Source organism: Actinomadura formosensis NBRC 14204, assembly GCF_001552155.1.
Classification (GTDB): domain Bacteria; phylum Actinomycetota; class Actinomycetes; order Streptosporangiales; family Streptosporangiaceae; genus Spirillospora; species Spirillospora formosensis.
In genome coordinates this window covers 1-56,040 of record NZ_BCQQ01000033.1, presented here as the reverse complement: position 1 = coordinate 56,040, position 56,040 = coordinate 1, and the positions used below count along the sequence as shown (strand labels likewise).

Here is a 56,040-nt window from a genome sequence, read left to right as displayed (position 1 = left end):
CCGGGGTGCTGGGCGGCGCCGCGGGCGGCGCCGCCGGATACGGGGTCGCCGCGCTGTTCGGCCCCGGCGGCACCGGCCCGGCCGGTGAGCTGCGCAACGTCGGGACCGGGGCGCTCGCCGCGCTGGCCGCCGGCGCGGTATTCCTGATCATCGCTTTCGTGATCGACGGCCGTGACCTGCGCGCCGTCCTCACCCGGAAGGTGACACGCCATGGCTGACAACCGGGATCTGGACGGGCTGCGCGTCGCGCTCGTCCTCGGCACCAGCGCGGGCGGCGTCGGGCGGCATGTCCGGTCCGTCGCGGCGGGCCTCGCCGGACGCGGCGCCCGCGTGCTGGTCTGCGGGCCGCCGTCGACCGAGGAGATGTTCGGGTTCGGTGACGCGGGCGCCCGGTTCGCCGAGGTCGACCTCACCGACCGGCCCCGTCCGGTGAACGACGCCAGGGCCGCCGCCCGGCTGCGTTCGCTGCTGCGCGGCGCCGATGTCGTGCACGCCCACGGGCTGCGGGCCGGTGCCCTCGCCGTGGCGGCCCGCGCGCGGGTCGCGCCGGAGCCGCTGCGGTTCTCCCGGGGAGGCCCGCCGCTGGTCGTCACCCTGCACAACGCCGTCATCACCGGCGGGCGGACGGCCGCGGTGTACGGGATGCTGGAGCGGATCGTGGCCCTCGGCGCCACCCGCGTCCTCGGCGTCTCTCCCGATCTGGAGGAACGGATGCGGTCCCTCGGCGCCCGGTCGGTGGGGCACGCGATCGTTCCCGCGCCCGCGCCGCAGGCTCCGCCGGGCCCGGCCGTCCGCGCCGACCTGCGGGCCGAGCTGGGCGTGGGGGAGCGGCCGCTGATCATCACGGTGGGGCGGCTCGCCGCGCAGAAGGGCCTGCCCACGCTGCTGGACGCCGCGGCGGTGTGGGCGGGACGCACCCCGCCGCCGCTCGTCGCGATCGTCGGCGACGGCCCGCTGGAGGACGAGCTGCGCTCCAGGATCGAGGCCGAGGACCTGCCCGTCCGGCTGCTCGGCCGCCGCTCCGACGTCCCCGGGCTGCTGGCCGCGTCCGATGTGGCGGTCGTGCCGAGCGTGTGGGAGGGGCAGCCACTGATCGTCCAGGAGATCCTGCGGGCGGGCCGGCCGCTGGTCGCCACGCGTGTCGGCGGCATCCCCGCCCTGGTCGGCGCAAGGGACGCTGCGGGGGGAGCGGCCGGGCGGCCCGCGGGCGGGTCGCTGCTGCACGGACCGGAGAGCGAGGCGGCGCTGCTGGTGCCGCCGGGCGACGCCGAGGCGCTGGAGCGCGCGGTGAGCCGCGTTCTGGACGACCCGTCGCTCGCCGCGCGGCTCGGCTCGGCCGCCGCCGAGCGCTCGGCGCTGCTGCCCGGCGAGGACGACGCCGTCGACCAGCTCGCGAGCATCTACCGGGAACTGACCGACACCCGGCGCTGACACCGCGCCGCCGGGTGCCTTGGACGCGCCGACCGGGGCCGGGGTTCGGAACGGGACCGAGAAAAATCGGCGGCGCGGGAACCGTCCCGGCGCGGGCCGCGTTCAAGGAGATAACGGAGGGGAGTATCCCCGCGCGCGGTGCTCGTCAATACGGTCGGCCCATGCCGGCCCGGGTTCCGCGGCCCGCGCTCGGTTTTCAGGGCGGGAGAGACCTCCGGCGCTCGTTCGTGTCCGCCGGAGGTGTTCACATTGTCCGTCACCCCATGGGTCTGGGCCCTGACCATAGCGGGGATCCTCGCGGTCATCGCCGCCGACCTGTTCCTCATCCACCGCAACGACACGCGGGAGTTCACCACCCGCAGGGCCGCGTTCTGGTCGGTGGTCTACATCGGTCTCGCCGTGCTGTTCGGCCTCGGCGTGTGGATCTTCGCCGGTGGCCGGTACGCCGGCGAGTACTTCGGCGGGTTCGTCACCGAGAAGAGCCTCAGTGTCGACAACCTCTTCGTGTTCATGGTGATCCTCGCGCGGTTCGCGGTGCCGAAGCAGGCGCAGCACACCGTCCTGATGGCGGGCATCGTGATCGCGCTGCTGCTGCGCGGGTTGTTCATCGCGGTCGGTGCCGCCGCGATCTCGACGTTCACCTGGGTCTTCTTCATCTTCGGCGCGTTCCTCATCTGGACGGCGTTCGGGCTGGTGCGCGGCGGCGACGAGGAGGAGTTCAAGGAGAACGTGCTGCTGCGGTGGGCCAAGCGCGTCCTCCCGACATCGGACGAGTACGACGGCAGCCGGTTCGTCGCCCGGCGGGACGGCCGCCGGCTGCTCACCCCGATGGCCGTGGTGATGATCGCGATCGGTTCCACCGACGTGCTGTTCGCGCTGGACTCGATCCCGGCGATCTTCGGGCTGACGACCGAGCCGTACCTGGTGTTCACCGCCAACGCGTTCGCGCTGATGGGGCTGGTCCAGCTGTACTTCCTGCTCGGCGGCCTCACCGACCGGCTCGTCTACCTCGGGCACGGGCTGGCGTTCATCCTCGGCTTCATCGGCCTCAAGCTGATCTTCCACGCGCTGCACGAGTACGGTGTCGCGTGGGCGCCGGAGATCCCGATCTGGCTGTCCCTCGCGGTGATCGCCGGAACCCTCGCCGCGACCACCGTGGCGAGCCTCGCCGCCGGCCGCCGGCCGTCCGCGAAGGGGATGCACGAGCCGCTCCACGAGATCGAGGTGGACGAGGCGGACGCCCCCGCGACACGCGAGGGCTGAGACTTGCGCCACGCACTCCCACTGACCCGAACCCTGTTCTAGAATCTCGGTCAAAAGGTCTGAGAGAGGGTTGACGCATGGCCATCGGGCTGACCGAGGAGCACGAGGCGCTCGCCGAATCGGTGCGCGGCTTCGCCGAGCGCAACATCCCGGCGGCGGCCGTCCGGGCCGTGCTGGACGCGGACGAGGAGACCAGGCCCGGGTTCTGGCCCGCGCTGGCGGAGCAGGGCCTGCTCGGCCTGCACCTGGCCGAGGAGCACGGCGGCCAGGGCTACGGCCTGCTGGAGCTGTCGGTCGTGCTGGAGGAACTGGGCCGCGCCGCCGCGCCCGGCCCGTTTCTGCCGACCGTCCTCGCGAGCGCGGTCATCGACGCGTCCGGCAACGCCAAGCTCCACGCGGAACTGCTGCCCGCGCTCGCCGACGGGTCGAAGACCGGCGCCGTCGCGCTGGACGGCGCGCTGACCGGCCGCCGCGACGGCGACTCCCTGGTGGTGTCCGGGACGTCCGGGACGGTGCTCGGCGCCGCGCTCGCCGACGTGATCGTGCTGCCGGTCGCGGTGGACGGCGGTGAGCAGTGGGTCGCGGTGGACGCCGCCGACCTCACCGTCACCCCGGTCGCGAGCCTGGACAGGGGCCGCCGCGTCGCCGCCGTCGAGGCGTCCGAGGTCGCCGTCGGCGCCGACCGCGTCGTGGACGGCCTCACCGCCGGCCGGGTCCGGGACCTCGCCGCCGCGCTGTTCGGCGCCGAGGCCGCCGGCCTCGCCGGCCGGCTGGTGACGACCGCCGCCGAGTACGCGAAGGTGCGCGAGCAGTTCGGCCGCCCGATCGGGCAGTTCCAGGGCGTCAAGCACAAGGCCGCCCGCGCGCTGATCGCGCTGGAGCAGGCCCGCGCCGCCGCGTGGGACGCCGCCCGCGCCATGGACGAGGGCACCGGGGCGGCCGGGGCGGCACAGACGCGTTTCGCCGCCGCCGTCTGCGCGGTCGTCGCGCTCGACGCCGGCGTCCAGACCGCCCGCGACGCCATCCAGATCCTCGGCGGCATCGGCTTCACCTGGGAGCACGACGCGCACCTCTACCTGCGCCGCGCCCTCACCCTGCGGGCGCTGCTCGGCTCGTCCGCGGGCTGGGCCGCCGAAGTCGCGGGGCTCGCGCTGGCCGGGGGCCGCCGCGAGGTCGTCCTCGAACTCGACGAGGACGCCCAGCCGCTCCGCGAGCGCATCCGCGCCGAGATCGCCGAGCTGGCCGCGGTCGAGGACAAGGACGCGCTCGCCGCCCGGATGGGCGACGAGGGCTGGACCGTCCCGTACTTCCCGAAGCCGTGGGGCCGGGAGGCCGGCCCGGTCGAGCAGATCCTCATCCAGCAGGAGCTGAAGGCCGCCAAGGTCAAGGCCCCGAACCTGGGGATCGGCGCGTGGCTGGTCCCCTCCCTGGTCCGCTACGGCTCCGACGAGCAGAAGGAGCGGTTCCTGCGCCCGACGCTGCGCGGCCAGATCGTCTGGTGCCAGCTGTTCTCCGAGCCGGGCGCAGGGTCCGACCTCGCGTCGCTGTCGATGAAGGCGGAGCGGGTCGAGGGCGGCTGGAAGCTCACCGGCCAGAAGATCTGGACGTCCCTGGCCCACCACGCCCAGTGGGGGTTCTGCATCGCCCGCACCGACCCGGACGCGCCCAAGCACGACGGCATCACCTACTTCCTGGTGGACATGAAGGCCGCGGGCGTGGACGTCCGCCCGCTGCGGGAGCTGACCGGCGAGGCCCTGTTCAACGAGGTCTTCCTGGACGGCGTGTTCGTCCCGGACGAGCAGGTCGTCGGCGAGGTGAACCGGGGCTGGCAGGTCGCGCGGAACACGCTGTCGAACGAGCGGGTGTCGCTGTCGACCGGCGGCGGCCTCGGCATGGGCGTCCCCGAGCTCCTGCGCTTCTTCCAGGACCGCGACCTGGACCCCGTCGCCGCCGCCGAGGTCGGCGGACTCGTCGCGCAGGGCCAGTCGATCGACCTGCTCGGCCTGCGCACGACCCTCAAGCAGCTGAACGGCGTGGAGCCGGGCGCGGAGGCCAGCGTCCGCAAGCTCCTCGGCGTCCAGTTCAACCAGGACGTCGCCGACTACTGCTGGGCCGCCCAGGGCACGGCCGCCGCCACCGAGGTCCCCCTGACCGAGAGCGGCATCGTCGCCCGCGCCATGCTGTTCAGCCGCGCCATGACCATCTACGGCGGGACCACCGAGGTCCAGCTGAACATCATCGGCGAACGCCTCCTCGGCCTGCCCCGCGACCCCGAGCCCGGCAAGTAGGGCGGGGCACGGAGGTTGGGCCTCAGCCACCGGCCACGGGCCGGGCGACCGGAGGGCGCCCGGCCCGTGGCGGAGGTACCCGGGGGTCGCCCCCCTGGGTCAACGCGGCCGGAAGGCGTAGGTGAAGTTGATCAGCACGATGCCCGCGATGGCGAAGAGCAGGCCGGGCAGGCCGGCGTTGACGACGCCGATCGCGCTGAGCGGGATGGCGGCGAGCAGCGACAGCACCGCCATGGCCAGGCTGTGATCGCGTTCACCGCCGCGCGATGCCGGCGGGGCCGGGCGGCGGCCGGGCCGCGGCGCGGCGGCGCGCGTGCCGAGTGCCTCCTCGATGCGGTCCACGACCTTCTCGATGAAGGCGTCGTCGTAGTCGGGCCCCAGCTCGCGCCGGGCCGCCATCGCCGCCGTGAGGTCCTCACGCGGCAGCCGTGGGATGGTCATGGTTCCGTTATAGGCGGGCACCCTCCCCGCCTGCCTCACACCCAGGGGCGAACCGTCCCGTACCCCAGAGGTATTAAGCGCAATACACTGCCGCTTTCTGTGCAGATCAACCGGAGGTCTCGGTGACCCGTGCGAGTGTCCTCGGCGTTTGCGCCGTCGCCATGATCGTGTTGAGCGGGTGCGGCGGCGGCGAGGAGAAGGACGCCGCGGGGTCCGCCCCGTCCGCGCCGGCGACGACCCTGGCGCCGCTGCCGGCGGTGAAGCCGTCCGAGGTCAAGCCGCTCGTCGGACGCTGGGTCGGTACCGCCAAGGACTACTTCCAGTTCACGGCCGGCGGCAATGGCGTGTGGGTGCGGGGCAAGCAGAAGCTGTGGAGCGGGTCGGTCATCCCCGAGGGCGGCGGCGAGTTCCGCTTCTCCTGGAAGGGCGGCGATCCGCAGACCGCCTCCTACTGGGGCGTCTCCCTGGAGGACGAGACGACGCTCGTCTTCGCCGGCACGAACCAGAAGTACAAGAAGGTCGTCGCGAAGAAGGGCAACGGATGACCGACGGGATGTTCGCCTCCCCGGCCGATGTGGAGGCCAGGCTCGCCGAGGTCGGCTACCTCGCGGACGAGGCGATCGCCACGACCGCCTACCTCGCGCAGGCGCTCGGGAAGCCGCTGCTCGTGGAGGGGCCGGCCGGGGTCGGCAAGACGGAGCTGGCGAAGGCCGTCGCCGCGGCGACCGGCGCGGAGCTCATCCGGCTGCAGTGCTACGAGGGCTTGGACGAGGCACGCGCGCTCTACGAGTTCAACTACAAGAAGCAGCTGCTGGCCATCCAGGCCGCCCCCGCCGACCGGGCCTGGCAGGAGACCCACGACGACATCTTCTCCGAGGAGTTCCTGCTGGAGCGGCCGCTGCTGGCGGCGATCCGGCGCCCGGACCCGACCGTCCTGCTGATCGACGAGGCGGACAAGGCCGACGTCGAGGTGGAGGGCATGCTGCTGGAGGTCCTGTCCGACTTCCAGGTGACGATTCCGGAGCTCGGAACGGTCAGCGCGGTGCGGCGCCCGTTCGTGGTCATCACCTCCAACGCGGCGCGGGAGCTGTCGGAGGCGCTCAAACGCCGCTGCCTCTACCTGCACCTGGACTACCCGGCGCCCGACCGGGAACGTGACATCGTCCTCGCGCGGGTGCCGGGAATCGAGGCGGAGCTGGCCGAGCAGCTCGTCCGGACGGTCGGGACGCTGCGCGACCTGGAGATCAAGAAGGCCCCGTCGATCGCCGAGACCGTCGACTGGGCGCGCACCCTGCTGGCGCTCGGCCTGGACGACCTGGACGAGGCCGCCGTCGCCCGCACGCTCGGCGTCGTCCTCAAACACGTCTCCGACCAGGAGCGCGCCGTCAGGGAACTGGGGCTGCGGGGCTGAGATGGCATCGCTCGTCGACCGGCACACCGGGTTCGTGGCGGAGCTGCGCCGGGCCGGGCTGCCGGTCTCGGTCGCCGAGGGCCTGGACGCGGTACGCGCCCTGCAGACGATCGACCTGCTCGACCGCGCGGCGCTGCGCGCCGCGTACGCCGCCACGCTCGTCAAGCGGCCTCAGCACCGTCCGACGTTCGACATGCTCTTCGACCTGTGGTTCCCGGCGGCGGTCGGGGACGGCGCCGGGAGGGCGCCGCAGCGTCCCGCGCGGACGCTCGGCGACGACGGGCGTCCCGTCCCGCCCGCGCTGGACCCGGAGATCCAGGCCCGCCGCGACGAGCTGGCCGGGCTCCTGCTCTCCGGCGACGACGCGGGCCTGCGCCGATTCGCCCGGACGGCCGTCGCCGAATACGGGCGGCCCCCCGGCCAGGAGTCGTGGTTCTCCTCCGGTGTCCTCGCCGCGCTGTCGCCCGACACGCTCATGGCGCGGCTGCTCGGCGCCGTCCTGGGCGGGCAGGAGCGCGGCGGCATGGCCGAGCGGGTCGCGCGCCGGACGTTCCGCGACCGCATCGCCCGTTTCCAGGACCTCGTCGCGGGCGAGGTGCGGCGCCGCATCGCCGAGGACACCGGCGTCGAGCGGACCGCGCGCATCGCCGTCCGCCCGCCGCTGGAACGGCTCGATTTCGCCGGCGCCACCCGGGCCGAGATGGAGGCGCTGCGCCGCGAGGTGTATCCGCTGGCCCGCAGGCTGGCGTCCCGGCTGGTGCAAAAGCAGCGGCACGGCAGGCGGGGACGGCTCGACTTCCGCCGGACGGTCCGCGCGTCCCTGGCCAGCGGGGGAGTGCCGCTCACCACCCGCCACCGGCCGCGCCGCCCGCACAAGCCGGAGCTGGTCGTGCTGTGCGACGCCAGCGACTCGGTGTCGGCGTTCGCGCACTTCACGCTGCTGCTGACGTTCGCGCTGCGGGAGCAGTTCAGCAAGGTCCGCGCGTTCGCGTTCATCGACACCACCGACGAGATCACCAAGTACTTCTCCCCGGGCGCGGACGTCGCGGACGCGATGGCCCGTCTCGCCGCCGAGGCCGACCTCGTCTGGATCACCGGCCGCTCCAACTACGGCCACGCCATCAAGGTGTTCGACGAGAAGTACCGGGACGCGATCACGCCCAGAACGTCCCTGCTGATCCTCGGCGACGCGCGCTCCAACTACGGCGAGCTGTCCCTGCCGATCCTGCGGTCGATGGCCGGCCGCGCCCGGCACGCGTACTGGCTCAACCCCGAGCCGCGCGCCCAGTGGGACACCGGCGACTCCGCCGCGTCCCGGTACGGCGAGCTGCTGCCCATGTACGAGTGCCGCAACCTGGCCCAGCTCACCGCGTTCGCCGAGGAGCTCGCCCAGCCCCGGCCGCAATGATGCGCGCCCGAGTGAGCGATCCCTCCGCGAGACCGCGGCCCAGGCGGACCCTCTTCGGTCCCATCTGGCGGTTCATCGACGGTGCCCCCGGCGACTCGCGCGCCCGCATCGCCCGCCGCGCCCGCATCCTCGTCACGATCGCGACCGGCCTCGCCAACCTCGGCGGCGCGCTGGTCGTCCTCGCGTTCGCGGTGCTCGTGCCCGACCCGGCCGGGCACGTCTCCGCGCGGCTCCAGCGCATCAACCTGATCGTCTTCACCGGCTACGTCGCCGCGGCCGTGCCCGCCGGCCTCCTGCTCGGCGAACGGTTCTTCCGCCGTGTCCGGCGCCTGGTCGAGCGGCACGACGAACCCGGCCGGCACGAGCGGGCCCTGCTGCTGTACGGGCCGCTGCGGCTGATGGCCCTGCACCTGACGCTGTGGGGCATCGGGACGGTCGGCTGGGTCGCCGTCAACGCCCCGTTCTCCGCCCTGCTGGCCGTCAAGCTCGGTCTGACCAGCCTGCTCGGCGGCCTCACCACCTGCACGGTCGTCTACCTGCTCAGCGAACGGCTGCTGCGCCGCGCGGTCACCACGGCGCTGCGCAGCGAGCTGCCGAGCCGCACCGGCCTGCCCGGCGTCGTCGCGCGTTCGGTGCTCGCCTGGGGCCTCGGCACCGCCGTCCCGATCCTCGGGCTGATCACCCTCGCCATCGGCTCCTTCCTCATCGCCGAGGTCACCGTGCGGGACTTCGCCGTCGCCGTGCTCGCGCTCGGCGGCATCGCGCTGGTCGTCGGGCTCGGTGTCACCTACACCGCCGCCCGCGCCATCGCCGACCCGGTCGAATCGGTGCGGCGCGGTCTCGCCCGCGTCCAGCGCGGCGACCTGGACGTCGAGGTCCCCGTCTACGACGCCAGCGAGATCGGACTGCTGCAGGCCGGGTTCAACCACATGGCCGCCGGGCTGCGCGAGCACGAGCGGCTCCGGGACCTGTTCGGCCGGCAGGTCGGCACGGACGTCGCGCGCGTCGCCCTGGAACGCGGCATCGACCTCGGCGGCGAACTGCGCGAGGTTGCGGTGATCTTCGTGGACATCATCGGCTCCACCCGGCTCGCCGCCGACCGCCCGCCCGCCGAGGTCGTCCGGCTGCTGAACGACTTCTTCGCCGTGGTCGTCGAGGTCATCGGCGCGCACGGCGGCTGGATCAACAAGTTCGAGGGCGACGCCGCGCTTGCCGTCTTCGGGGCGCCGCTCCCGCTGGACGGCCTGCCCGGCCGCGCGCTCGCCGCGTCCCGCGAGCTGGCCCGCCGGCTGCGCGCGGACGTCCCCGGCCTGCGCGCCGCGATCGGCGTGTCGGCGGGCGAGGCCGTCGCCGGGCACATCGGCGCCGAGGAGCGCTTCGAGTACACGGTGATCGGCGACCCGGTGAACGAGGCCGCCCGGCTCACCGAGATGGCCAAGAACACCGAGAACCGGGTCTTCGCGGCGGGCTCGCTCGTCGCGCGGGCCGAGCCGCGGGAGGCCCGGCACTGGTCGCTCGGCGAGGAGGTCGTTCTCCGGGGCCGGACACAGGCCACCCGGCTCGCCTCGCCCCGCCCGGCGGCCCGCCCGTCGGCCCGCCCGTCCGGGCGCGTCCCGACCTAGGCCGGGCCGAGGGTGGCGCCCTTCAACGTGGTGTAGAAGGGCGACTCGGACAGCCGTGAGCCCTTCTCCTCGCCGATGTAGACGTCGGCGTGGTTCTCACCCCCGTAGCCGGGGCGGAACAGGTCCATGACCGTCCAGCGGGCCTTCCGGAACGCCGCGCACACCTTGCCCTCGATCGGACGGCCGTTGCCGTCCTTGCCGCAGTCCACGATCGTGAACCGCCGCCCCCGCGCCAGCACGGACCTGTCCGCCGCCGCGGACGCCCACGGCTCCAGCGGACGGCCTCGCGAGTCGCGCGTCGTGTCGTCCAGCCAGAAGCCGACGCTGTGCGACCAGTTCAGGTACCGGCCGCGGTGCGGACCGCCGGTGAGGCGCCCGCTGCCCTCCATCTGGACGACCGTGAGGAAGTCCTCCGGGTACGACCCGAGCGGCGTCTTCCCGTGCGAACAGTGGAAGCGGGTGCAACCGCGGACGGCCTTGCGCCTGCCGCCGTAGAGGCTCTCAAGCGCGGTGTAGTAGGTGGTGATGCGCCACCCGCCGGCCCGCCCGAGCGGCCCGGACGGCTCGGACAACTCGGCCGAGCCGGGTGACTCGGCCGGCCGGGGACGCACCGGCGCCGCGGACACCGTCGTCACGGGATCGGCCGCGGCCGCGGTGGGCGGCGGGACATCGCCCGCCGCCTCCCCGGCGCTCTGGCCGCACCCCGCCAGCGTCCCGCACAGCATCAGCGCCACCGGTGCCGCGCCTCGCATCGCACCCCTCCCGGCTCGGACGCCCGTCCGCCACCGGGGACACTATCCCGGTCAGTGCCCGCGGGCCATCCACTCGTCCAGATGCGGGGCCTCCGCGCCGATCGTGGTCGAGTCGCCGTGCCCGGTGCGGACGGTCGTCTCCGCCGGCAGCGTCAGCAGCCGCTCGCGGATCGAGACGATGATCGTCGGGAAGTCGGAGAACGACCGGCCGGTCGCACCCGGACCGCCCTTGAACAGCGTGTCACCGGAGAACACCGTGCCCAGTCCGGGCGCGTGGAGACAGACCGCGCCGGGGCTGTGGCCCGGCGTGTGCAGGACGGTCAGCTCGGTCCCCGCGACCGTGATGACCTGGCCGTCGGCGAGTTCGCCGTCGGGGGCCGTGCCGGGGTGCTTCTGCCGCCACAGCATCAGATCGTCCGGGTGCAGCAGGATCGGCGCACCCGTGCGGGCCTTCAGCGCGGGCGCCGCGTCGATGTGGTCGTCGTGCCCGTGCGTGGACACGATCGCCACCAGCCTGCGGCCGCCCACCGCCGCCGCGATCGCGTCGGCGTCGTGCGCGGCGTCGATGACGATCGCCTCGCTGTCGTCCCCGACGATCCAGACGTTGTTGTCGACGTCCCAGGTGCCGCCGTCCAGGGAGAACGTCCCGGACGTGACGATGTGGTCGATGCGGGCCGCCATCACAGCATCACCACAGAGCGCAGCACGTCGCCGTGGTGCATCTTCTCGAACGCGGCCTCCACGTCGCCCAGCCCGATGGTCTCGGACACGAACGCGTCCAGGTCCAGGCGCCCCTGCAGGTAGAGGTCGATGAGCATCGGGAAATCGCGGGACGGCAGGCAGTCGCCGTACCAGGACGACTTCAGCGAGCCGCCGCGCCCGAACACCTCCAGCAGCGGCAGCTCCAGCCTCATCTCCGGTGTCGGGACGCCGACCAGCACCACCGTCCCGGCGAGGTCGCGTGCGTAGAACGCCTGCTCGTAGGTCTCCGGGCGGCCGACGGCGTCGATGACGACGTCCGCGCCGAACCCGCCGGTCAGCTCCCGCACCGTCTCGACGACGTCCTTCTCCGCGCCGTTGACGGTGTGCGTGGCGCCCAGCGAGGATGCGGTGGTCAGCTTCCGCTCGTCCAGGTCCACCGCGATGATCTTCGCCGCGCCGGCCAGCCGCGCGCCGAGCACGGCCGCCGCGCCGACGCCGCCGCAGCCGATGACCGCCACCGAGTCGCCCCGTCCGACCCCGCCGGTGTTGATCGCCGCGCCGAGCCCCGCCATCACGCCGCACCCCAGCAGCCCCGCGGCCGCCGGCCTGGCGGCCGGGTCGACCTTCGTGCACTGCCCGGCGGCCACCAGCGTCTTGTCGGCGAACGCGCCGATCCCCAGCGCGGGCGACAGTTCGGTGCCGTCCTCCAGCGTCATCTTCTGCGCGGCGTTGTGCGTGTTGAAGCAGTACCAGGGACGTCCCCGCAGGCAGGCCCGGCACTGCCCGCACACCGCGCGCCAGTTCAAGATGACGAAGTCGCCGGGCTCGACCTCGGTGACGCCCTCGCCCACCGACTCCACGACCCCGGCGGCCTCATGCCCGAGCAGGAACGGGAACTCGTCGTTGATCCCGCCCTCGCGGTAGTGCAGGTCGGTGTGGCAGACCCCGCACGCCTGGACCTTGACGACCGCCTCCCCGGGGCCGGGGTCCGGGACGATGACCGTCTCGATCCGCACCGGCTGCCCCTTGCCGGGTGCGACGACCCCGCGTACCTGCTGCGCCATACTGCCGCCTCTCGTCGTCTCGATCTTTCCCCGACCCTACATATCTCCCCGCTGACCTGGCCCCGGGCAGCACGCCGCCGGACGGTCAGGTGAAGTGAATGGCCCGGAGCCTGTCGGCGGCGGCGCGGTCGAGGACGGTGACTCCGGCGGCGGGCCGCGGCGGTTCGCCGCCGCGGGCGCGGTCGATCAGGGGGCGCCAGCGCCGGCAGTGCCGATCGAAGGTGACGGACGTGACGACGCGGCCCCGTGCGAACTGGCCGGCGCGGGCCGTCTCCGGGGTGACGTCGATGAGGATCAGGTGCAGCCGGCCGCCGCGCCGCCGCGCCAGCCAGGCGAACAGGTGCAGGATGTGCGGCCAGGTGCCGCGGGTGTGCGCGACGACCCCGTGCCCGGCGAGGATCGCGCGTCCGATGCGCCACACGTGCGTGGTGTGGACGAACGGGGTCCGCATCCGCACCGGGAGGGGGCGCAGGAACCGCGCCCACCAGTTGCGCGACTGCCGGGAGTCGATCACCAGGACGTCTCCGGCGGGCACCGGCGCCGTCTCGTCCCCGTGCAGCCCGTAGAGCCGGTTGAGCAGGGTGCTCTTACCCGCCCCCGGAAGCCCGGCGACGAGCACCAGGGAGCCCGCCGGATAGCGCAGGGCGGATCCCGGCTCCACCTCGTGGCGTTCGTGGATGGTCGTCTCCTGGGGGTCGGCCCGGTGGTGAAGGGGCAAACGAACACCCCGCACCGCTTGTTCCGGGTCCGGCCCGCGAGATCACCAGCCCCGTTCGCGCCACTGCGGGAGGGAGGGGCGCTCGCGGCCGAGCGTCGAGTCCTTGCCGTGCCCGGGGTAGAACCAGGTGGCGTCGGGGAGGCGGGCGAAGACGCGCTCCTCCACGTCCGAGAGCAGCTGCTTGAAGCGGGCCTGGTCGCCCCAGGTGTTGCCGACGCCGCCCGGGAAGAGGCTGTCGCCGGTGAACAGGTGCGGCCGGTCCGCGAGCTCGCCGCCGGCGTCGTACAGCAGGGCGATCGAGCCGGGCGTGTGGCCGCGCAGGTGGATGACGTCGAGGGACACCCGCCCGACGCGGACGGTGTCGCCGTGCTCGACGGGCTCGGCGACCGGCTCCGGCAGCGGCTCGGCGTCGCGCGGATGGGCGACGACCGGGGCGCCGGTGGCGCGCACCACCTCGCTCAGCGCCATCCAGTGGTCCTGGTGGCGGTGCGTGGTGACGATGCGCACGAGGGGGCCGTCGCCGATCAGCTCCAGCAGCCGGGGCGCCTCGTTCGCCGCGTCGATGAGCAGCTGCTCGCCCGTCGCGGTGCAGCGCAGGAGATAGGCGTTGTTGTCATAGGGGCCGACGGCCACCTTCGTGACCGTCAGCCCGGGCAGTTCCCGGACGTCGGGACGCCCGCCGGTCTCGACGTTCCCCGTGTAGGTCATGGGTCCTCCCGTCGGTGGTGCGGAGACCATCTTCCACCATCCCGGGACGAGCCCCGGGCGGGGCCCGCCGATGAGATGAGTCACCAGACTCAGCCCAACCGTGCCGTTATGGACGGAAATCTCCGTCTTGCCGCCGCACCATGGTCGATAGAAGATCAGGTTCGACCGTGAGGACGGTGAAGCGATGGTCACCGCATTCCGCCCCGGACCGGACAGGGAGAAGCCGGAGGACCTCCTCGGGCACGCCTGCACGCTGGTCCGGCTCTGCGGCCGGGACTCCGCGCTCGCCGCGGTCCTGCTCGCCCTCGTGCTCGCCGGGACCGTCTCCCGGTTCGCGGCCGGCCGGCCCGGCCTGCCCGCGCTGGCGCTGCTGCCGGTGCTGGCCGGGTCGTTCGCGATCTCGGCCGGATACGCGGTCCGCTCCCGCCGGACGCTGCTCGCGGTGCTCGGCCAGGTGCGCGGGCGCACCGGCTCGCCCGTCGACCCGGGCGTCCCCTGGACGCCGTTCGGCTCCGCGGTCGCGCTGGAGGACCGGGTCCGCGACGAGGAACTGCGCCGGCTGCTGTCGGCGGCGCACCGCTGCGGCGAGCTGTCCTGGCAGGCCGTCGCGTGGGCGGTGGCGACCTCGGTGCTGTTCCTGTTCTGGACACTGGCGGCGGCGATGGCGGGCGGGTGACCGGATTGATCGACCACGTACCGGACGTCCGGCCCGGCAGCTTCTGGGAGCGGCTGGCCCCCACCGACCGGCAGGCGCTGCGCGCCATGGGCCGGCGCACCGACATCCCGCCCGGCGGGATGCTGTGCCATCAGGGGTCGGTCGCCCCCGCCGTGTACGTGGTGTTCAAGGCGTCGCCGCGCGCGGCGAGCAACGCGATCGCCAAGGAGTTCGTCGACTCCAGCGAGGGCGACGAGTCGATCATCGATCTGTTCGGGGCCGGGGACCTGGTCGGCCTCCTCGGCCCGTGGGGGCACCCGCAGCGCGGCACCGTCGCCGCGCTCGACCATGTCGCGGCGCTGCGCGTCGACCGCGCCAAGTTCCGCAGCCTGCTGGCGGCGAGCCCGCAGGTCGCCGAGGCGATGATGCACGCGATCTCGGAGAGCGTCACGTTCGGCGGCCGCCGGCACGCGGTGCGGGCGGCCGACCACCCGCAGCGGCTCGCCTACCACCTGCTGGAGCTGGTGCACCGGTTCGGCGAGCCCGGGGCCGGGCAGGAGACGCGGATCCCGCTGAAGCTCAGCCAGGCCGAGCTGGCGAACTGGGCCGGGATCTCCCGCGAGACGCTGGTCCGCTGGTTCCGGCTGTGGCGGGCCAGGGGCATCCTCGACCGCAGGCCGCGGCCGCTGACCGTCCTCGACATCGAGCGGCTGCGCCGTGCCGCGAGCCCGTGGGGGGACGAGTGGCCCGCGGCCGAGAGCGAGCCCGCGCGGCCGGCCGGGCCGGCGGGGGAGACCGCGATCGCGGCGCGCGAGCCGGTGCGCCTGCAACCGCCGGGCGGCGGCCGGCCGCTCGCCGCGCGGCTCCCCGCCGACAACCCGTTCTTCGCCGGGCGCGCGGTGAGCCTCAGCAAGCTGGACCTGCTGGTCGGCCAGTCCGTGTGGCCGCGCGCGGTGATCGTCCAGGGCATGGCGGGCGTCGGCAAGACGACGCTCGCGCTGCACTGGGCGCACCGCGTCGCCGACCGGTTCCCCGACGGCGTCCTGTTCGCCGACCTGCGCGGCACGACCCGCAGCCCCGTCACCCCGGCGGAGGCGATGGGGCAGGTGCTGCGCGCGGCGGGCGTGCCCGGCGACCAGCTTCCCCGCACCGAGGACGAGCTCGCGGCGCAGTGCCGGTCGCTGCTCGGCGACCGGCGGATGCTGCTGATCCTCGACAACGCCGTCCAGCCCGAGCAGGTCAGGCCGCTGCTGGCGGCGATGACGTCCGGGCTGGTGGTCGTGACGAGCCGGCGGCGGCTGCCCGCCCTGCTGGACGGCGCCGACATCCGCACGCTGGAACTGCGGGAAATGGCGACGCAGGAGGCCGTCGACCTCATCTCCAACGTCCTCGGGCCGGGGGACGCCCGCGTCCGCGACGAGCACCGGGCCGTCGTGCGGCTCGCCCGCGAGTGCGGCCACCTGCCGCTGGCGCTCGGCGTCATCGCCGGGCGGCTGGCCGAGAACCCCGGCGAGTCGATCGCCGGGACCGTCCGGGAACTGGCCGCCCGCGACGCCCGCGACGCCGTGCCGTACGGGCCCGGCCTCGCCGGGGCGGGCCTCGGGGAGGCCGCGGCGCCCGGGACGTCCGGGCCGGGGCTCAGCGCCGTCGTCAACCCGACGTTCGACGTCGCCTACCGCAGCCTGCGCCGTGACCAGCGCGAGGCGTTCCGCCGGCTCGGGCTCGTCGCGGGCCCCGACTTCACCCCCGCGGCCCTCGCCGCCCTCCAGGACCGGACGGCCGAGGAGGCGCGCGAGTGCCTGGAGGGCCTGCGGCAGGCGTACCTGGTGCACGACGTAGGCCCGGACCGCTACCGCATGCACGACCTGCTGCGCGACTTCGCCCGCGAACGCGGCCTGGGGGAGGACTCCGACGGGGAACTGCAGGCGGCGCAGCGGCGCCTGCTGGCCGGATATCTCGCCGGGGCGCGCGAGGCGGGCGCCGCGCTGCCGGGGCGGCCCCGCCCCACCGTCCACCGCGGCGAGGCCCGGGACCGCGCGGTGACGGCCGCCCGGCGCGCGGCCGGGCTCGGCTGGTTCGAGGCCGAGCGGCGCAACCTGGTCGCCGCCGTCCACCAGGCCGCGCGGCTCGGCCTGCACCGCACCTGCTGGGAGCTGGCCGACGCGCTGTTCGACTTCCAGCAGTTCCGCCGCTACGGCGAGGACAACATCGCCGTTCAGCAGGCGGGCCTGCACGCCGCCCGCACCGAGGAGGACTGGGCGGCGGCCGCCGTGATGCTGCACAACCTGGCGATGGCGCACTTCGAGCTCGGCGGATCCGTCCAGGCCATCGGGTACGGGGAGGACGCGCGGCGCGGGTTCCGGGCGGTCGACCCGCCCGACCGGTACGGGGAGGCCGCCACCCTGGCCACCCTCGCGGACGTCCACGTCGTCCTCGGCCGCTACCCGACGGCGATCGACCATGCCCGGCGGTCCCTGGACGTCCACGAGCGGCTGGGGAACGACGCGGGCGTGGCCAAGAGCCGCAACGCGCTCGCCCGCGCCCACCTGGGCGTCGGCGACTACGAGACGGCCCTGGAGCACGCGGCGAAGGCGCTGGCCGTCCGGCGCGAGAGCGGCGACCAGGCGGGGGTGGCCGAGACCCTGCTGATCGTGGCCGGGGTGCACCGGCGCCGGGGGAGCGTGCACGAGGCGGTCACGCACGCGCTGGAGGCGCTGTCCATCCGGCAGGAGCTCGCGGACATGCACGGTGCCGCGCAGGCGCTCACCGAACTCGCCCGGATGAACGCCGCGCTCGGCCTGCGGGACATGGCGCAGCAGGACGCCGAACAGGCACTGCGCACCTACCGCGCATTGGGCGCGCGGCACGGCGAGGCGCGCGCGCTGACCACGCTGGGGATGCTGATGTGCGAGGCCACGAGGTTCGCCGAGGCGTTCACCTACTGCGGGGAGGCGCTGCGGCTGCACCGCGACACCAGCGACCGGCACGGCGAGTCCGAGGCGCTCGCGCAGATCGGGATCGTCCACTGGCGGCTCGGACGGTACCGGGAGGCGCGCGAGCACCTGCTGCGGGCGCTGGAGATCCGCCGCGAGATCGGCGACCAGCACGGCGAGGCCAACGACCTGGAGCACCTGTCGGTGGTGATGCGCCGTCTCGGCCGCCCGCAGGAGGCGCTCGTCCTCGGCCTGGAGGCCCTCGACCTGTGGCATCGGCTCGGCGCGCGGAGCGGGATGGCGGGCACGCTCGGCAGCCTCGCCCGCACCTACGCCTGGCTCGGCCTGCCCGAGGAGGCCGAGCGCGCGGCGCGGCAGGCGCTGCACCTGCGCCGGTCGCGCGGCGACTGGTACGGCCTCGGCGTCGGCCTGGACACCCTCGCCGCCGTCCTGCGCCGGGCCGGGCGTCCCGAGGAGGCCCTGGCCGAGGAGCAGAAGGCGCTGCACTACCTGAGCCAGGTCGGCGACCGGCACAGCGAGGCCACCGGGCTCGCCCACCTCGCCGCCATCCAGCTCGACCTCGACCGTGCCGACGACGCGCTGGAGACCGGCCGGCGAGCCCTCGACCTGGCCGCCGAGCTGGGCGCCGCCCGCGAGCAGGCGCACGCGCTGCACAGCATGGCCCGCGCGTCCCAACTGCTCGGCAAGCATGCCCACGCAGTGGAGCACGTCAACGCCGAGGTCGTCATCCGCCGCGACATGGACGACCGGCGGGGGCTGCGGCAGGCCCTGGAACTGCTGCGCGACTCGCATCTCGCGCTCGGCGACCGGGCCGCGGCGGCGGACTGCGGCCGGCGCGTCCGCGCCCTCGACAACCTGCTTGAATCGGAAAGATCACTCGACATGTGACAAAGGACGTAGTCCATCGGCGCAGCGCCGCGTTCACTGAACCGTGACAGGTGATCAGGAGGGCCATGGCCCCGGCCCGGGCAGGGTTCGGTGAGGAGGCGAGATGGAGGCCACCCGGTTCTGGGACGCGCTGCCCCCGCGCGCCCGGGAGGCGCTGCTGGGGGCCGGCGCCCCCGTGGTGATCAGGCCGGGCGCGTTCCTGATGCGCGAGCACACCCGCGCGTCCCAGGTCTTCGTGCTGCGGTCGGGCGCGGTGAAGATCTGGGTGGACCGGGACGGGGAGGTCGCCATCCTGGACGTCCTCGGGCCGGGCGACCTGGTCGGCGAGGTGGAGGCGGCGGACGGCGGCAGCCGGCACGCCAATGTCGAGGCGCTGACCCGGGTGGAGGCGCTCGTGCTGCCCGCCGCCCGGTTCCGCGGCGTCCTGGACGCCCATCCGGGGACGGTCTGGGCGGTCGCCGCCGTCCTCGCCGAGCGGCTGCGCGACGCCAACGAGCTGCGCGTCGCCCACTTCCCCGACGACCCCGAACGCCGCCTCGCCGGCCGCCTCCTGCGCCTGTCGGCCCGGTTCGGTACCCCGGTCAAGGAGGAGCGGCCGGACGGGGCGACGGAGGAGGGCCTCCACGTCCAGGTCCCGATCTCCCAGCAGGACCTCGGACGCTGGGCCGGGATGGGGCGCCGGAAGGTCGCGCAGATCCTCGCCGCCGAGCCGCTCCGCGACGGCCTGACCGTCGCGCGCAACGCGATCGTCGTCCGCTCCGCCGAGGCCCTGCGGCGTCTGGCGGGACGCGACTGACCGGCTCTTTCCGGGACGGAACGGCTACGGCTGGAAACCCGCCGGTGCGTGCGGCCAGGGCGGCGGTACGGGCAGCGGGCCGTCCGGGCGGACGCTCACGCCGGAGCCGTCCGTGCGGCCGCTCAGCCAGCCGAGCAGCGCCCGCCCGGACCCGGACGCCTCCGGCCCGCCGGGTGCCCGGCCGAGGTCGGCGGACTCCCCGGAGTCGGTCGCGGTGATCCGGTATCCGGCCAGCTCACCGAGCTGCTTCGCCGGGAGCGCCGCCATGTCCGCCAGCGTCGCCGCCGCCGACCACCGGACGTAGGATTCGGGCCAGTCGGCGGCCCCGTATCCGGCGGCGAGGTCGACATGGTGGGCCTCGACCTCGTTCCAGCGGCGGAACACCGTGTACCAGGCCGGATGCCGCCACCCCGTCAGCGCCTCGACCGGTGTGTTCCAGGCGTCCTCGGGCAGCGTCCGTGCCTGCTCGGCGAACCGCGCCGCCGTGGCGCGCACGTCGGCGATCAGCTCGGCACCGCTGCGTCCGGCGCCCGCGTCGAGGTCGGCGTTGCGCTTCTCCAGGCTCGGGTACTGCGGAATCTCCACGCCGGTCCGTGCCCATTCGAGCAGATTCCACAGGGAGTCGGCGTTACGGGCGATATGGGTGGCGACATGCCCGCGGCTCCACCCGGGCAGCGCCGACGGGCCGCGCAGGTCATGCTCGGTGAGCCCGCCCAGCGTCCCGACGACCCGCTCCGTGCCCGCGTCCAGCTCATCGATCACGTCGCGCCAGTCCATGACCCCTCCTTACCGGAAAAGAGCCTCCATCCTGTCGCACCCCGCCGGGCCGGTGCCACAGAATGGTGATCATGGACCTTCCGATCTGCGTGACCTGCGGCGTCCAGTACGCCGGGCCCCGCCCCGACTGCCCGATCTGCGAGGACGAGCGTCAGTACGTCGGCTGGGACGGCCAGAAATGGACGACGCTGGAGGAGCTGCGCGCCGATCACCGGGGCCGCGTCGCCGGGGAGGGGCCGGACGTCATCGGGATCGGCACCGAGCCGTCCATCGCCATCGGCCAGCGCGCCCTGCTGCTGCGCACCCCGTCCGGCAACGTCCTGTGGGACATGATCACGCACCTCGACGACGACCTGATCCGCCAGGTGAACGAGCTGGGCGGCATCTCGGCGATCGCGATCAGCCACCCGCACTACTACGGCACGATGATCGAGTGGGCGCACGCGTTCGACGCGCCCGTCCACATCCACGAGGCCGACCGCCGCTGGGTGGCCCGCCCGGACGACGCGGTCGTCTTCTGGGAGGGCGACACCCACGAACTCGCGGACGGCCTCACGCTGATCAACGCGGGCGTCCACTTCGACGGCGGCCAGGTCCTGCACTGGCGCGATGCCCGCGCCCTGTTCTCCGGCGACATCCTCCAGGTCGTCAACGACCGGGACTGGGTGAGTTTCATGTACTCGTACCCGAACTACATCCCGGAACGTCCCCGGACGGTGCGCCGCGCGCTGCGCCTGCTGGAGCCCTACGAGTTCGACCGCGTCTACGGCGCCTGGTGGAAGAAGATCGTCTACACCGACGGCAAGAACGCCGTGCGCCGCTCCGCCGACCGCTACCTCTCCCACGCCCTGGACGACGAGTAGCTCACGCCGGCGGCCTCGGCGCGTGGAAGCGCTCGCATGGCGAGCGTGACGCTGCGTCCGGACCTTGTCGCGAGAAGTCATAGGCGCAGCGCAGCGGGCCGGGCCGGAGCGGATCGGGGGTTCTGGTGGCAAGGGGTGTTCGAACACGTGTACGGTGCGAGTGTGCCGTCCCGGGGCGTCCCGGCGGCGTCCGTGAAATGCGGCGGCGCCCGTCGCCGTTAAGCAGCCGGGGGAATGTCGTACCCCGTGGCTAGCCTTGAGGCGGACCCGTCTCTCCAGATCGCCGCGCCCCAGAAGAGGAACCGGAAGAACGCCGTGCATGACCGACTCATCGTGCGTGGAGCACGCGAGCACAACCTGAAGGACGTCTCGCTCGACCTCCCCCGGGACTCCATGATCGTGTTCACCGGCCTGTCGGGTTCCGGCAAGTCCAGCCTGGCGTTCGACACGATCTTCGCGGAGGGCCAGCGCCGGTACGTGGAGTCGCTGTCGGCGTACGCCCGGCAGTTCCTCGGGCAGATGGACAAGCCCGACGTCGACTTCATCGAGGGGCTGTCCCCGGCGGTGTCGATCGACCAGAAGTCGACCAGCAAGAACCCGCGCTCCACGGTCGGGACGATCACCGAGGTCTACGACTACCTGCGTCTTCTGTACGCGCGGATCGGGCGCCCGCACTGCCCCGAGTGCGGCCGCCCGATCAGCAGGCAGGCGCCGCAGCAGATCGTCGACCGGGTGCTGGAGCTGGAGCCCGGCACCCGGTTCCAGGTGCTGGCGCCGGTGATCCGCGGACGCAAGGGCGAGTACCTGGAGCTGTTCCGCGAGCTGCAGGCCAAGGGCTACTCGCGGGCCCTGGTGGACGGGCAGATGATCCGCCTGGACGAGCCGCCCAAGCTGAAGAAGCAGGAGAAGCACGACATCTCCGTCGTGGTCGACCGGCTCTCGGTGAAGGACTCGGCGCGCCAGCGGCTCGCCGACTCGGTGGAGACGGCACTGGGCCTCGCGGGCGGCACGATCGTCCTCGACTTCGTCGACCTGCCCGAAGACGACGAGCACCGCACCCGGATGTACTCCGAGCACCTCTATTGCCCCTACGACGACCTGTCGTTCGAGGAGCTGGAGCCGCGCTCGTTCTCGTTCAACTCGCCCTACGGCGCCTGTCCCGACTGCACGGGCCTCGGGACGCGCATGGAGGTCGACCCGGAACTCGTCGTCCCCGACCCGGAGCTGACCCTCGGCGAGGGCGCGATCCAGCCGTGGTCGAACGGGCACGTGAGCGACTACTTCCTGCGCCTGCTGTCCGCCCTGGGCGACGCCATGGGATTCGACCTGAACACCCCGTGGCACAAGCTGCCCGCCAAGGCGCGCAAGGCCGTCCTGGACGGGCACGAGACCCAGGTCCACGTCCGCTACAAGAACCGCTACGGCCGGACGAGGTCCTACTACACGGCCTACGAGGGCGTGATCCCCTACATCCAGCGGCGGCACGCCGAGTCCGAGAGCGACTCCAGCCGGGAGCGGTTCGAGGGCTACATGCGGGAGATCCCCTGCCCGACGTGCGAGGGCGCCCGGCTCAAGCCGGTCGTGCTGGCCGTCACCATGGGCGGGAAGTCGATCGCCGAGGTCGCCGCGCTGCCGATCGGCGAGGCCGCGAAGTTCCTGCTGGCGCTGGAGCTGAACGACCGCGAGACGCACATCGCCGAGCGCGTCCTCAAGGAGATCAACGCGCGCCTCGGCTTCCTGCTGGACGTCGGCCTCGACTACCTCACCCTCGACCGGGCGTCCGCCACGCTCGCCGGCGGGGAGGCGCAGCGCATCCGGCTGGCGACGCAGATCGGCTCCGGCCTGGTCGGCGTCCTCTACGTGCTGGACGAGCCGTCGATCGGCCTGCACCAGCGCGACAACCACCGGCTGCTGGAGACGCTGCTCCGGCTCCGCGACATGGGCAACACGCTGATCGTCGTCGAGCACGACGAGGACACCATCGCCGCCGCCGACTGGATCGTCGACATCGGCCCCCGCGCGGGCGAGCACGGCGGCGAGATCGTCGTGTCCGGCACCGTCGCGGACCTGAAGAAGTCGGACCGTTCGCTGACCGGCGCCTACCTGGACGGACGCCGCGAGATCGCCGTCCCGCAGATCCGCCGTCCCCGTACCAGGGGCCGCGAGGTCACCGTCAAGGGCGCCCAGCAGAACAACCTCCGCGGCGTGGACGTGACCTTCCCGCTCGGCGTCCTCACCGCCGTGACCGGTGTGTCCGGCTCGGGCAAGTCGACGCTGGTCAACGACATCCTCTACAACTCCCTCGCCAAGAAGCTGAACGGGGCGAAGACCGTCCCCGGCAAGCACCGGCGCGTCAACGGCGTCGACCAGCTCGACAAGGTCGTCCACGTCGACCAGTCGCCCATCGGCCGCACCCCGCGCTCCAACCCGGCGACCTACACCGGCGTCTTCGACCACATCCGCAAGCTGTTCGCGCAGACCACCGAGGCGAAGGTGCGCGGCTACCAGCCGGGCAGGTTCTCCTTCAACGTCAAGGGCGGCCGCTGCGAGAACTGCTCCGGCGACGGCACCATCAAGATCGAGATGAACTTCCTGCCGGACGTCTACGTCCCGTGCGAGGTCTGCCACGGCGCCCGCTACAACCGGGAGACCCTGGAGGTCCACTACAAGGGCAAGACGATCTCCGAGGTGCTCGACATGCCGATCGAGCAGGCCACCGAGTTCTTCGAGCCGATCACGGCGATCCACCGGCACCTGAAGACGCTCAACGACGTCGGCCTCGGCTACGTCCGCCTCGGCCAGCCCGCCCCGACCCTGTCCGGCGGCGAGGCCCAGCGCGTCAAGCTGGCGTCCGAACTGCAGAAGCGTTCCACCGGCCGCACCATCTACGTCCTGGACGAGCCGACCACCGGCCTCCACTTCGAGGACATCCGCAAGCTCCTCGGCGTCCTCAACGGCCTGGTCGACAAGGGCAACACGGTCATCGTCATCGAGCACAACCTGGACGTCGTCAAGACCGCCGACTGGATCATCGACATGGGCCCCGAGGGCGGCTCCCGGGGCGGCACCGTCGTCGCCACCGGTACCCCCGAGGACGTCGCCAAGGTCGAGGCCAGCCACACCGGCCACTTCCTCAAGAAGATGCTGGGCTAGCGGGCGTCCGCGCTCCGTTCGCTCCCCGCGCCCGCCCGCCCGTGCGCGGCGGCCGGCGTCCGGTCCGGGAGGAAGCACCGTGAGGGGGCGGTGCGGGGGACGCGGGGGCGTCCACCAAGATGGACCCATGGAAGAGAACGTGATGCCCCGGGCGGCCGGGGACGGGGGGATCGTCGGGCGGCGTGCGGTGCTGTGCGGTGCGGCCGGGGCCGTCGGTGCCACCGTGATCGCCGGGTGCGGCGGGAGCGGGAGCGGGGTGAAGTCCGTCGAGGACCTGAGGGGCAAGGAGATCGCGAAGGCCGCGGACGTCCCCGTCGGCGGCGGCAAGATCTACGGGACCGAGAAGGTGGTCGTGACGCAGCCGGCCCAGGGCGCCTTCAAGGCGTTCACGGCGGTGTGCCCGCACCAGGGCTGCACGGTGGGCAGTGTCGCGAACGGGCTGATCAGGTGCCCGTGCCACGGCAGCGAGTTCAAGATCGCGGACGGGGCGGTGACGAAGGGGCCGGCGACCAAGCCGCTGCTGGAGTACCCGGTGCAGGTGAAGAACGGCGGCATCGTCGTCACCTGATCGGCGCGGAAGGCCGGGGCGGCCGGGTCATGCCCGCCTGAGCGGCGCCGGCCCCGCCGCGCCGCCGGTCTCCGGGGCGTTCACGCCGGACGAGGCGCCGCCCTTCGTCTGCGTCCCGAGATCCGTGGCCGGGGCCGTGTCCGCCGCGGAAGGGGACGTGCCGCCGGCGTCCGGCTCGGGGCCGACCCGGAACCGGGGGAGCGCCTCGGGATGGTGGTCGCGGATGTAGGAGACGAGGTGCTCGCGCACGTCGCAGCGCAGATCCCAGGTGCTCGCCGAGTCGGCGGCGCTCATCAGCGCACGCAGCTTGACCAGCCCGTTCGGCAGGATCTCCACCACCTGCAGGATCCACTCGCGGCGGTCCCACAGCGGGTTGTCCCGCAGCGCCGAGTGCAGTTCGGCGCGCAGTTCCTCGATCGGCACCGTCCAGTCGACGTGCAGTTCCACCGAGCCGAGCAGCCGGCTCGAGTGCCGGGTCCAGTTCTCGAACGGCTGCTCGGTGAAGTGCGACACCGGGAAGATCATCCGCCGGTCGTCCCAGAGCCGCAGCACCACGTACGACAGCGTCAGCTCCTCGACCCGTCCCCAGTAGTCCTGCGTGACGACGATGTCGTCCAGCCGCAGGGCGTCGCTGAACGCCAGTTGCAGCCCGGCGAGCAGGTTGCCGAGCGTGGGACGGGCCGCGATGCCGACGACCAGCCCGGCGACGCCCGCCGACGCCAGCACCCCGGCGCCGACCGCCCGCACGCCCGGGAAGGTGAACAGCGCGGCGCCCACCGCCAGGACCACGATCAGCACGGCCGCGATCCGGCGCAGCAGCAGCATCTGGGTGCGGGCGCGCCTGGCCCGCCGGTTGCGCTCGCCCTCGATGCGCATCAGCCGGGCCAGCGGCGGGTCGCTCAGCGCGTAGCCGATCCGCAGCACCAGCCAGGTGGTGGCGCCGATGGCCGCGATCCGCAGCGCGTGCCGGACGACGCCGTCCGGCTGGCCGTGCAGCAGCTGGTACGGCATGGCGGTGCTGGCGCTGACCACCGCCGCGAACACGAACGCGGGTGCGGCGCAGCGGCGGGCGGCCCGCCCGGCCCCCGGCCAGCGGTGCGACAGCCGGCCGGCGAGCAGGCGCCGGCCGGCCTCCACGACGATCACGGACGTGGCGACGACGGACGCCAGGACGATCCATGCCCAGAGCGCGGACATGTGCGCAACGACCTCCTCCGGCTGCCTCGGTATACCTCTGTCCGACCCTCCCTTTCCGATCGCTTTGCAGTCATCCGGCCGGAAAAGGGAGATCTCCGTCACCCCGCGGGAAGATCGCGGCGGGAGACGGGGCGCGCGGGCGCCCGGCGTGTCGGTACCGCCCGTTAGGCTTCTGAACGTGGCAGATCCGGCGACCTACCGACCCGCACCGGGCTCGATCCCGGAGTCCCCCGGGGTGTACCGCTTCCGCGACGAACACGGCCGGGTCATCTACGTGGGCAAGGCGAAGAACCTGCGCTCGCGGCTGAACTCCTACTTCGCCGACTTCTCCGCCCTGCATCCGCGCACGCAGACGATGGTGCAGACCGCCGCCCGCGTCGACTGGACGGTCGTCGGCACCGAGGTCGAAGCCCTCCAGCTGGAGTACTCCTGGATCAAGGAGTTCGACCCCCGGTTCAACGTCCGCTACCGCGACGACAAGTCGTATCCGTATCTCGCCGTCACCCTGAACGAGGAGTTCCCGAGGGTGATGGTGATGCGGGGCGCCAAGAAGAAGGGCGTCCGCTACTTCGGGCCGTACTCCCACGCGTGGGCGATCCGGGAGACGGTCGACCAGCTGCTGCGCGTGTTCCCCGTCCGGACGTGCAGCGCCGGCGTGTTCAAGCGGCAGCACCAGCTCGGCCGCCCCTGCCTGCTCGGCTACATCGGCAAGTGCTCGGCGCCCTGTGTCGGCCGCGTCTCCCCGGCCGGGCACCGCCTGCTCGCCGAGGACTTCTGCGATTTCATGGCAGGGGAGACCGGCCGGTTCATCAAGCGTCTCGAACGCGACATGCGCGAGGCCGCCGCGGCCCAGGAGTACGAGCGCGCCGCCCGGCTCCGCGACGACATCCGCGCCCTGGAACGCGCGCTGGAGAAGCAGGCGGTCGTCCTCGCCGACACCACCGACTGCGACATGGTCGCCTTCGCCGAGGACGAACTGGAGGCGGCCGTCCAGGTGTTCTACGTGCGGGGCGGCCGCATCCGCGGGCAGCGCGGCTGGGTCGTCGACAAGGTCGAGGACGTCACGACGGCCGACCTGGTCGAGCACTTCCTCACCCAGATCTACGGCGAGAGCGAGGCGGTGCCGCGCGAGGTCCTGGTCCCCGCGCTGCCGCCCGAGGAGCACGCGATGACCGAGCTGCTGGCGGAGCGGCGCGGCGGGCCCGTCCGGCTGCGCGTCCCGCAGCGCGGCGACAAGAAGGCCCTGCTGGACACGGTCGCGCGCAACGCCCAGGAGGCGCTCAAGCAGCACAAGACGCGCCGCGCGTCCGACCTGACCACCCGGAGCCGGGCGCTCCAGGAGATCCAGGACGCCCTGGAGCTGGACGAGGCGCCGCTGCGCATCGAGTGCTACGACGTCTCCAACCTGCAGGGGACGAACGTGGTCGCGTCCATGGTCGTGTTCGAGGACGGGCTGGCCCGCAAGAGCGAGTACCGCAGGTTCACGATCAAGGCGGTCGAGGGGCAGGACGACGTCCGCTCCATCCACGAGGTGATCACCCGGAGGTTCCGCCGCTACCTCGCCGAGAGCGAGAAGACGGGGGAGCTCGGCCACCTCGGCGACCCCGCCGAGGCGGTCGCAGCCGGGGCGGCCGCGGGGGACGCCGGAGGGGAGGAGGGCGCGCATCAGCCGATCGACCCGGAGACCGGCAAACCGCGCAAGTTCGCCTACCCGCCCAACCTGGTGCTCGTCGACGGCGGCCCGCCGCAGGTCGCCGCCGCCCAGCGCGCCCTCGACGAGCTGGGCGTGGACGACATCGCGGTCTGCGGCATCGCCAAGCGGCTGGAGGAGCTGTGGCTCCCCGGCGAGGACGACCCGGTCATCCTGCCGCGCAACAGCGAGGGCATGTTCCTCGTCCAGCGGGTACGCGACGAGGCGCATCGTTTCGCCATCACCTTCCACCGGCAGCGGCGGTCCAAGTCCATGACGGTCAGCGAACTCGATAACGTTCCGGGTCTGGGCCCGGCGCGGCGCGCGGCGCTGCTGAAACACTTCGGCTCGCTGAAACGGCTGAAGGACGCGACGCCCGAGCAGGTCGCCGAGGTCCCGGGGATAGGCAGGCGCAGCGCCGAGGGGATCGTCGCGGCACTGCACGGCGCGGCCGCTCCGGCGGGCGACGGCGCGGGCGACGGGGAGCACAGGGGGAGACGGGCATGACCAGCGAGACCAAGATCCCGGACATCGTGATCGTCACCGGTATGTCGGGGGCGGGCCGCAGCACCGCGGCCAAGTCCCTGGAGGACCTCGACTGGTTCGTGGTCGACAACCTGCCGCCCGGGCTGCTCGCCACGATGGCCGACCTCGGCGGCCGGGTGAAGAACGCGGTGCCCCGCATCGCCGTCGTCGTGGACGTCCGCAGCCGCGCGTTCACCGAGGACCTGCACTCCTCGATCGCCGAGCTGGAGGCGCGCGGCGTTCACCCGCGGGTGGTGTTCCTGGAGGCGAGCGACGCCGACCTGGTGCGCCGGTTCGAAAGCGTCCGGCGCCCGCACCCGCTGCAGGGCGACGGACGCCTCGTGGACGGCATCGCCCGCGAACGCGAACTCGTCCGTGAGGTCCGCGCCGAGGCCGACCTGGTGATCGACACCAGCGGCCTCAACGTGCACGAGCTGCGCAACAAGATCATCGGCTTCTTCGGCAACGACACCGGGGAGTCCAGCCTGCGCGCGACCGTCGTGTCGTTCGGCTACAAGTACGGCCTGCCGGTGGACGCCGACCTCGTCGTCGACTGCCGGTTCCTGCCGAACCCGCACTGGGTGCCGGAGCTGCGGCCGAAGACGGGCCGCGACACCGCCGTCCGCGACTACGTCCTCGGGCAGCGCGGCGCGAAGGAGTTCCTGGACGCCTACGCCGAGGTCCTGCGCCTCCTCGCCGACGGCTACGAGCGCGAGGGCAAGCACTACGTGACGCTCGCCGTGGGATGCACCGGCGGAAAACACCGTAGTGTTGCCATGGCGGAGCAGATCGCCGCCCGGCTGCGGGACGAGGGCATCGAGGTGCAGGTCGCCCACCGTGACCTCGGCCGCGAGTGACAGCCCGTGCCGGGGTCCGGCGCGGACCCCGGACGAGGAGAGAAACGGCACGGTGAAGCCCCCTGGCCCGAAGGCCGGTCCGAAGGTCGTCGCGCTCGGCGGGGGCCACGGCCTGTACGCCTCGCTGTCGGCGCTGCGCCGCGTCACCGACCGGCTGACCGCCGTCGTCACCGTCGCCGACGACGGCGGCTCCAGCGGGCGGCTCCGCCGCGAGCTCGGCGTGCTGCCGCCCGGCGACCTGCGGATGGCGCTCGCCGCCCTCTGCGGCGACGACGAATGGGGGCAGACCTGGCGGGACGTCGTCCAGCACCGGTTCCGCAGCGAGGGCGACCTGAAGGACCACGCCGTCGGCAATCTGCTGATCGTCGCGCTGTGGGAGCTGCTCGGCGGTGCGGGCCCGGCCGGCGCCACCGTCGCGGGTCTCGACTGGGTCGGCCGGCTGCTCGGCGCGCACGGCCGGGTGCTGCCGATGGCGGCCGTCCCGATGGACATCGTCGCCGAGGTGCGCGGCGCCGACCCGTCCCGTCCCGACCGGATCACGCATGTCAAAGGGCAGGTGGCGTGCGCGAAGACGCCCGGCAGCGTGCTCGGGGTGTCGCTCGTGCCGGCCGACCCGCCGGCGTGCCCGGAGACGCTCGCCGCCGTCGAGGCCGCCGACTGGGTCGTGTTCGGCCCCGGCTCCTGGTTCACCAGCGTCCTGCCGCACCTGAAGGTGCCCGCGCTGGCCCGCGCCCTCACCACCTGCCGCGCCCGCCGCATCGTCGCGCTGAACCTGGCGCCGCAGCCCGGCGAGACCGACGACTTCTCGCCGCAGACCCACCTGGAGGTCCTGCAGGCGCACGCCCCGGATCTGCGCGTCGACGTGGTCCTCGCCGACCGCGGCGTGGTGGACGATCCGGCGGCGCTCGACAAGGCCGTCCAGGCCCTCGGCGGACGGCTCGTCCTCGCCGACGTCGCCGCCGATGACGGCTCGCCGCGCCATGAACCCGCCCGGCTGGCCCAAGCCTTCGTACAGATATTCACCGAGTGACGACCCGCGGGGCCGGGATCGGCCACACTGCTGGAAGTCCGATAGGGGGAGGGTTCACCAGATGGCGATGACCGGGGTGGTCAAGGACGAGCTGAGCAGGCTCACGGTCATGAAGCCGTGCTGCCGCAAGGCCGAGGTCTCGACGCTGCTGCGTTTCGCGGGCGGCCTGCACCTGGTCAGCGGACGCATCGTGATCGAGGCCGAGATCGACACCGGCGTGGCGGCGCGGCGCCTGATCAAGGACATCGCGGAGGTGTTCGGGCACACCTCCGAGGTCGTCGTGCTCGCGCCGAGCGGCCTGCGCAAGGGCAACCGCTACGTCGTCCGGGTCTTCCGGGACGGCGAGTCCCTCGCCCGGCAGACCGGTCTCATCGACAACAACGGCCGGCCCGTCCGCGGCCTGCCCCGGCACGTCGTCGCGGGCGCGGCCTGCGACGCCGAGTCGGCCTGGCGCGGCGCGTTCCTCGCGCACGGCTCCCTCACCGAACCGGGGCGCTCCATGTCGCTGGAGGTGACCTGCCCGGGCCCGGAGGCGGCGCTCGCCCTCGTCGGCGCCGCCCGCCGCCTCAAGATCCACGCCAAGGCCCGGGAGGTGCGCGGCATCGACCGCGTCGTCGTCCGCGACGGCGACGCCATCAGCGCCCTGCTCACCCGGCTCGGCGCCCATGACAGCGTCCTCGCCTGGGAGGAGCGCCGGATGCGCCGCGAGGTCCGCGCGACCGCCAACCGGCTCGCCAACTTCGACGACGCCAACCTGCGCCGCTCCGCCCGTGCCGCCGTCGCCGCCGGCGCCCGCGTCGCCCGTGCCCTGGAGATCCTCGGTGACGAGGCCCCCGAGCACCTCGTCAAGGCCGGCCGTCTCCGCCTGGAGCACAAGCAGGCGTCCCTGGAGGAACTCGGCCAGCTCGCCGACCCGCCGCTCACCAAGGACGCCATCGCCGGCCGTATCCGCCGCCTGCTCGCCATGGCCGACAAACGCGCGAGCGACCAGGGCATCCCCGGCACCGAAGCCAACCTGACCGCGGACATGCTCGCGCAGTGACCCGCCGCGCGCTCAGCCGAGGCGGCGGAGCGTACCGTCGGCGGCGGCCTCCACCACGAGCCGGCGGCCGGCGAACGCGGTGTCGACGCGGACCCCGCCGTCCCGCCGGATCGTGATCAGCGGCTGCGGCGGGGCGGCGTCCCGGACGGGAGCGATCAGTGTCAGGATCCGGGTCCGCCGGCCCCGCGCCGGCAGGGACACGACCGGCGCGGCGACCCTGGTGCGGTGGGACGGGGCGATCCAGCCCTGCCGCGGGGTGCGGCTCCCGCGGACGACCCGGGCCGGTTCGGACGCCGTGCCGGGCAGCGGGATCCGCAGGAAGCGGACGCGGACGTCGCCGGCGGTGGCCACGGCGCCGGCCCCGTCCGCCGCGGCGGAGAAGTCCGCCGGCAGATGCCAGAGCTGGTCCACGGTGCGCGTTCGGCGGGACCGCGCCTCGTCCAGCACGACGAGCGCGTCGGGGCCGGCCGCGGCCAGCACCGACCGGGTCCGCCTCGTTCCGGTGAAGGCGGTGTCGGAGAAGCGGAAGGTGTCGGCGCCGCGCCGGAACCGGTGGCCGGTCAACGCCGTGGCGGCGCCCGCCCGGAAGGGCGCGTCCCGGACGACGAGGGTGTTGTGCGCCTCGGGGGACTGCAGCCACGCCCGCCACGCGGGATCGTTGTAGCCGATGTGCCCGCTCGGCACGAGGAGGCTGCGGCCGAGGGCGTAGAAGGTGAGCGCCATGTGGTCGCTCTGGCCGTGCACGTACCGGCCGGGCCCGAACCGGGCCGTGTACGCCATCTCCTGCGTGTAGGGACGGTCGCGCGTGCCCCAGCCGGACCGGCCCATCACATAGCCGGCGTCGTAGATCTTCACCCGCTCCCCGGGCGGCGTCCCCTCCCTGCCCAGCGTGGCCGCGTACCTGAGCGGTCCGCTGCCGAGGCGGCCGATGGCGGACGCCTTCGCCGCATGCGATTCGCCGATCTGGAGCAGGTCCCCGCCCGGGGTGACCTGGAACGCGATGAACTCGTCCATCAGCCGGTGCCTGCGGACGAGTTCGGCGGGGACCGGCCGGCGGCAGTTGCGCATGACCTTCATCACCAGCCCCCACCGGGACCGGTTGTAGACGCTGTAGCCGGTGGACTGCTCGGTGCTCGCGCCCTGCGCGTCGATCGCGGGCGGGGCTCCGCCCGGCGGGTGGAACACCGCGTCCAGGAGCCGCCGCCGGCCGAGGTCGGCGAGGTCGGTGCGGCCGGTCGCGCAGCCCGCCGACATGAGCGTCATCGACTCGTCGGTGCCGTGGTTCCACGGGCCCGCGTAGTTCTCGGGGCGGGCCAGCCATTCCGCGTGCCGGGCGATCGCCTCGTCCAGCCAGGGCGCGGCCAGGTGCCGGCGCAGGCATACCAGCGTGATCAGGCGGAACTTGACGCTCTCGGCGATGGCGTCCTGCCGGCCCCTTCCGAAACGGCCGGGGCCCCGGTTGTCGGCCAGCCAGTCCTGCGCGATCCCCGTCGCCGTGGCGAGCGCCGCGCGGTCCCCGGTCCGCTCGTACTCCCTGACGGAGCCGCCGAGCCATTCGAGGGAGTGGAACCACAGCTGCCAGCTCCGGTCGTGGTAGGGGTTCAGGTTCCAGTCGACGTCGGTGCCGCGTGCGACCCGCACCGGTGCGCCGTCGGGTGTTCTGAACCGGCCCGCGCGGACCTGCGCGGCCGGGTTCAGGCCGTCCAGCCCGTTGTAGCCGAGGCAGGTCCCCTGCGGCGTCCGGGGCGTCGCGGCGGCGGCCACCACCCCGGTCTTCGATGGCTCCCCGGGGTGCGCGGGACCGCTGCACGCCGCCAGCATCAGCAGCAGGACCCATCCGGCATGGCGTCCATCCCCTGCTCGAACTCTCATATGACGGAGAGTGACCGTTCACCTCACGACGGTCATCACCCTGAGTGACAGTAGAGTGAACGGTCGGTGACATCGCCGGGCGCCGAACGCACCCCGGAATCCCCCGCCGGGGGACGGCGGTCTCACTCCCGGATTCCCGCACGGCCGGTGTCGGGCTACCCGGGTGTCATTGGATAGGGTCGAGAGTGGGGGAAACCCCGGATCCACCATGGTTAACAGTCCGGGTCCACTCCGGGCGATACGACGTGAGGGAGAGTCGTTCCGTGACCATCCGAGTAGGCATCAACGGGTTCGGCCGGATCGGCCGCAACTTCTACCGCGCTGTCAAGGCGAGCGGAGCCGACATCGAGGTCGTGGCGGTCAACGACCTGACCGACAACGCCACGCTCGCCCAGCTGCTCAAGTACGACAGCATCCTGGGCCGTTTCCCCGAGGACGTGCACGCCACCGCCGACGAGATCGTCGTGGGCGGCAAGGCCATCAAGGCGTTCGCCGAGCGCGACCCCGCCAACCTGAAGTGGGGCGAGGTCGGCGCCGACGTCGTCGTGGAGTCCACCGGTTTCTTCACCGACGCCACCAAGGCCAAGGTGCACGCCGACAACGGCGCCAAGAAGGTCATCATCTCCGCGCCGGCCAAGAACGAGGACGTCACCCTCGTCCTGGGCGTCAACGACGACCAGTACGACCCGGCCAAGCACACGGTGATCTCCAACGCGTCCTGCACCACCAACTGCCTGGCCCCGCTGGCGAAGGTGCTCCACGACAACTTCGTCATCGAGAAGGGCCTGATGACGACGGTGCACGCCTACACGCAGGACCAGAACCTGCAGGACGCGCCGCACAAGGACCTGCGCCGCGCCCGCGCCGCCGCGCTGAACGTCGTGCCGACCTCCACCGGCGCCGCCAAGGCGATCGGCCTCGTGCTGCCCGAGCTGAAGGGCAAGCTGGACGGCTACGCGCTGCGCGTCCCGGTGCCGACGGGTTCCGCCACCGACCTCACCGTCAACGTGTCCCGCGAGGTCACGGTCGAGGAGGTCAACGAGGCGTACAAGGCCGCCGCCGAGGGCGCGCTCAAGGGCTACCTCACCTACACGGCCGACCCGATCGTCTCCAGCGACATCGTCACCGACCCGGCGTCCTGCATCTTCGACTCCGGGCTGACCAAGGTCATCGGCGACCAGGTCAAGGTCGTCGGCTGGTACGACAACGAGTGGGGCTACTCCAACCGCCTCGTCGACCTCGTCAAGCTCGTCGGCTCGCAGCTCTGACGAAGACCGTCACCGCCGTGGCCGCGCGCCGTATCCCAGATGGGGCGCGCGGCCACGGCATGGCCGTGTACGGAAGGACATCGCATCCCGATGCGCACCATTGACGATCTCGACGTCGCCGGAAAGCGCGTACTCGTCCGGGCCGACCTGAACGTGCCCCTGGAGAACGGCGCGATCACCGACGACGGGCGGATCCGGGCCGGCCTGCCGACGATCGAGGCGCTGCGCGGCCGCGGCGCCAAGGTCATCGTCTGCGCCCACCTCGGCCGCCCCAAGGGCCAGGTCAAGCCCGAACTCTCGCTGGCCCCCGTCGCGCGGCGGCTCGGCGAACTGCTCGGTACGGACGTGGCGTTCGCCTCCGATGTCGTCGGCGACTCCGCCCGCGCCGCCGCCGGCGGCCTCGCGGACGGCGGCGTCGCGCTGCTGGAGAACCTGCGCTTCGAGCCGGGCGAGACCGGCAAGGACGACGCCGAGCGCGGCGCCTTCGCCGACCGGCTCGCCGCCCTCGCCGAGATCTACGTCGGGGACGGCTTCGGCGCCGTGCACCGCAGGCACGCGTCCGTCTACGACGTGCCGCAGCGGCTCCCGCACGCCGCCGGGGGGCTGATCGCCGCCGAGGTCGAGGTGCTGAAGAAGCTCACCGAGGACGTCGAACGCCCCTACGCGGTCGTGCTCGGCGGGTCCAAGGTGTCCGACAAGCTCGGCGTGATCGACAACCTGCTCGGCAAGGCCGACCGCATCCTGATCGGCGGCGGCATGGTGTTCACCTTCCTCAAGGCCCAGGGGCACGAGGTCGGCAAGAGCCTCCTGGAAGAGGATCAGCTCGACACCGTCCGCGCGTACCTGCGGCGGGCCGAGGAGACGGGCGTGGAGTTCGTCCTGCCCGTCGACATCGTCGCGGCCGCGGCGTTCGCGGCCGACGCCGACCATGCCGTGGTCGCCGCCGACGCGATCCCGGCCGACCGGCTCGGCCTCGACATCGGCCCCGAGTCCGGCAAGCTGTTCGCCTCCCGCCTCGCCGGCGCCCGGACGGTGTTCTGGAACGGCCCGATGGGCGTGTTCGAGATGGAGCCGTACTCGCACGGCACCCGTGCCGTCGCGCAGGGGCTCATCGACTCCGGCGCGTTCACCGTCGTCGGCGGCGGCGACTCCGCCGCGGCCGTCCGGCGGCTCGGCTTCGACGAGGCCGCCTTCTCCCACATCTCGACCGGCGGCGGCGCCAGCCTCGAATACCTCGAAGGCAAGACGCTGCCCGGCCTGCAGGCTCTGGAGGACTGACCAATGGCCCCCGCGACCCCTTCCCGTAAGCCGCTGATGGCCGGCAACTGGAAGATGAACAACAACCACCTTGAGGCGATCGCGCTCATCCAGAAGATGGCGTTCGCGCTCAAGGACGCCGACTACGAGGCCGTGGACGTCGCCGTGATGCCGCCGTTCACCGCGCTCCGCTCGGCGCAGACCCTCATCGAGGCCGACAAGTACCCGATCCAGTACGGCGCGCAGGACGTCTCCCCGCACGCCTCCGGCGCCTACACCGGCGAGATCTCCGCCGCGATGCTGGCCAAGCTCGGCTGCACCTACGCCATCGTCGGGCACTCCGAGCGGCGCCAGTACCACGCCGAGGACGACGCCACCGTCAACGCCAAGGCCAGGGCCGCGCTCGGCGCCGACCTCACCCCGATCCTGTGCGTGGGCGAGGGGCTGGAGGTCCGCAAGGCCGGCGAGCACGTCCCGCACGTCCTCGCGCAGATCGACGGCGGGCTGGAGAAGATCCCCGCCGACCAGGCGCGGCGCATCGTGATCGCCTACGAGCCCGTCTGGGCCATCGGCACCGGCGAGGTCGCCACTCCGCAGGACGCGCAGGAGGTCTGCGCCGCCATCCGCACGCGGCTCGCCGAACTGTACGACGGCGGGCTGGCCGACGAGGTGCGTATCCTGTACGGCGGCTCGGTCAAGGGCGGCAACATCGCCAAGCTCATGGTGCAGGACGACGTGGACGGCGCGTTGGTCGGTGGTGCCAGCCTGGACCCGGGAGAGTTCGTCAAAATCTGCCGGTACCGGGATCTCCCGGCCTGAGCAACCTGATCAATTCTGTGTGAACTGGGGGTTCTTGCCGAACCAGCGGGTCATTCGTCGTACCCTTCGTAGCTGACGGGTAAACCGCCCGGCCGGACCCTCCGTCCCGACCTACAGACAAGGCGCTGAAGAATCGTGATCATCGCAACGTCCATCGTGCTCATCATCACGAGCCTGCTGATGGTGGTCCTCGTCCTGATGCACAAGGGCAAGGGCGGCGGCCTCTCGGACATGTTCGGCGGCGGTGTCTCGTCGTCCCTCGGCGGCTCGTCCGTGGTCGAGCGCAACCTCGACCGGCTGACGATCGGCGTAGGGATTCTCTGGTTCGCCTCGATCGTCGTGCTCGGACTGCTGTTCAAGCACAAGGGCGTCGGCTGAGCCACCGTCTGAACACATGCGAGCGCCGCGCCGTCCTCGAAGGTCACGGGCGGCGGCGGAACACCGAGCGAGGAGTTATCCGTGGGTAGTGGCAACGCGATCCGGGGCAGCCGTGTCGGGGCCGGTCCGATGGGAGAGGCGGAGCGCGGCGACGCCGCCCCCCGTGTCTGGGTGACCTTCTACTGCGCCAACCGGCACGAGACCCGGCCCAGCTTCGCGACGGACGTCGCGGTTCCCGAGACGTGGGACTGCCCGCGCTGCGGGTTCCCCGCCGGTCAGGACGCGGAGAACCCGCCGGCGCCGCCGAAGACCGAGCCGTACAAGACGCACCTGGCGTACGTGAAGGAGCGGCGCAGCGACGAGGACGGCGAGGCCATTCTCGAAGAGGCCCTCGCCAAGCTCCGCCAGAAGCGCGCCGCCGTCAGGCAGGCCATGGAAGCCGCGGCCCGCTGACCGGACCGCCACGGCCCGGCTCCCTCGGGGGGCCGGGCCGCGCCGTCTTCGTTTCGCTATGATGGCGCGCACGTGACTGGCGCAGTCAAGGTGGAGACGACCACCGGGGAGCGAATCTAGTCCGCACGCCGCGCGCCTGGGTGTACGGGCCCCAGGCCGGGGCGCCCGAAAGTCCCGGCGCGAGCAGCGCGGAGGCTCATGATGCACGAACCGCCCGTTCCCCATCTGCGGAGCCAGGACCCCGAGATCGCCGGGCTGGTGGAGGCCGAGGGCCGCCGCCAGTACGAGAAGATCCGGCTGATCGCCTCGGAGAACTACGTGTCGCCGGCCGTCCTGGAGGCCACCGGGTCGGTCCTGACGAACAAGTACTCCGAGGGCTACGCGGGCAGGCGGTACTACGAGGGCCAGCAGAACGTCGACCCGATCGAGCTGCTGGCCATCCGGCGGGCGAAGGAGGTGTTCGGTGTCGAGCACGCCAACGTCCAGCCGTACTCGGGCTCGCCCGCGAACCTCGCCGTCTACATGGCGTTCCTGGAGCCCGGCGACCCCGTGATGGGCCTGTCGCTGCCGATGGGCGGGCACCTCACGCACGGCTGGTCGGTGTCGGCCACCGGCAAGTGGTTCCGTCCCGTCCGCTACGACGTGCGCGCCGACACCGGGCGCGTCGATATGGACCAGGTGCGCGACCTGGCGCTCAGGGAGCGGCCGAAGCTGATCTGGTGCGGCGGCACCGCGATCCCGCGGACGATCGACTTCCCCGCGTTCGCGGAGATCGCCCGCGAGGTCGGCGCGGTGCTCGCCGCCGACATCGCGCACATCGCCGGCCTGATCGCGGGGGGCGCGCATCCGTCCCCGGTCGGCCACGCGGATGTGATCTCCACGACCACGCACAAGACGCTGCGCGGCCCGCGCGGCGCGATGATCATGTCGACGGCGGAGCATGCGCAGGCGATCGACAAGGCCGTCTTCCCCGGCCTGCAGGGCGGTCCGCACGACCACACGACCGCCGCGATCGCCGTCGCGCTGCGGGAGGCCGCCCAGCCGGACTTCTCCCGGTACGCCCGGCAGGTCGTCGCGAACGCGCAGGTCCTGGCCGCCGCGCTGATCGACCGTGGCTACGACCTGATCTCCGGCGGCACCGACAACCATCTCCTGCTCATCGATCTGACGAACAAGGGCGTCGCGGGCAAGCCCGCCGCGCAGGCCCTCGACCGCGCGGGGATCGAGCTGAACTACAACGCCGTCCCGTTCGATCCGCGCAAGCCGTTCGACCCGTCCGGGCTGCGGATCGGTACCGCCGCGATCACCACCCGCGGGCTCGGCGAGGAGCAGATGCCGCAGCTCGCGGAGTGGATCGACGAGGTCGTGCAGGCCGTCGCCAAGCGGGACGAGACGGTCGCCGCGCGGGTCGCCGGGCAGGTCCGGGAACTGCTCGCCGCCTACCCGATGCCCGGCTGGACGCCCACGCCCTAGGCGCGGCGCAGGATCGTGATCATGCGCCAGGCTTCGGGGGCGGTGAGGGCCACGGCGTCCTCACCGGTCCCGAAGTCGCCGTACCTCGCGGCCACGCCGAGACCGTCGGCGAGGCGGATCGCGGCGTCCAGTTCGGTCGCGGTCCAGAAGCGGTAGGGGACGACGTCGCGGAGCACCCGCGTCCCGTCGCCGTCCGTGATCGTCATCGTGACATGGTCGTCGGCGATCTGCGTCACCGGGTCCAGCCGGTCGGACGGCTCGCCCCAGCGGACGCTCGCCCGGACGCCGCCGCGTTCGACCGTCCAGCCGGTGCTGACGCTCGGATCGTCGCCCAGCCGGTCCCGGGGATGCGACATCTCCACCACGTAGAGGCCGCCGGGGGACAGGTGCGCGGCGACGCGGCGCAGGTGCGCGACGAACGCGTCCAGCGTCATCAGATGGGATGTGGAGTCGAGCATCGTCACCACGAGGTCGAACCGGCGGCCCAGGTCGAACCGGGTCATGTCGTCCTGCACGACCTCGATCCGGGCACCGGCGCGGGCGGCGTAGGCGCACATCGCCGGGTTCAGGTCGAGCGCCGTCGCGGCCAGGCCGCGGCGCGCGAACTCGCGGGCGTGCTCGGCGGGCCCGGCGGCCAGCTCCAGCACCGACGCGGGCCTCGCGCCCAGCTCGGCGCACCAGCCCAGCAGGACGTCCACCTCCGCCGCCACATCCCGGAACGAGCACGCCAGCTCGTACGCCCACGGATCGTCATAGATGCCGCTCACCCGGCCATCCTGCCAGTGTGCGCGTGTTACGCGGACGCCATGTCATCCTGCGCCGGGGGTTTCACATTCCGGACCGGGGGTTGAGCCGCCCGCGCCGACCGCCTAGCGTGCGGTAAGTGATCGACCCCGTGAGCGGTGAGCATGTCAACAATCGACCGTGGCGCGGCTCGTCCCCGGCCAGGCTGCCGCTGCTGCTCCCCGGTTCGCTCAGCGACGAGCAGCGAACGGTCTATGAGGCGGTGACGGGCGGCCCCCGCGCCGATGACCCCAACCCGCCCTTCGACCTGGCCGACGACATCGGACGGCTCCACGGCCCCTTCAACGCCATGCTCTACAGCCCGTCCGTCGGCCTGCCCTTGCAGGACCTCGGTGCCGCGCTGCGGTTCCGGACGGCGTTCACCAGGCGCGAGCGGGAGATCGCCACGCTGGTCGTCGCCGCGCACGTCCGGTCCGACTACGAGTGGTACGCGCACGAGCGGATCGGCCGCCGCCACGGCCTCACCGACGAGGAGATCGACGCGGTGCGGGAGGGCCGCGCGCCCCTGCTCGGCGACGTCCGCGAACGCGTCGTGTACGAGGCGGCCCGGCAGCTCGCCGCCGAGGACGACCTCGCCGACGCCGTGTTCACCGAGGCGGTCGCGACACTCGGCCGCGCCGCCGTCGTCGAGCTGGTCACGCTCGTCGGCTACTACAAGGCGCTCGCGCTGCAGCTCCGCGTGTTCCGGGTCGGTCTCCCGGACGGCGAGGACGCGCCCGAGTGGCCCGTGGAGGCCGCGCATGACTGAGCTGCTGCGCACGGTGCGGCTCGCGCTGCGGCCGGTGTCGATGCGCGACCACCGCGCGCTGCTGACGCACTGGACGGGCCCGCTCGTCCGGCGCCACCTGTTCGACGACCAGGTGGTCACGGCCGTCCAGGTCAGCGAGATCATCGAGGCCAGCGAGCGGGACTTCGCGACCGAGGGCTACGGGCTGTGGGCCCTGCGCACCGCGCGGCGGTCCGCCGGGATCGACGCGGCCGCGCCGGGCGACCCGCTGATCGGCGTCGCCGGGCTCAGCCACCACGAGGGGCCGCTCGGCCACGGCGTGGACGTCGAGATCCTCTACAGCCTGGAGCCGGAGCACTGGGGCCAGGGCCTGGCCGCCGAGGCGTCCCGCGCGGTGCTCGACTACGCGTTCGGGGTGGTCGGCGTGCACCGGATCACCGCCGAGATCGACATGGCGAACACGGCCTCGGCGGAGATCGCCCAGCAGCTCGGCATGCGGCGGTGGCGGGACGGGCCGGCCGGACCCGACGGTGCCGCCTACTATGCCGCCGACCGCTCCCGTTGGATCGGATCCCGTCGAATCCTCGACGTTTTCCCATGAAATCCGTTGCCTCCTGTTGATTTTGCTGCGGAATACAGCAGGATGGGCGCATGAGCTCCTCGTCTGGCCGGGCGCCCCTCGCCCCCGGCTTCGCCAACGGCGGCGTGTCCTTCTGGTACCGGGCGGCCGGACGACCCGCGCCCGGCCCGCGGCTCCCCGGCCCGCGCACGGCCGACGTCTGCGTCGTCGGCGCCGGATACACCGGCCTCTGGACCGCCTACTACCTCAAGCGCGCCCGCCCCGACCTGCGGATCGTCGTGCTGGAACGCGAGTTCGCGGGGTTCGGCGCGTCCGGCCGCAACGGCGGCTGGGTGCTGGGGGAGATCGCCGGGTCCCGGGAGCGCTACGCCGCCCGGCACGGCCGTCCGGCCGCGATCGCGTTGCAGCGCGCCATGTTCGGGGCGGTGGACGAGATCGTCCGGGTCGCCGCCGCGGAGGGCATCGACGCCGACCTGGTGAAGGGCGGCGTGCTGCACGTCGCCCGCAACGCCGCCCAGCGCGCCCGGCTCGCCGCCATGGTCGACGAGGCCCGCAGTTGGGGCTGGACGGACGACGATCTCATCCCGCTGCCCGCCGCCGAACGCGACGACCGGCTCCGGGTCGAGGGCGCGACCGGGGCGGCGTGGAGCCCGCACTGCGCCCGCGTCCAGCCCGCCGCGCTCGCCCGCGGCCTCGCATCGGTGGTCAGGGGGCTCGGCGTGGAGATCTACGAGGGGACGCCGGTGATCCGCGTCAGCCCGCGGCGCGGCGGCGCGGCCTCGGCCGTCACGCCGTACGGAACCGTCACCGCCGAGTACGTGCTGCGCGCCACCGAGGGCTTCACCGCCGGCCTGCCGGGGCATCGCCGCGACTGGCTCCCGATGAACAGCTCCATGATCGTCACGACGCCGCTGCCCGCCGTGGCCTGGAAGGAGATCGGCTGGGAGCGCCGCGAACTGCTCGGCGACATGGCCCACTACTACATGTACGCGCAGCGCACCGCCGACGGCCGGATCGCGTTCGGCGGCCGGGGCCGCCCCTACCGCTACGGCTCCCGCATCGACGACGGCGGACGCACCGAACCCGCCACGATCGACGCCCTCTGGACGATGCTGACCGGGATGTTCCCGGCCGTCGCCGACGAGGTCCGCGTCGAGCACGCCTGGTCGGGCGTGCTCGGCGTGCCCCGCGACTGGTGCTCGACCGCCGTCCTCGACCACGAGACCGGGCTCGGCCACGCGGGCGGCTACACCGGGCACGGCGTCGCCACCGCCAACCTGGCCGGCCGCACCCTCCGCGACCTCGTCCTGCGGGACGACACGCCGCTGACCGCGCTGCCGTGGGTGGGGCGCCGCGTCCGCCGCTGGGAGCCCGAGCCGCTGCGGTGGCTCGGCGTCCATGCGATGTACGCCCTCTACCGGGCCGCCGACGCCCGCGAGACGGCCTCGGCATCGGCGGGCACGTCCCCGCTGGCGCGCGTCGCCGACCGGATCACCGGTCACTGACGGCCCGTTTCGCCGCCGGCCGGGCGTCTCAGGAGATGGCGTCTCGGGAGATGGCGGCGGGGCCGCCGCGCCAGGCGGGGAGGGGGCGGCGGCCCACGGCCACGTCGAAGGCGGCGCGGGCCAGCAGGCGGGTGGAGTCGAGGGTGGGCAGCGGCGAGACGTCCGGGGTGATCAGCAGCGGGATCTCGGTGCACACCAGCGCGACGGCGTCGCAGCCGCGCTCGGCCAGCCGGCCGATGATCCGCACGTACTCGCGGCGCGCGTCCCCGGTGAAGACGCCGTTGACCAGCTCGGTGAAGATGATCTTGTTGACGATCTCCCGGTCGGCGGCCTCCGGGACCTCGGCGGCGATGCCGCGTGCGGCCAGCTCGCGCGGGTAGACGGGGCCGTCCATGGTGTAGCGGGTGCCGAGCACGCCGACGCGGGTCCGGCCGTCGCGGGCGGCCCGGTCCGCGACGACCCGCGCGATGTGCAGGCCGGGGAGCGGCAGGTCGTCGCCCGGACGTTCGAGCGCCATGTGCGCGGTGTTGTCGGGGCAGACGAAGAAGTCCGCGCCCGCCGCCGCCAGCCGCCGGACGCTCTCGGCCAGCGTCGCCCTGATCGAGTCGTGGTCACCGGCGTCCCACGCGGGCATGCTCCGTGCGAGCGCGATGAGGTCGAGCGTGACATCGGGATGGTCGTCGGGACCCAGCTCGCGAAAACCCTCGTGGCAGAACGTCCGGAAGCAGAGCGCGGCGCCTTCCGCGCTGTGGGCGAGGATGCCGAGATGCCTCATGTCCAATCCTCTCCGTTGTGGCGAACAATCGTTCATCGGCATGAACGCTCTGCGCCCGGCACGGCGGCGATCTTCCTGATGGAGCATGTCCAGCGCGGGCTCAGACGGTGCGGAAGTGCGTGCTCAGGCGGCCCTCGCCGGTCAGGACGTGGAACGCCAGGCCCGGCGGAGCGTCATGGTCGGCGATGTCCCCATCCTGCCAGGGCAGGCGGAGAGTGGAGACGACGCCCGGCGCGACGAGCAGGGGCCGTCCCGCGAACGTCGTGGCCGCCGCCGTGTGCGCGTGCCCGCACAGGACGGCGACGACCTGCGGATGCCGTGCGATGACCGCCGCCAGCCGCTCCTCGCCGAACTGCCTGATCGCGTCCACGTACGGGATCTGCAGTTCCACCGGCGGATGGTGGAAGCAGACGAACGCGGGTTCGTCGGGGTTGGCGGCCAGTTGCCGGTCCAGCCAGCCGATCGTCGTGTCGTCCAGGAACCCGTGGTCCCCGCCGGCGACGGTGGAGTCGCACATCGCGACCACGGCGCCCTTCACCCGGTGAAGGCGGTTGATCGGGCCGTCCGCGGGCGGCTCGCCCAGCAGGACCTCGCGGAAGGGACGCCGGGCATCGTGGTTGCCGGGGCAGGTCAGCACCGGATGCCCGGACGTGAGCACCTTGCGGGCCTGCTCGTACTCGGCGGGCTCGCCGTGGTCGGCGATGTCCCCGGTGACCAGGACGGCGTCGACCGGCAGGGCGTTCAGGCGGTCCATGACCCGGGCCGCGCGTCCGGCCCTGCGGTCGCCGCCGTCGAGGTGAGTGTCGCTGAGCTGAGCGAGAACGATCATGCCGGCGAATCTAGAAGCGGACCGGACCAAGTTTAAGATCCGGTTTCATGCCGAAAGATTGGGCCGGTGTCGATCTGCATCTGGATCTCGACACGTCCGGGGGCCGCCGCGCGGGCCTCGAACGCGCCCTCCGCGCCGCCATCGGGACCGGCCGCATCGCCCCCGGCGCCCCCGTCCCGTCGACCCGCGCCCTGGCGGGCCACCTGGGCCTGTCACGCGGCACCGTCACCGCCGCCTACGACCAGCTGACCGCCGAGGGCTACCTGACGGCGATCCCCGGATCGGGCACGCGGGTCGCCGAAGCCGCCACGCGGGGCTCTCCCCGGCCGCCCGCCGCCGAGCCGGACGAGCCCGGAGCCCCCGTGCACGACCTGCTGCCCGGACGCCCCGACCTCAGCACGTTCCCCTCGTCCGCATGGCTGCGCTCGACCCGCCGCGTGCTGGCGTCCGCGCCGCCCGGCGCGCATGCGCTCGGTGACCCGCGCGGCCGTCCCGAACTGCGCGAGGCGCTGGCCGGGTATCTCGGGCGGGCCCGGGGCGCCCACGCCGACCCGGCGCGGATCGTGATCACGTCCGGGTACGCGCAGTCGCTCGGGCTGCTCGCCACCGTCCTCGCCGGCGCCGGACCGGTCGCGATGGAGGAGCCGGGTCACCCGTTCCACCGCGCGATCGTCCGCCGTGCGGGGCTGGACATCGTCCCGTTGGCGGTGGACGACCTGGGGGCGCGGCCGGGCGGGCTCGACCGCGCCGGCATCGCCGTGCTCACCCCGGCGCACCAGTACCCGGCCGGCGCGACGCTCGCCCCGGACCGCCGCCGCGCCTTCACCACCTGGGCGCGTGACACCGGCGGAGTCCTCATCGAGGACGACTACGACGGCGAATTCCGCTTCGACCGGCAGCCCGTCGGCGCCCTGCAGGGGACGGCGCCCGACCACATCGTCTACGGCGGCACGACGTCCAAGACCCTCGGCCCGGCGCTGCGCCTCGCCTGGCTGGTGCTCCCCGCGCACCTGGTGGAGCCCTTCGCCGAGGCCAAGCGGCTCGCCGACGCCCACACGCAGTCGCTCGCCCAGCTCGTCCTCGCCGACCTCATCGACACCCACGCCTACGACCGGCACGTCCGCGCATCCCGGCTCCGCTATCGGCGCCGCCGCGACCTCCTGGTCGAGACCCTGCGCGCCCGCGTCCCGCATGTCCGCGTGCTGGGCATCGCGGCCGGCCTGCACGCCCTCGTCCTGCTCCCCCCGGACGGCCCCGGCGAGGACGAGATCATGCGGCGCGCCGCGTCCCGCGACCTCGCCCTCATGCCCCTGCGCGACCACTGGCAGGACCCCGCTGGACGTCCCCGGGGCTTCATCGTCGGCTACAGCACCCCGCTCGGCCCCACCTACCCGGCCGCCCTCGACGCCCTCTGCGCCGTCCTCGCCTGACCCGCCGCCGCAGTGCCCCGGCCGGACGGGACGCGCTCACCGGGGCAGTCCAGCTCTTCCCACCTCGGCGGGGTGGGCCGCCGGGGCTGCCCGTCAGTCCTCGTAGGTGTGGACGAAGCGGGCCAGGAGGCGGGCGAACTCGGCGCGTTCGGCGTCCGTCCAGTCGCTCATGGCCCTGGCGAAGTGCTCCTGGCGGGTGCGGCGGGTGGCCTCGACGACGCGGCGGCCGGCGCCGGTGAGTTCGAGGTGGATGCGGCGGCCGTCCGCCTGGGACGCGACGCGGCGGACGTAACCGGACTTGACGGCCTCGGCGACGACGCGGCTGCCGCGTGAGGCGTCCACGCCGAGGCGGGCGGCGACCAGGCCGACGCTCATCTCCTCGCCGGGGTCGTCGGGCCCCTCGTCGATCACGTCCACGACGTGCAGGACCTGCACGTCCACGGGGAGGTTGTGCTCCCGGATCGCGGTCTTGCCGAGCCGCTGCCGCGCCATGCCGCGGCGCAGCCTGACCATGCTCCGCTCGACCGAGTCCAGCGCCTCCTCGCCCATGACGGCCAGTCTAGTTGGCTTGCGTAACACAACTACATGCTCTTAGCATCTATATGTCTTAAGCATATGAATGGAGTGCGCGCATGGTCGTGATGATGAGCCGGCGGCATCGGCTGGTGGTGTTCGGCGGGCTGATGCTCGCCGGGCTCATGTCCTCGCTGGACGCGACGGTCCTCGGCACCGCGCTGCCCACGATCGTCGGGGACCTCGGCGGGCTCGACCGGATCGCGTGGGTGTCGACGGCGTATGTGCTCGCGACGAGCGTCACCGTCCCCCTGTCGGGACGGCTGGGGGACCTGTTCGGGCGCCGGCCGGTCCTGCTGACCGGGCTCGCCGGGTTCCTGGCCGGGTCGGCGGCGTGCGGGGCGGCGCCGACGATGACCTGGCTGATCGTGTTCCGGGTGGTGCAGGGAGCCGCCGCCGGCTGCCTGATGAGCTCGATGTTCGCGCTGACCGGCGACCTGTTCGAGCCGCGGGAGCGCGCCAGGTACCAGGGGTACGCGGCGCTGATCTTCGCGGTGTCCAGCGTCGCGGGCCCGCTGATCGGCGGGTTCCTCACCGACCACGCCTCGTGGCGGTGGGTGTTCTACGTCAACCTGCCGCTCGGCATCGCGGCGGCGGTCACGACGGTGCTGTTCCTGCACCTGCCCAAGCCGGAGGGCAGGCCGCGGATCGACTACCTCGGCATCGTCCTGCTCGGCGCGGCGATCACCTGCTTCACACTGCTCACCGCCTGGGCCGGGACGCGGCATGCGTGGGGCTCGCCGGTCGTGCTCATGCTGGCGGCGGGCGCGGCCGTGCTGTTCACCGCGTGGGTCCTCGCCGAGCGGACGGCCGCCGAGCCGATCATCCCGCCGGCGCTGTTCCGCGACCGGTCGTTCAGCGTGGCCTGCGCCGTCGCGGCCGTGGGCGGTGCCACCGGGTTCGGGCTGGCCACGTACCTGCCGATGTTCTTCCAGGTCGTCGGGGGAGTGGACGCGACCAGGTCCGGCCTGCTGCTGCTGCCGATGATGGCCGCGCTGGTGGCCGCCTCGATGGCCGCCGGACGGTACATCCACCGCACCGGCCGCTACCACCGGCTCCCGGCGGCGAGCATGGCGGTCAGCGCGGCCGGCGTCGCGCTGCTGGCGACGATGGACGAGCGCACGGGCCTGCTCACCGCCGGCGTCTACATGGCGGTGCTCGGGTTCGGGGCCGGGCTGTCGCAGCAGGTCGTCATGCTGATCGCGCAGAACGCCGCGGCACGCGGGGACCTAGGCGCGGCCAGTTCGGGGGTGTTCGCGACCCGGATGCTCGGCACCGCCGCCGGGATGGCCGTCTTCGGCGCCGTCGTGACGCACCGGTTCGCGGCGGAGGTCGGCCGGCGCGTCCCGTACGGGCGGGTCCCCCCGTTCGCCGACGCCGTCCGCCCGGAGGTCCTGGCCACCCTGCCCGGGCCCGTGCGGGACGGCGTCGCGGCGGCCTTCGCCGACGCGTTCTCCGTACTGTTCCTCGCCGCGCTGCCCCTCCTCGCGGCGGGGCTCGCGGCGGCGCTGCTGCTGCGCGACGTCCCGCTGGCGCCCCGCGGACGCTAGTCGTCGAGGGCGGCGTCGTGGACGAGCAGCGCGATCTGCACCCGGTTGTTCAGGTCCAGTTTCGTCAGCAGCCGCGACACGTACGCCTTCACGGTCGCGACGCTGAGCGACAGTTCCCCGCCGATCTCGCCGTTGGTCCGGCCCCGCCCGACGAGGGCGGCCACGGCCCGCTCGCCCTCGGTCAGCCGGTCCAGCAGCTTGCGGGCGCGCTCGCGGCGCGGGTCGGCGCCCCGCTCGGCGACGTAGGACATCATCTTGCGCAGCACCGCCGGCGACATCATCGGCTCCCCGGCCGCGACCTGCCGGATCGCCCGGACGATCTCCGGCGGCGGGGTGTGCTTCAGCAGGAAGCCGCTCGCACCCGCCCGCATCGCGCGCAGGATGTGGTCGTCGGTGTCGAACGTGGTCAAGATGATGATCTCGGGCGGCTCGCGGCGGGCGCGCAGCAGTTCGGTCGCCGCGAGCCCGTCCAGGCGGGGCATCCGGATGTCCATCAGGACGACGTCCGGCCGGTGCTGGTTGACGGCGGCGACGACCTCGGCGCCGTCGGCGACGTCCGCGACCACCGCCAGGTCGCCGGCGTTCGCCAGCATCATCGACAGGCCGGCGCGGACGAGCGCGTCGTCGTCCACGATCAGCACGCGGATGGGAGGGGAGTCCATCCGGTCACCCTACGGGCCCGTCAGGGCTTGCGCAGGCGCCGTCCGCTGACCTCCCGCGCCGCCAGCCGGAACCACGCCTCGCGGTCGCCGGCGGGCCACGGCTCGACGTTCGCCGCCTTCGTCTTCTCCTCGTCCGACAGGGGATGCGCGCCGCCGCGCACCAGCACGCTCCAGCCCACCTGGCCGGTCTCGTCGAACCGGTCGACCTGGAACGCCGCCCTGACCTCGCCGCCCGGCACGGACGTCAGCAGGCTGTGGCCCAGCCGCGCGGACGCCGACGTCCGGAAGATCACCGCCTCCCCGTCGACGGCGTAGTTCACCGGGATGACCGTGGGCCCCTCCCCGTCGTCGAACGCGACGCGGCCGATGGCGCCGCCGGAGATCAGGCGCAGGCACTCGGCCCGGTCGAGTTCTTCCAGGACGGGCCGGTCAGAGGAGTTCGCTGCCATGCACCTCACCTTTCCCGCCGGTCCCCGTGGGCATGCGCGATCACCAGCGGCAGCCGGGCGCGCAGTCGGAACCGGCCGTCGCCGGTCCGGCCGTGCTCCAGCGTCCCGCCGAGCAGCGCGACCCGCTCGGCGAGCCCGACCAGCCCCGCCCCGGAGGCGGGCGGCGGCAGCGCGGGCGGGCCGGGCGGCAGCGGGTTGACGATCTCGATGTCCAGGCCGGTCCCGGCGTCCAGCCTCACCCGCACCGGCTCGCCCGGCGCGTGCTTGCGGGCGTTCGTCAGCCCCTCCTGGACGATCCGGTAGGCGTGCCGCCCGACACGCGACGGCACCAGGCCGGGGTCGGGGACGTTCTCCTCCAGGGTGATGCGGGTCCCGGCGCGCCGCGACTCGCGGACGAGGCCGGGCACGTCCGCGAGCGTCGGCTGCGGGCGCTCGGGGGCGCCGCCGGCGGAGTCGTCCCGCAGCACGCCGATGACGTCGCGCAGGTCCTCCATCGCCTCGTAGGCGCTCTGCCGGATGACTCCGGCGGCCTCGCGCTGCTCGGGCGGCGCGTCCGGGCGGAACTCCAGCGCCCCCGCGTGCACGGCCAGCAGTGAGATGCGGTGCGCGAGGACGTCGTGCATCTCCCGGGCGATCCGCTCGCGCTCCAGCAGCCGCGCCTCCTCGACCCGCAGCCGCTGCTCGGTCTCGGCGGCCCGCGCCCGCTCCTCCAGCGAGGCGATGAGCTGCCGCCGGGACCGGACCAGCATTCCCACCGTGATCAGCACCGCGTACATCAGGGCGAAGGTGACGATGCCCTGGCGGAACTGGTGCCAGGGGGAGGTCATCCAGAACAGCGTGGTGATCAGCGCCAGGTTCGCGCCCGCGATCGGCAGGGTCGTCCGCCAGGGGCGCAGCATCGCCAGGGAGTACATCGCGATCGCGGCCGTGCCGAGCGCCATCGTCGCGGTCCACTGCGCGAACACCATCGTCACCGCGAAGCCCACCGGATACCGGCGCCGCAACGGCAGGAGGAAGACGCAGGTGACCGTGCCGATCGCCAGATCCCGCGGAACCGCGATCGTCTCGCCGGGAGGAAGGTCCTCCTTCGTGCCCATCAGCAGCAGCACGCCGAGCGCGGCCGCGGCGGCGGTCAGGCCCGCGTCACCGAGCCGGTCGCGCCATGATCGCCGGAAGAGGTCCACGCGCCAACGGTAGCCACGCCGCCCGCCCCGGGCAGTGGCCGCAGGTCGGGGGACGACCGACTTTGGTCGGCGGCCCGGCCGCCGGAGCGGTGCCGCAGAGAGCCCGGCCCTGTTTCGCACCATTAATACAGTAGTATTAGTGAAAACGTCGTGAGGAGCGCACTGTGACCTATGTGATCGCAGAACCGTGCGTGGACGTCAAGGACCGCGCGTGCGTCGACGAGTGCCCCGTCGACTGCATCTACGAGGGGGCACGCGCCCTGTACATCCATCCGGACGAATGCGTCGACTGCGGCGCATGCGAGCCGGTGTGCCCGGTCGAGGCGATCTACTACGAGGACGACCTGCCGGACCAGTGGAAGGCCTACACCCAGGTCAACGCCGAATTCTTCGACGACCTCGGCTCGCCGGGCGGGGCCGGCAGGCTCGGCGTCCTCGACCGCGACCCGCCGCTGGTCGCGGCCCTTCCGCCGATGGGGGAGGGGTGAGCGGCATGCCGGCCGAACGTTCCCGCCGCCGCGAGGTCCTCGACGTCCTGCGCGACGCCGGCACCCCGCTCGGTGTCGCCGAGGTCGCCGACCGGCTCGACGTCCACGCCAACACCGCGCGCTTCCATCTGGACGCCCTGGTCGCCGACGGCACGGTCGAGCGGACCACCGAGCAGCCCTCCGGCCCCGGACGTCCCCGCACCGTCTACACCCCGCGCCCCGGCATGGACCGCGGCGGCACCCGCGGCTACCGGCTGCTCGCCCAGATCCTGCTCAGCCGGCTGGCGTCGGACGGGCCGGCCGCCCGCGAGAACGCCGCGCAGGCGGGCCGCGAATGGGGCCGCTACCTCGTCGACCGGCCGCCGCCGTTCCAGCGCGTGACCGGCGAGGAGGCGGCCGACCGGCTCACCGCCCTGCTGGACGACCTCGACTTCGCGCCGCGGCCCGAGGGCGACGTCATCCGGCTGCGGCACTGCCCGTTCCTGGAACTGGCCGAGGAGTACGGGCCGCTGGTCTGCGACGTCCACCTCGGCCTCATGCAGGGCGCCCTGCGGGAACTGGACGCGCCCGTCGAGGCCGACCGGCTGGAGCCCTTCGCCGAACCCGGCGCCTGCCTGGCGCACCTGCGCCGCCGCTGACCCCCGCGCACGAAAGGCGAGACGAGAGATGAACGCGACGGCGGCGGCGACGGCCGCCGCCGTGCTCACCACCGTCCCGGCCGCGGTGCCGCTCGCGCTCGGCATCGGCGTCCTCGCCGCGCTGTGACGCCGGTCAGCCGGTCTTGGTCTTGGTCTTGGCGACGGTGAGCAGGACGGCGGCGTCCTCCACCGCCTCCAGGCTGTGCCGCGAGTCCGGGATGATCAGCAGGTCGCCGGACATTCCGTCCCAGGAGTTCTCGCCGGCCACCAGCCGGACCCGCCCGTGCAGGACGAGGATCGTCGCCTCGCCCGGGTTCTCGTGCTCCGCCAGCGACGTGCCCGCCGTCAGGGCCACGAGCGTCTGGCGCAGCACGTGCTCGTGCCCGCCGTAGACGGTGTCGGCGCTGCGGCCGGCCGAGCCGGCCGCGGCCCGCTTCAGATGGTCTCGTACCCGTGCGTCCAGCGAGAGCTTCTGCATGGCAACCAGTGTGCCAGCGATCTCCCTGCGCGCCCGGCGGGGGTCACTTGAGCGGCAGGCCCGTCACCGGCTTGCCGGTGGCGCCGCCCGCCAGCCAGCCGTCCCACGACTTCGCCCACGGCGTCGGCCCATTGCCGAACCGCAGCTTGCGCGACGTGCCCGTCACCTCGACGATGTCGCCCCGGTTGGTGAAGTCGTAGAACCACTTGGCGTCCGACGGCGAGGCGTTCACGCAGCCGTGGCTGACGTTGTCGTTGCCCTGCGCGTCCGTCGACCACGGTGCCGAGTGGACGAACGTGCCGCTGTAGGTGAGGCGGACGTTCCACTTCGTCGGGATCCGGTACTCGCCGGGGTCGCCGGTGGTCGCCGAGTCCATGATGATGTGCGCCGCCTTCTCCTGCGCGATCATCGTTCCGCTGTAGCTGTCGTGGCCCGGCTTGCCGAGGCTGACCTTCAGCGTCCGCACGGTCCTGCCGCCGTCGGTCACCGTCGCGCGGTGCTTCCTGGCGTCGATGGTGGTGATGTGCCGCGGGCCGACGGTGAAGCTCGTGGTGCGGTCCTTCGTCCCGTACATGCCGTCGCCGGCCCTCAGGCCCGCCAGGTGCGCGATGACCTTCACCTTCTGCCCGGACGGCCAGTACTCGCGGGGCCGGAAGTCGACCTCCTTGTCGCTGATCCAGTACCACGCGCCCTCGACCGGCTTGGACATGCGGACTTCAAGGGCCTTCTCCACCGCGGCCTTCCCGGCCTTCGTGGTCACCGGGCGGGACAGCAGCAACTGCACCGGCATGCCGACGCCGACGGTCTCGCCGTCCAGCGGCGACATGCCGGACTCCAGCTTCTTCGCCGGTGTCAGCGTCGTGAACGTGGAGGTCGCGGTGACCTCCTTGCCGCCGCCGCTGCCTTTCGCGGTGACCGTGTACGTCGTGGACGGACGCAGCGTCCACGACGACTTCCACGACTTCCCGTCCGCCGCGAACCCGCCCTCGGCCTTCGCGTTCTTCGTACCGTAGGTGAGGGTCACGCCGGTCAGCCTGCCGTTGTCCGCGGTGACGGTGACGGGCGTGTCGGGGGCGGCCTGTTTCGTGCCGGTCGCGGGCGTGATCGTCAGCTTCACCGCGTCCCCGCCCCCGGCGCCCCCGCCCTTGCCGCCGTCACCGCCGGACGAGCAGCCCGCGACGGCGATGATCACCGCCCCCGCGATCGCCGCGCTCGCCGTCCCGGTCCGGCCCTTGAGCACCTGAGATCTCCTCACGCTCGCCCGTTCGGCCCGCACTGCGGGTCAACCCTCGGTCAACAGTTGCCTGTGGTCAGGGTATGCACGGTTCAACGCGTGACATGCGTGACGAACGGCACCATTCGCGTTTTCTCCGGTGAACGGCCTGTTTCGCTCCCGGAACCGGACGGCCGTCAGGGATGTTCCCCAGCCGGCGGGAGTTCGGCGGCGGCGGCCCGGTCCAGCAGGAACAGGGTCCGCTCCCGGCCGCGGGCCCCCGCGACCGGAACCCGGGCCGGGTCCGCGGCCGGCGCCAGCCCGAGCCGGACGGCCTCCGCCTTCGACTCGCCGGACGCCAGCACCCACACCTCCCGCGCGGCGCGCAGCGACGGGAACGTCAGCGAGATCCGGGTCGGCGGCGGTTTGGGGGAGTCCCGCACCGCCACGACCGGACGCTCGTCGCGCGGCCCCGGCATGCCCGGGAACAGCGACGCCACATGCGCGTCCGGCCCCACGCCCAGCATCAGCACGTCGAACGGCGGCACCGGGCCGTCACCCGAGCAGGCCGCGCGCAGTTCGGCCGCGTACCGCGCCGCCGCGGCGTCCACGTCGTCGCCGTCCGGGCCGTCCGACGCGGGCATCGGGTGCACCCGTGCCGGGTCGACCGGGACGTGGTCGAGCAGCGCCGCCCGCGCCCCGGTCTCGTTGCGCTCGGCGTCCCCGGCGGGGCGGAACCGCTCGTCGCCCCACCACACGTCCAGGCGGCCCCAGTCGATCGCGTCGCGCGCCCCGGTGGCGGCGAGCGCGGCCAGCACCGCCGTGCCGACGCCGCCGCCGGTCAGCACGACCGACGCCGAGCCGCGCGCCGCCTGGGCGTCGGCGATCCGGGTCACCAGCCGCGCGGCGGCGGCCTCGGCGAGCAGGTCCCGGTCGCGGTGGACCAGGACCGCCGGGGCGCTCACGCGTCCCCGACCGTGTCGTACGGCGCCTCCGGGGACCCCGTCCCGCCCGCGAGGTCCTTGGCGAACCGGGCGGCGGCGTCGTGGTAGACCTCGTCGGGGTCGAGCCGGCGCAGCTCCTCGGCCAGCAGCTCGGCCATCGGGCGCCGCAGCAGCGACACCTGCCGGTCGGGCTGGCCCGGCCGGCACAGCGTCGCGACCCGCCCGTCCGGACGGTGGACCATGATGTCACCGCCCGTCGTCGTCAGCCGGACGCCGGTGAGCCCCGGCCCCTCGGAGACCGCCCGCCCGATCGGCACGCCGAGCCGGATCGACAGCCACGCCGCCAGCAGCTCCGCGCTCGGGCTGTCCGGCTCGGCCGCCACCTCGCCGGACACGATCTCCTCGTGGTCCTGGTCGAGCGCGGCGGCCAGCAGCGACCGCCACGACGTCAGCCGCGTCCAGGCGAAGTCGGTGTCGCCCGGCCGGTAGCCCCGCGCGAGCTGCGCGAGGGTGCCGAGCCGGTCGGGGGCCGCGTAGGCGTCGGTCACCCGGCGCTGCGCCAGCGCGCCCAGCGGGTCCTCGGCGGGCACCTTCGGCACCTTGCCGCCCGGCCACCACGTCACCACCGGCGTGTCCGGCATCAGCAGCGGGACGACCACCGAGTCGGCGTGCTCGGCGAGCGGCCCGTACATGCGCAGCAGCACGGTCTCGCCCGGGCCGGTCTCGCCCATCCGGATCTCGGCGTCCAGCCGCGACGAGCCGCCGCGCGGATCGCGGGAGATGACGGTCAGCACCCGGCAGGGATGCTCGCGCGCCGCCTCCGTCGCGGCGCGGACCGCGTCGTACTGCGCCGACTCGTCGGTCACGATGATCAGCGTGAGGACCATGCCGACGGCCGGGCCGCCCATCAGATGCCGGGACTGCGTCAGCGCGTCCTGGATCTTGCGGGTCGTCGTTCCGGTGAGATCGATGTTCATCTAGGAGCCCCTGTTCGTTTAGAGCCGCCGCCAGGCGCGCCCGTCCCGCGCCATGAGCTCGTCGGCGCCGGCGGGCCCGTAGCCGCCGGACCTGTACTGGTCGAGACCGCCCCGGCTCGCCCAGTACTCCTCGATCGGGTCGAGGATCTTCCAGGACAGCTCGACCTCCTCCTGCCGGGGGAACAGCGGCGGGTCGCCGATCAGCACGTCCAGCAGCAGCCGCTCGTACGCCTCGGGGGACGACTCGGTGAACGACTCGCCGTAGGCGAAGTCCATGTTGACGTCGCGGATCTCCATCGACGTGCCCGGTACCTTCGAGCCGAACCGGACCGTGATGCCCTCGTCCGGCTGCACCCGCATCACCAGCGCGTTCTGCCCCAGCTCCTCGGTGTCGGTGTGCGAGAACGGCAGGTGCGGCGCCTGCTGGAACACCATCGCCACCTCCGTCACCCGGCGGCTCAGCCGCTTGCCGGTGCGCAGGTAGAACGGCACGCCCGCCCAGCGGCGGTTCTCGATCTCCAGCTTGACCGCCGCGTAGGTCTCGGTGCGCGAGTCGGCCGGGATGCCGTCCTCCTCCAGGTACCCCCGGACGTTCACGCCGCCCTGCCAGCCCGCCGCGTACTGTCCGCGCGCGGTCGACTCGGCCAGGGCGCCGGGCACCCGCACCGCCGAGAGGATCTTGGCCTTCTCGGCGCGGACGGCCTCCGCGCTGAACGAGGTCGGCTCCTCCATCGCGGTCAGCGCCAGCAGCTGCAGCAGATGGTTCTGGATGACGTCGCGGGCGGCGCCGATGCCGTCGTAGTAGCCGGCCCGGCCGCCGATCCCGATGTCCTCGGCCATCGTGATCTGCACATGGTCGACGAACGAGCGGTTCCAGATCGGCTCGAACATCGTGTTCGCGAACCGCAGCGCGAGGATGTTCTGCACCGTCTCCTTGCCGAGATAGTGGTCGATCCGGAAGATCGACTCCTCGGGGAAGACGCGGTGCACGGTGTCGTTCAGCTCCACCGCCGTCTTCAGGTCGCGGCCGAACGGCTTTTCGATCACGACCCGGCGCCAGGCCCCCTCCCTGCGGTCGGCGAGCCCGCTGCGCTGCAGCTGCTCCACGACCTGCGGGAAGAACTTCGGGGGGATCGACAGGTAGAACGCGTAGTTGCCGCCCGTGCCGCGGCTCTCGTCCAGCTCCTTGACCGCCATCGACAGCGCGTCGAACGCGTCCGGGTCGGAGAACTCGCCGGGAACGAAGTGCATGCCCTCCGACAGGTGCGTCCACACGTCCTCGCGGAACGGGGTGCGCGCGTGCGCCTTGACCGATTCGTAGGCGATCTGCCGGAAGTCCTCGTTCTCCCAGTCGCGCCGCGCGAAGCCCACCAGGGAGAAGCCCGGCGGCAGCAGCCCCCGGTTCGCCAGGTCGTAGATCGCCGGGAGCAGCTTCTTGCGGGACAGGTCCCCGGTGACCCCGAACAACACGAGCACGCACGGCCCGGCCACCCGCGGCAGCCGCTTGTCCCGCGGGTCGCGAAGCGGATTGGCTGGGTTGGTCACATGGCCCCCTCTGGTAGCACTGCGCCTTCTCGTTCTACTGCTCCAAGCATCCTGCCCCCAACTCGTCCCACGGGGCCCCGATTCCGGATATAGGCGCTCATCGGTCCGCGCCGGCCGCGTCGAGCAGCCGGGCGAGCCCCGCCCGGCGGTCCTGCAGATGCAGCCGCACCACCGGGCGGCCCGCCGCGCGCGCGTCGCGGGCGTCTCCGAGCGCCCGCGCGAGCTGCAGCATGCCCAGCCGGTGATGCCGGCCCGGGACCGGCGCGTCGCGGACGACGGTCCCGGTCACCAGCAGGTACACGCCTGCGCCGGACCGGGCGTTTCGCGCCGCGGGCGGCCGGGCGCCCCAGCCGATCCGCACCGGCC

General features: G+C 73.2%; 51 protein-coding genes, 2 pseudogenes and 1 riboswitch. Of the genes and pseudogenes, 31 read left to right on the top strand and 22 right to left on the bottom strand.

The window, feature by feature from the left end:
- The 4 genes and pseudogenes from AF1_RS35125 to AF1_RS11575 all read left to right on the top strand — a co-directional run.
- Positions 1-218, top strand: a pseudogene (locus AF1_RS35125) (hypothetical protein); the annotation flags it as partial.
- The gene (locus AF1_RS11585) at positions 211-1,431 is read left to right on the top strand and encodes a glycosyltransferase family 4 protein (RefSeq protein ID WP_174548846.1); all 1,221 of its coding nucleotides are present in this window, start codon (positions 211-213) and stop codon (positions 1,429-1,431) included. The pseudogene AF1_RS35125 and the gene AF1_RS11585, both read left to right, overlap by 8 nt.
- A 249-nt stretch (positions 1,432-1,680) precedes the next feature.
- Complete coding sequence (locus tag AF1_RS11580) at positions 1,681-2,694, top strand: TerC family protein (RefSeq protein WP_067796459.1); 1,014 nt, start codon at positions 1,681-1,683, stop codon at positions 2,692-2,694.
- 77 nt (positions 2,695-2,771) lie between these two features.
- Complete coding sequence (locus AF1_RS11575; protein ID WP_067796456.1) at positions 2,772-4,982, top strand: acyl-CoA dehydrogenase; 2,211 nt, start codon at positions 2,772-2,774, stop codon at positions 4,980-4,982.
- A gap of 99 nt (positions 4,983-5,081) precedes the next feature.
- Here the strand turns inward: AF1_RS11575 and AF1_RS11570 are convergent, their stop codons facing one another.
- On the bottom strand, positions 5,082-5,423 hold the full coding sequence (locus tag AF1_RS11570) for a hypothetical protein (protein WP_067796443.1): 342 nt from the start codon (positions 5,421-5,423) through the stop codon (positions 5,082-5,084).
- 122 nt (positions 5,424-5,545) lie between these two features.
- On the opposite strand from AF1_RS11570, the gene AF1_RS11565 reads away from it, so the two are divergent.
- Genes AF1_RS11565 through AF1_RS11550 form a run of 4 tightly spaced genes read left to right on the top strand, consistent with a single transcriptional unit; the run spans position 5,546 to position 9,864 of the window.
- Entirely contained in the window at positions 5,546-5,968 is a 423-nt protein-coding gene (locus AF1_RS11565) for a hypothetical protein (protein WP_067796440.1), read from the top strand.
- On the top strand, positions 5,965-6,834 hold the full coding sequence (locus tag AF1_RS11560; protein WP_067796437.1) for an AAA family ATPase: 870 nt from the start codon (positions 5,965-5,967) through the stop codon (positions 6,832-6,834). Before AF1_RS11565 ends, AF1_RS11560 begins: the two co-directional genes overlap by 4 nt.
- A 1-nt stretch (position 6,835) precedes the next feature.
- Positions 6,836-8,242 carry a vWA domain-containing protein gene (locus AF1_RS11555; protein ID WP_067796434.1) on the top strand — a complete coding sequence of 469 codons (1,407 nt, stop codon included), beginning with the start codon at positions 6,836-6,838 and terminating at the stop codon, positions 8,240-8,242.
- A gap of 11 nt (positions 8,243-8,253) precedes the next feature.
- The gene (locus AF1_RS11550; protein ID WP_242608650.1) at positions 8,254-9,864 is read left to right on the top strand and encodes an adenylate/guanylate cyclase domain-containing protein; all 1,611 of its coding nucleotides are present in this window, start codon (positions 8,254-8,256) and stop codon (positions 9,862-9,864) included.
- Here AF1_RS11550 and AF1_RS11545 read toward each other — a convergent pair.
- The 5 genes from AF1_RS11545 to AF1_RS11525 form a co-directional block, all read right to left on the bottom strand.
- Complete coding sequence (locus AF1_RS11545; RefSeq protein ID WP_067796430.1) at positions 9,861-10,616, bottom strand: RlpA-like double-psi beta-barrel domain-containing protein; 756 nt, start codon at positions 10,614-10,616, stop codon at positions 9,861-9,863. The two genes, AF1_RS11550 and AF1_RS11545, sit on opposite strands and share 4 nt — an antisense overlap.
- Positions 10,617-10,667: 51 nt before the next feature.
- Positions 10,668-11,300, bottom strand: a complete 633-nt coding sequence (locus AF1_RS11540; protein ID WP_217999816.1) for an MBL fold metallo-hydrolase — start codon at positions 11,298-11,300, stop codon at positions 10,668-10,670.
- Positions 11,297-12,382, bottom strand: a complete 1,086-nt coding sequence (locus tag AF1_RS11535) for an S-(hydroxymethyl)mycothiol dehydrogenase (RefSeq protein ID WP_067796423.1) — start codon at positions 12,380-12,382, stop codon at positions 11,297-11,299. The genes AF1_RS11540 and AF1_RS11535 overlap by 4 nt, the downstream gene beginning before the upstream one ends.
- An 85-nt stretch (positions 12,383-12,467) precedes the next feature.
- Positions 12,468-13,100 (bottom strand): ATP-binding protein, encoded by a 633-nt coding sequence (locus AF1_RS11530; RefSeq protein ID WP_242608649.1) that lies wholly within the window; start codon positions 13,098-13,100, stop codon positions 12,468-12,470.
- 42 nt (positions 13,101-13,142) lie between these two features.
- Positions 13,143-13,808, bottom strand: a complete 666-nt coding sequence (locus AF1_RS11525; protein ID WP_067796419.1) for an MBL fold metallo-hydrolase — start codon at positions 13,806-13,808, stop codon at positions 13,143-13,145.
- Between the two features lie 184 nt (positions 13,809-13,992).
- On the opposite strand from AF1_RS11525, the gene AF1_RS11520 reads away from it, so the two are divergent.
- From AF1_RS11520 to AF1_RS11510, 3 genes are all read left to right on the top strand, one after another.
- Positions 13,993-14,484, top strand: coding sequence for a hypothetical protein (locus tag AF1_RS11520; protein WP_067796415.1), 492 nt, complete (start codon positions 13,993-13,995; stop codon positions 14,482-14,484).
- Positions 14,481-18,305: a tetratricopeptide repeat protein gene (locus tag AF1_RS11515; protein WP_067796412.1), complete on the top strand. Its 3,825-nt coding sequence runs from the start codon at positions 14,481-14,483 to the stop codon at positions 18,303-18,305. Before AF1_RS11520 ends, AF1_RS11515 begins: the two co-directional genes overlap by 4 nt.
- A gap of 103 nt (positions 18,306-18,408) precedes the next feature.
- Positions 18,409-19,101 carry a Crp/Fnr family transcriptional regulator gene (locus tag AF1_RS11510; RefSeq protein WP_067796409.1) on the top strand — a complete coding sequence of 231 codons (693 nt, stop codon included), beginning with the start codon at positions 18,409-18,411 and terminating at the stop codon, positions 19,099-19,101.
- 24 nt (positions 19,102-19,125) lie between these two features.
- On the opposite strand, the gene AF1_RS11505 is transcribed toward AF1_RS11510, so the two are convergent.
- Positions 19,126-19,878 carry a maleylpyruvate isomerase family mycothiol-dependent enzyme gene (locus tag AF1_RS11505; protein ID WP_067796406.1) on the bottom strand — a complete coding sequence of 251 codons (753 nt, stop codon included), beginning with the start codon at positions 19,876-19,878 and terminating at the stop codon, positions 19,126-19,128.
- Between the two features lie 71 nt (positions 19,879-19,949).
- Here AF1_RS11505 and AF1_RS11500 point away from each other — a divergent pair, with 71 nt between their 5' ends.
- The 3 genes from AF1_RS11500 (at position 19,950) to AF1_RS11490 (ending at position 24,462) form a co-directional block, all read left to right on the top strand.
- Positions 19,950-20,741 carry an MBL fold metallo-hydrolase gene (locus tag AF1_RS11500; RefSeq protein WP_217999815.1) on the top strand — a complete coding sequence of 264 codons (792 nt, stop codon included), beginning with the start codon at positions 19,950-19,952 and terminating at the stop codon, positions 20,739-20,741.
- A gap of 315 nt (positions 20,742-21,056) precedes the next feature.
- Positions 21,057-23,894: an excinuclease ABC subunit UvrA gene (gene uvrA / locus AF1_RS11495; protein WP_067796401.1), complete on the top strand. Its 2,838-nt coding sequence runs from the start codon at positions 21,057-21,059 to the stop codon at positions 23,892-23,894.
- 127 nt (positions 23,895-24,021) lie between these two features.
- Positions 24,022-24,462 carry a Rieske (2Fe-2S) protein gene (locus AF1_RS11490; RefSeq protein ID WP_242608648.1) on the top strand — a complete coding sequence of 147 codons (441 nt, stop codon included), beginning with the start codon at positions 24,022-24,024 and terminating at the stop codon, positions 24,460-24,462.
- 27 nt (positions 24,463-24,489) lie between these two features.
- Here the strand turns inward: AF1_RS11490 and AF1_RS11485 are convergent, their stop codons facing one another.
- Complete coding sequence (locus tag AF1_RS11485; protein WP_067796398.1) at positions 24,490-25,659, bottom strand: mechanosensitive ion channel family protein; 1,170 nt, start codon at positions 25,657-25,659, stop codon at positions 24,490-24,492.
- Positions 25,660-25,837: 178 nt separating this feature from the next.
- Here AF1_RS11485 and uvrC point away from each other — a divergent pair, with 178 nt between their 5' ends.
- From uvrC to whiA, 4 genes are all read left to right on the top strand, one after another.
- A complete protein-coding gene (uvrC, locus tag AF1_RS11480; protein ID WP_067796394.1) occupies positions 25,838-27,856 on the top strand; it encodes an excinuclease ABC subunit UvrC in 2,019 nt (672 codons plus the stop codon).
- The gene (gene rapZ / locus AF1_RS11475; RefSeq protein WP_067796391.1) at positions 27,853-28,731 is read left to right on the top strand and encodes an RNase adapter RapZ; all 879 of its coding nucleotides are present in this window, start codon (positions 27,853-27,855) and stop codon (positions 28,729-28,731) included. The genes uvrC and rapZ overlap by 4 nt, the downstream gene beginning before the upstream one ends.
- Before the next feature lie 52 nt (positions 28,732-28,783).
- Positions 28,784-29,761, top strand: coding sequence for a gluconeogenesis factor YvcK family protein (locus tag AF1_RS11470; RefSeq protein WP_067796388.1), 978 nt, complete (start codon positions 28,784-28,786; stop codon positions 29,759-29,761).
- A 61-nt stretch (positions 29,762-29,822) separates the two neighbouring features.
- Positions 29,823-30,803: a DNA-binding protein WhiA gene (gene whiA / locus AF1_RS11465; RefSeq protein ID WP_067796383.1), complete on the top strand. Its 981-nt coding sequence runs from the start codon at positions 29,823-29,825 to the stop codon at positions 30,801-30,803.
- Positions 30,804-30,815: 12 nt separating this feature from the next.
- On the opposite strand, the gene AF1_RS11460 is transcribed toward whiA, so the two are convergent.
- A complete protein-coding gene (locus AF1_RS11460) occupies positions 30,816-32,675 on the bottom strand; it encodes a heparinase II/III domain-containing protein (RefSeq protein WP_084262784.1) in 1,860 nt (619 codons plus the stop codon).
- Positions 32,676-32,938: 263 nt separating this feature from the next.
- Between AF1_RS11460 and gap the strand changes: the two genes are divergently transcribed.
- From gap to AF1_RS11430, 6 genes are all read left to right on the top strand, one after another.
- A complete protein-coding gene (gap, locus tag AF1_RS11455; RefSeq protein ID WP_067796376.1) occupies positions 32,939-33,943 on the top strand; it encodes a type I glyceraldehyde-3-phosphate dehydrogenase in 1,005 nt (334 codons plus the stop codon).
- Positions 33,944-34,033: 90 nt separating this feature from the next.
- Positions 34,034-35,221 carry a phosphoglycerate kinase gene (locus tag AF1_RS11450; protein WP_067796373.1) on the top strand — a complete coding sequence of 396 codons (1,188 nt, stop codon included), beginning with the start codon at positions 34,034-34,036 and terminating at the stop codon, positions 35,219-35,221.
- 3 nt (positions 35,222-35,224) lie between these two features.
- Positions 35,225-36,019 (top strand): triose-phosphate isomerase, encoded by a 795-nt coding sequence (gene tpiA / locus AF1_RS11445; RefSeq protein WP_067796370.1) that lies wholly within the window; start codon positions 35,225-35,227, stop codon positions 36,017-36,019.
- Between the two features lie 135 nt (positions 36,020-36,154).
- Positions 36,155-36,397, top strand: a complete 243-nt coding sequence (gene secG, locus AF1_RS11440) for a preprotein translocase subunit SecG (RefSeq protein ID WP_067796367.1) — start codon at positions 36,155-36,157, stop codon at positions 36,395-36,397.
- Positions 36,398-36,478: 81 nt separating this feature from the next.
- Positions 36,479-36,850, top strand: coding sequence for an RNA polymerase-binding protein RbpA (locus AF1_RS11435; protein ID WP_067796364.1), 372 nt, complete (start codon positions 36,479-36,481; stop codon positions 36,848-36,850).
- Positions 36,851-36,912: 62 nt separating this feature from the next.
- A riboswitch (ZMP/ZTP riboswitch) is annotated at positions 36,913-36,999 on the top strand.
- Positions 37,000-37,048: 49 nt separating this feature from the next.
- Entirely contained in the window at positions 37,049-38,323 is a 1,275-nt protein-coding gene (locus tag AF1_RS11430) for a serine hydroxymethyltransferase (protein WP_433225737.1), read from the top strand.
- Here AF1_RS11430 and AF1_RS11425 read toward each other — a convergent pair.
- Positions 38,320-39,090, bottom strand: a complete 771-nt coding sequence (locus tag AF1_RS11425) for a class I SAM-dependent methyltransferase (protein ID WP_067796361.1) — start codon at positions 39,088-39,090, stop codon at positions 38,320-38,322. The two genes, AF1_RS11430 and AF1_RS11425, sit on opposite strands and share 4 nt — an antisense overlap.
- 116 nt (positions 39,091-39,206) lie before the next feature.
- Between AF1_RS11425 and AF1_RS11420 the strand changes: the two genes are divergently transcribed.
- The 3 genes from AF1_RS11420 to AF1_RS11410 are packed head-to-tail and all read left to right on the top strand — an operon-like array spanning position 39,207 to position 41,939.
- Positions 39,207-39,875, top strand: a complete 669-nt coding sequence (locus tag AF1_RS11420) for a carboxymuconolactone decarboxylase family protein (RefSeq protein ID WP_084262783.1) — start codon at positions 39,207-39,209, stop codon at positions 39,873-39,875.
- On the top strand, positions 39,868-40,455 hold the full coding sequence (locus AF1_RS11415; protein WP_067796356.1) for a GNAT family N-acetyltransferase: 588 nt from the start codon (positions 39,868-39,870) through the stop codon (positions 40,453-40,455). Before AF1_RS11420 ends, AF1_RS11415 begins: the two co-directional genes overlap by 8 nt.
- A 50-nt stretch (positions 40,456-40,505) precedes the next feature.
- A complete protein-coding gene (locus tag AF1_RS11410) occupies positions 40,506-41,939 on the top strand; it encodes an NAD(P)/FAD-dependent oxidoreductase (RefSeq protein ID WP_067796353.1) in 1,434 nt (477 codons plus the stop codon).
- 28 nt (positions 41,940-41,967) lie between these two features.
- Here the strand turns inward: AF1_RS11410 and AF1_RS11405 are convergent, their stop codons facing one another.
- Both AF1_RS11405 and AF1_RS11400 read right to left on the bottom strand, forming a co-directional pair.
- The gene (locus tag AF1_RS11405; protein WP_067796350.1) at positions 41,968-42,714 is read right to left on the bottom strand and encodes an aspartate/glutamate racemase family protein; all 747 of its coding nucleotides are present in this window, start codon (positions 42,712-42,714) and stop codon (positions 41,968-41,970) included.
- A 100-nt stretch (positions 42,715-42,814) separates the two neighbouring features.
- The gene (locus tag AF1_RS11400; RefSeq protein WP_067796347.1) at positions 42,815-43,543 is read right to left on the bottom strand and encodes a phosphodiesterase; all 729 of its coding nucleotides are present in this window, start codon (positions 43,541-43,543) and stop codon (positions 42,815-42,817) included.
- Between the two features lie 47 nt (positions 43,544-43,590).
- Here AF1_RS11400 and pdxR point away from each other — a divergent pair, with 47 nt between their 5' ends.
- Complete coding sequence (pdxR, locus tag AF1_RS11395) at positions 43,591-44,973, top strand: MocR-like pyridoxine biosynthesis transcription factor PdxR (RefSeq protein ID WP_067796344.1); 1,383 nt, start codon at positions 43,591-43,593, stop codon at positions 44,971-44,973.
- Positions 44,974-45,066: 93 nt separating this feature from the next.
- On the opposite strand, the gene AF1_RS11390 is transcribed toward pdxR, so the two are convergent.
- Positions 45,067-45,522 carry a MarR family winged helix-turn-helix transcriptional regulator gene (locus tag AF1_RS11390; protein WP_067796341.1) on the bottom strand — a complete coding sequence of 152 codons (456 nt, stop codon included), beginning with the start codon at positions 45,520-45,522 and terminating at the stop codon, positions 45,067-45,069.
- An 83-nt stretch (positions 45,523-45,605) separates the two neighbouring features.
- On the opposite strand from AF1_RS11390, the gene AF1_RS11385 reads away from it, so the two are divergent.
- Positions 45,606-47,096 carry an MDR family MFS transporter gene (locus AF1_RS11385; protein WP_067796338.1) on the top strand — a complete coding sequence of 497 codons (1,491 nt, stop codon included), beginning with the start codon at positions 45,606-45,608 and terminating at the stop codon, positions 47,094-47,096.
- Here AF1_RS11385 and AF1_RS11380 read toward each other — a convergent pair.
- The 3 genes from AF1_RS11380 to AF1_RS11370 are packed head-to-tail and all read right to left on the bottom strand — an operon-like array spanning position 47,093 to position 49,391.
- Positions 47,093-47,758, bottom strand: a complete 666-nt coding sequence (locus AF1_RS11380) for a response regulator transcription factor (protein ID WP_067796335.1) — start codon at positions 47,756-47,758, stop codon at positions 47,093-47,095. The two genes, AF1_RS11385 and AF1_RS11380, sit on opposite strands and share 4 nt — an antisense overlap.
- A 20-nt stretch (positions 47,759-47,778) precedes the next feature.
- Complete coding sequence (locus AF1_RS11375; RefSeq protein WP_067796332.1) at positions 47,779-48,207, bottom strand: pyridoxamine 5'-phosphate oxidase family protein; 429 nt, start codon at positions 48,205-48,207, stop codon at positions 47,779-47,781.
- Positions 48,208-48,212: 5 nt separating this feature from the next.
- Positions 48,213-49,391 carry a sensor histidine kinase gene (locus tag AF1_RS11370; RefSeq protein ID WP_067796329.1) on the bottom strand — a complete coding sequence of 393 codons (1,179 nt, stop codon included), beginning with the start codon at positions 49,389-49,391 and terminating at the stop codon, positions 48,213-48,215.
- A 164-nt stretch (positions 49,392-49,555) separates the two neighbouring features.
- Between AF1_RS11370 and fdxA the strand changes: the two genes are divergently transcribed.
- On the top strand, positions 49,556-49,879 hold the full coding sequence (gene fdxA, locus AF1_RS11365) for a ferredoxin (protein WP_067796326.1): 324 nt from the start codon (positions 49,556-49,558) through the stop codon (positions 49,877-49,879).
- 5 nt (positions 49,880-49,884) lie between these two features.
- The gene (locus AF1_RS11360) at positions 49,885-50,517 is read left to right on the top strand and encodes a helix-turn-helix transcriptional regulator (protein WP_067796323.1); all 633 of its coding nucleotides are present in this window, start codon (positions 49,885-49,887) and stop codon (positions 50,515-50,517) included.
- Between the two features lie 133 nt (positions 50,518-50,650).
- Here the strand turns inward: AF1_RS11360 and AF1_RS11355 are convergent, their stop codons facing one another.
- The 6 genes and pseudogenes from AF1_RS11355 to AF1_RS35120 all read right to left on the bottom strand — a co-directional run.
- Positions 50,651-50,995 (bottom strand): cupin domain-containing protein, encoded by a 345-nt coding sequence (locus tag AF1_RS11355; RefSeq protein ID WP_067796320.1) that lies wholly within the window; start codon positions 50,993-50,995, stop codon positions 50,651-50,653.
- A 43-nt stretch (positions 50,996-51,038) separates the two neighbouring features.
- A complete protein-coding gene (locus AF1_RS11350; RefSeq protein ID WP_067796317.1) occupies positions 51,039-52,235 on the bottom strand; it encodes a L,D-transpeptidase in 1,197 nt (398 codons plus the stop codon).
- A gap of 170 nt (positions 52,236-52,405) precedes the next feature.
- Entirely contained in the window at positions 52,406-53,173 is a 768-nt protein-coding gene (gene pgl, locus AF1_RS11345) for a 6-phosphogluconolactonase (protein ID WP_067796314.1), read from the bottom strand.
- Positions 53,170-54,129 (bottom strand): glucose-6-phosphate dehydrogenase assembly protein OpcA, encoded by a 960-nt coding sequence (locus AF1_RS11340; RefSeq protein ID WP_067796311.1) that lies wholly within the window; start codon positions 54,127-54,129, stop codon positions 53,170-53,172. Before AF1_RS11340 ends, pgl begins: the two co-directional genes overlap by 4 nt.
- Positions 54,130-54,147: 18 nt before the next feature.
- A complete protein-coding gene (gene zwf / locus AF1_RS11335; protein WP_067796308.1) occupies positions 54,148-55,674 on the bottom strand; it encodes a glucose-6-phosphate dehydrogenase in 1,527 nt (508 codons plus the stop codon).
- A 97-nt stretch (positions 55,675-55,771) separates the two neighbouring features.
- A pseudogene (locus AF1_RS35120) lies at positions 55,772-56,040 on the bottom strand (glucose-6-phosphate isomerase); the annotation flags it as partial.

Excerpts from the sequence above, each read along its gene's own strand:
- AF1_RS11585 (WP_174548846.1), top strand. The coding sequence starts at position 211 with ATGGCTGACAACCGGGATCTGGACGGGCTGCGCGTCGCGCTCGTCCTC.
- AF1_RS11575 (WP_067796456.1), top strand. The coding sequence starts at position 2,772 with ATGGCCATCGGGCTGACCGAGGAGCACGAGGCGCTCGCCGAATCGGTG.
- AF1_RS11570 (WP_067796443.1), bottom strand. The coding sequence starts at position 5,423 with ATGACCATCCCACGGCTGCCGCGTGAGGACCTCACGGCGGCGATGGCG.
- AF1_RS11560 (WP_067796437.1), top strand. The coding sequence starts at position 5,965 with ATGACCGACGGGATGTTCGCCTCCCCGGCCGATGTGGAGGCCAGGCTC.
- AF1_RS11555 (WP_067796434.1), top strand. The coding sequence starts at position 6,836 with ATGGCATCGCTCGTCGACCGGCACACCGGGTTCGTGGCGGAGCTGCGC.
- AF1_RS11545 (WP_067796430.1), bottom strand. The coding sequence starts at position 10,616 with ATGCGAGGCGCGGCACCGGTGGCGCTGATGCTGTGCGGGACGCTGGCG.
- AF1_RS11535 (WP_067796423.1), bottom strand. The coding sequence starts at position 12,382 with ATGGCGCAGCAGGTACGCGGGGTCGTCGCACCCGGCAAGGGGCAGCCG.
- AF1_RS11525 (WP_067796419.1), bottom strand. The coding sequence starts at position 13,808 with ATGACCTACACGGGGAACGTCGAGACCGGCGGGCGTCCCGACGTCCGG.
- AF1_RS11520 (WP_067796415.1), top strand. The coding sequence starts at position 13,993 with ATGGTCACCGCATTCCGCCCCGGACCGGACAGGGAGAAGCCGGAGGAC.
- AF1_RS11510 (WP_067796409.1), top strand. The coding sequence starts at position 18,409 with ATGGAGGCCACCCGGTTCTGGGACGCGCTGCCCCCGCGCGCCCGGGAG.
- AF1_RS11505 (WP_067796406.1), bottom strand. The coding sequence starts at position 19,878 with ATGGACTGGCGCGACGTGATCGATGAGCTGGACGCGGGCACGGAGCGG.
- AF1_RS11500 (WP_217999815.1), top strand. The coding sequence starts at position 19,950 with ATGGACCTTCCGATCTGCGTGACCTGCGGCGTCCAGTACGCCGGGCCC.
- AF1_RS11490 (WP_242608648.1), top strand. The coding sequence starts at position 24,022 with ATGGAAGAGAACGTGATGCCCCGGGCGGCCGGGGACGGGGGGATCGTC.
- AF1_RS11485 (WP_067796398.1), bottom strand. The coding sequence starts at position 25,659 with ATGTCCGCGCTCTGGGCATGGATCGTCCTGGCGTCCGTCGTCGCCACG.
- rapZ (WP_067796391.1), top strand. The coding sequence starts at position 27,853 with ATGACCAGCGAGACCAAGATCCCGGACATCGTGATCGTCACCGGTATG.
- whiA (WP_067796383.1), top strand. The coding sequence starts at position 29,823 with ATGGCGATGACCGGGGTGGTCAAGGACGAGCTGAGCAGGCTCACGGTC.
- AF1_RS11460 (WP_084262784.1), bottom strand. The coding sequence starts at position 32,675 with ATGAGAGTTCGAGCAGGGGATGGACGCCATGCCGGATGGGTCCTGCTG.
- AF1_RS11450 (WP_067796373.1), top strand. The coding sequence starts at position 34,034 with ATGCGCACCATTGACGATCTCGACGTCGCCGGAAAGCGCGTACTCGTC.
- tpiA (WP_067796370.1), top strand. The coding sequence starts at position 35,225 with ATGGCCCCCGCGACCCCTTCCCGTAAGCCGCTGATGGCCGGCAACTGG.
- AF1_RS11430 (WP_433225737.1), top strand. The coding sequence starts at position 37,049 with ATGATGCACGAACCGCCCGTTCCCCATCTGCGGAGCCAGGACCCCGAG.
- AF1_RS11415 (WP_067796356.1), top strand. The coding sequence starts at position 39,868 with ATGACTGAGCTGCTGCGCACGGTGCGGCTCGCGCTGCGGCCGGTGTCG.
- AF1_RS11410 (WP_067796353.1), top strand. The coding sequence starts at position 40,506 with ATGAGCTCCTCGTCTGGCCGGGCGCCCCTCGCCCCCGGCTTCGCCAAC.
- AF1_RS11405 (WP_067796350.1), bottom strand. The coding sequence starts at position 42,714 with ATGAGGCATCTCGGCATCCTCGCCCACAGCGCGGAAGGCGCCGCGCTC.
- AF1_RS11400 (WP_067796347.1), bottom strand. The coding sequence starts at position 43,543 with ATGATCGTTCTCGCTCAGCTCAGCGACACTCACCTCGACGGCGGCGAC.
- pdxR (WP_067796344.1), top strand. The coding sequence starts at position 43,591 with ATGCCGAAAGATTGGGCCGGTGTCGATCTGCATCTGGATCTCGACACG.
- AF1_RS11390 (WP_067796341.1), bottom strand. The coding sequence starts at position 45,522 with ATGGGCGAGGAGGCGCTGGACTCGGTCGAGCGGAGCATGGTCAGGCTG.
- AF1_RS11385 (WP_067796338.1), top strand. The coding sequence starts at position 45,606 with ATGGTCGTGATGATGAGCCGGCGGCATCGGCTGGTGGTGTTCGGCGGG.
- AF1_RS11380 (WP_067796335.1), bottom strand. The coding sequence starts at position 47,758 with ATGGACTCCCCTCCCATCCGCGTGCTGATCGTGGACGACGACGCGCTC.
- AF1_RS11375 (WP_067796332.1), bottom strand. The coding sequence starts at position 48,207 with ATGGCAGCGAACTCCTCTGACCGGCCCGTCCTGGAAGAACTCGACCGG.
- AF1_RS11360 (WP_067796323.1), top strand. The coding sequence starts at position 49,885 with ATGCCGGCCGAACGTTCCCGCCGCCGCGAGGTCCTCGACGTCCTGCGC.
- AF1_RS11355 (WP_067796320.1), bottom strand. The coding sequence starts at position 50,995 with ATGCAGAAGCTCTCGCTGGACGCACGGGTACGAGACCATCTGAAGCGG.
- AF1_RS11340 (WP_067796311.1), bottom strand. The coding sequence starts at position 54,129 with ATGAACATCGATCTCACCGGAACGACGACCCGCAAGATCCAGGACGCG.